This is a genomic window from Burkholderia sp. BCC0397 (assembly GCF_902832865.1).
Taxonomy (GTDB): domain Bacteria; phylum Pseudomonadota; class Gammaproteobacteria; order Burkholderiales; family Burkholderiaceae; genus Burkholderia.
The window spans coordinates 1-57,671 of the sequence record NZ_CADFDL010000020.1 but is presented as its reverse complement, the minus strand read 5'-3'; the positions used below and the strand labels follow the sequence as shown (position 1 = coordinate 57,671).

The window sequence follows — 57,671 nt, the reverse complement described above, 5'->3', positions numbered from 1 at the left end:
CGCGTCCCGCGCGAACATCCGGCGTTTCACTCGAACGAAACGCCGGCGTGACGTCGAAACGATGCGAAGGGAACGCGCGTCAGTTGTACCCGAGGATCGCCACCGCCGCGACATCCGGCCGGTCGAGCGTATTCCCGACGAGCGACGTCATCGGTTCCTGCAGCACGGCCTGATACGACGTCACGCGCGCCGCTTCCGGCCCGCCTGCATCACCCGATACCGGCTCGTCGAACGTGGCATCGAGACCGCTATAAAAACCTGCTTGATTCTGCGAAAAAGTCATCTCCACTCCTTTCCTTGATTATGTTTTTGATGGTTTAACCGACCTGCTTCAACGCTGCTACCTGCACGGGCGCGCCGTCATGCGCGGATTCCGACCGCGCAAGCTGCGCCCGCGTGCGCCGCGTGATGTGAATCACCGCGAACACGACCGGCGCGATCAGCAGCCCTTCGGCCAGTTCGGGATCGACCGGCAGGTTCATCACGTGCAGCGCCTTGAACGCCGCCGTCGCGAGCGACAGCACGTAGTACGAAATGGCGGCCACCGACAGCCCTTCGACCGCATGCTGCAAATGAAGCTGGTTGCGCGCGGTGCGCTCCATGCCGGCCAGCAGCCGCGTGACGTCCTTTTCCTGCGCGAGATTCACGCGGGTGCGCAGCAGGTCGACCGCGCGCGCGATCCGCGCGGCGATCTGCTCGTGGCGTGCCCACACGCTGCGGCACGTTTCCATCGCCGGCGCGAAGCGCCGCTCCATGAATTCGGCGATCGTCGGCATCCCTTCGATACGCTCCTCGCGCAACTCTTGAATACGCGCCAGCACGAGCTTTTCGTACGCACGCGACGCGCTGAAGCGCGCCCCCAACCCCGACAACGATTCGACCCGCACCGCGAGATGCGTAAGCCTGACGAGCAGCGCCGCGTCGTCGCCGTCGGCGCCGCTCGCGTCCATCCGCTGCATCAACGCATGCAGCGCCGCATGGATCTCGTCGAGCTCGCGGCTCATCCGGCGTGCGACCGGCAGCGCAAGCAGCGCCATCATCCGGTACGTCTCGATTTCATACAGGCGCTGCAACAGGCGGCCGCCCTGCTCCTCGCGGAAATCCTCGTCGACGACGAGAAAGCGCATGAAGCCGTCGTCGCGCACATGCCAGTCGCAGAACACCTTGCCGCCGCCGAGCACGTTGCTGCCGACGAGCGCCGGCCCGTCGATCCAGCGCCGCAAGTCGCCGCACACGAGCCGCGCGGCGTCGCCCGACAGCAGTTCCATCCGCACCGCGACGAAGCGGATGCCGGCCAGCCGCCCGAACCACGCGGCCGGAATGCCGTCGATCGCGAGATCGTCGAAATAGCCGGTGTCGCGACGCGGCGCGACGAACGTGAAGGTCGAGAATTCGGTGTGGCGCTCCCACTTCAGGTGCCAGCCGCACGGCGACTGCACCGCGTAGTGCGTCGCGCCTTCGTACGGCGCGTCGATGCCCGTGTCGCGGCACAGCGCGTGCAGCAACGTTTCGTGAATGTCGGGCTGGCCGTCCGCATAGATCGCGTAGTGCGTGAGCGACACCGCTTCGGCGAGCCGCAGAAACGGCCGGGCATGCAATTCCGCGGCCAGTGCGGCGCGCAACGGATGGTCCATCATCGATTCACCACGCTTTCCTGTTCAGCCCTGCACGCCGGATCGTCCGGCCCGACCGCCGCGCCACCCGCGGGTGAAACGCCAGCGTGATCGCACTATGGCAGACACACAGCAACAATAAAAACGCATAATGCTGATCGTTACGTTCAGTTTTCCTGATACCCATGAAGATGCTCGATCACGACGTGCTGGCCACCGTCGTCGCCGTCGCGGAAACCGGCAACATGACCCGCGCGGCCGAGGCCGTGAACCGCTCGCAGTCGGCGGTGAGCATGCAGATCAAGAGCCTGGAGGACGCGATTGGCCGGCCGCTGTTCGTGCGCAAGCCGCGCAGCATCGTGCTGACGCGCGAGGGCGAAGTGCTGCTGGGATTCGCCAGACGGATGCTGGCGCTGCGCGACGAGGCATGGGCGGCCGTGGTGCGGCCGGAAGTGACCGGCAAGGTCGTGATCGGCGTGCCGGACGACTATGCGTCGTCACTGCTGCCGTCGGTGCTGAAGAAATTCTCCGCGACCTACCCGAAGGTCGAGATCCAGGTGATGGGCCTGCCGAGCAGCGCGCTCGCGCCGCTGATCAAGGAGGGCACCGTCGATCTCGTGTGCGGGACGCGTATCAAGGGGCTGTCGGGCGATTTCATCCGCCACGAGCCGATGGCGTGGGCCGCGATGACGAACGGGCCGCGCGTCTGGGAGGAACGGCCGCTGCCGATCGCGGTGTTCATGCCGGGCAGCGTCGCGCGCGAGAACGCGATCCGCAGCCTCGAACGCGCGAAAGTGCCGTACCGCACGTCGTATGAAAGCCCGAGTTTGCTCGGCCTGCTCAGCATGGTCGAGGCCGGCCTCGCGGTCGCGCCGCTCGCCCGCTGCGCGATTCCCGCGCAACTGTCGATGCTCGGCCGCTCGCACGGGTTGCCCGACCTGCCGCCGCTCGAGCTGATCCTCGCGCGCAGCACCAAGTCGAAACGGCCGCCGTGCGACTTCCTCGCGGAACAATTGATGGAAGACCTGCAACGGCAGACCGGGCAGACCGCCGACGCGTGAGCCACGCGGCGCCCGCTCGCCGCGGCGTCACCCATGGCCGGTCGGGCCATGCCCGGCCGCGCCCAACGCCGCATTGACGATGCCGGCCACCGTATCGATGAGCGCTTCGAGCGTGTCGCCGTGCACGTGCCGCCCCGCCGGCGGAACATGCTCGCTGCGCCGGCCGCCCCACTGCGAACCGGCCTTGACCGACAGCGTCGCGCTGAACCGCTGGCCGTGCCGCCGGCCGAAGATGCCGATGCGCCGCTCGGCGACGTAAGCCTGTTCGGGAAGAAACAATCTGATTTCGACCGCCACTTGATCGGGGTCGGCCGCGCACGCGTCCGCATCGATCGCCGGCGCGAATACTTTGACGATGCGGAACGCCACGTGGGAATCCCACGCGGCGAGCGGCCCGCCAGCCGCATCGACGCGCTCGGCGTCGACCGACCACTGATGGCGATCGGGTACGCGAATCGCTTGGCGCAGCAGTACGTCCGCCGCGCGAACCGTCACCGTCAACTGCCGGGCAAGCTGCCTGCCCGACGGCAACGCCGCGGCATGCGCGCGACGGGCAGCCGGGCGCGCAATACGCACTTCTTCCGTAAGGTACATGGGCCCTCCCTGTTCTGGGGGTAGCGCCGCGTTCGACGCAGCGCGCAAACGGCCACCTTCGCCGGCCGGCGGACAGCACGGCGGGCAGCGAAGCGGCGGCGGATTAGCGGAGCAATCGCCGTTCCCGGCTCAGCGGGCGGCAGGCGGAACGCGCAACCGGCGCGCAATTGGCCCGATCACCGCGTCGACTTGCTGCGCGATCAGCGTGTGCAGCGTGAAATCCAGGTCTTCAGGCGCGATGTCGAAATGCACGTGGATCACGTTGCGCACGGCGCGCGCGCTGACGACATACACACCGAGCGGGGAATGCAGCAACGCGGCAAGCCGGGCGTGCGCTGCGTCGGCGGAGCCGGCCGTCAGCGTAACGGGCAGTTGCAGGCGCGGGCGCGACGGCGGGAACGGCACGACGTTGCCGGGTGCGTCGGTGCACAGCCGGCGGCCGGCGACATCGAATGCGGGAAAGGGATGAATGAAGGTCATGGCGCGGACGGAAGCCGTCTCGGCTGTTCGACACGTCCCCAGCTTAGAAGAGACCGTATCAACGCCGTGCAAAAAAACGGGGCGGCCGTGCAAAAAACGGCATACGCGCCGGGATCGCGCCCCGCGCGCCAGCTTGCGGCTTCGCCTGCGTTGCGGGCGCCGCGTTACGCGAACGCCTCGAGGGACGCACGCCGCCGCTCGTCGACCATCGATTCGATCAGCGAGACGAGATCGTCGGTCAGCGGATCGCAGATGCCGGGCGAGCGATGCAGTTCGAGATCGGCGGCCGGCAGCTGTTTTACGAACCGGTCAGCCGCGTGGCACTGCTGATGTTCGACTGGGCGTAAGGCGGGCAGGACGGGCCATCACTTCGACGCCCGATCAGCCGTTTGGCGGACTTGGCCCGCCGGGTTCGCGGCGATATGCTGGGCGCTTTCCACTCGTCGCCCGCAGCCATGACCGTCCAGCGTGTCGATCTCAGTCACGTCCTGCCATACGAGATGACGTACTTCGACGATCGGCTCACGGTCGATCGAAACGATCTGGATATCGCCGCGTGCCTCGGCGTGGACAGCGACGTGCCCGACGAACTGCTCGTTTCGCTGTGTGGCGCGCCTGCCGGGTCGGACATCCAGGTGTATCTCGATAGTACGAATCGACTGACATTCTCCGTGACGCATCCGGGACTGATCCGATCGGAGAACCGCGTATCCGTGCTTCAAACCCACGACGCGTCCATACTCGAACTCGGGACCGTCGATCTCACCGATAACGCTGTCGTCGGGCTCGGTGCGGCGATGCTGTGGCGGATCGTCAGGGCGTGTGATAGGTTGAAGATCGCACGGATCAGCGCATTCGCAATAGGCGGCCGCAAAGCGCCCCCCGAACCCGGCGGGCCTCGGCTCTGCGGATACTACGCATGGCCGCGGTTTGGTTTCGATGCGCCCATTCCCGGCCCGCATGGCGACGAGGCCGCACTGTTTCAGTACTTTCAGGGCTATCCGGTCGGGTTGGCCGACGGATCGCTTCGGTCCCTGCGTGCGCTTTACGCGACTCGATCCGGACGAGACTTCTGGCGGGTAGCCGGATCGCATCGCGTGATGACGTTCGACGTTGCGCCTCAACGCGCGTCAGTACTAGCACTGCAACGATACTTGATCGAAAAAGGGATATACGGATGACTCAGAAACACCGTCCAATTGCCGGATTCCGGATCACGAGGCCCACGGCTGGCCGCGGTCGTGCGCCGAACGCCAATCTTCCCATTCGCTTCTCGCAGTTCAAGCGGCTCATTGACGCGCTCATCACGCACGAACGTCGTGACGGACACACGCGTGCTTCAAATACGGCTACCGTCGCGCCCGATACACTGCCGGTCCTCCGCTCGCCTGCACCATCGCAACGAAAAGTCTTCGACGTGGGGCCGATCGACCGATCGAAGAGCACGCTGAGCGTCATCTCGATAGCCGACGCCGAAGCGCGTTGTCGCCGGGAAACGCTCCTGCACTTCGGGTTGGATCCAGACCTGTAACGCGTCGCAACCACGGGCAGCCCCCTACCGCCACCTCACTGCCTGTCCCTGCAACCATTGGCTCGGCAACGTGCGCTACCGACATGGGCCGCCGCAACGGCGAAGGCCGCACGCGTGCCCCGTCAACCATGACAGGTCGACAACCGGCGATCCGCCGATACACTGTGAGCCGTCCCGACGGCCGCGATCGACCTCATCACCGATGCCGGCCGTCACTTCGATTGCGCACGGGCCTCCCGCTTCCCGTCCACCCCGCACACCTTCCGCACGCTTTCCAAGGAGCTGCACTTGAAGCACTGGCGCCACGCGCTGTTCGCCTTCGCCGGCCTCCTGGCCGCCGCATCCTCTCACGCCCATCCCGTCTGCACCGTCGTCGCCGACGCCGCCACCGGCAAGGTGCTCGTGCAGCAGGGCGACTGCACGACCCGCGTGACGCCGGCATCGACGTTCAAGGTCGCAATCGGCCTGATGGGCTTCGACGCCGGCGTGCTGAAGGACGAGCACACGCCCACGCTCGACTTCCACGCCGGCTACCCCGACTGGGGCGGCGCGCCGTGGCGCGAGCCGACCGACCCGGCGCGCTGGATGAAGCTGTCGATCTTCTGGTACTCGGAGCAGATCGCGCAGGCGCTCGGGCAGGCACGCTTCCAGCAGTACACGAGCGCGTTCGGCTACGGCAACGCCGACGTCACCAGCAAGGCGGGAGAACTGAGCGGCGTGATGGGCGCGTGGGTCAACTCGTCGTTACGGATCTCGCCGCTCGAACAGATCGCGTTCATGCACAAGATCGCGCACCGGACGCTGCCCGTCAGCGCGCACGCATACGACATGACCGAGCGCATCACGCTGATCGACGCGCAACCGGGCGGCTGGACGGTGCACGGCAAGACCGGTACCGGTTCGCCCGGCGTCAAATACGACGCTGCGCACGCGTACGGCTGGTTTGTCGGCTGGGCGACGAAGGGGCCGCGCACGCTGGTGTTCGCGAACCTGATCCAGGACGACGAGCGGCAGACGCCGAATGCCGGCCTGCGCTCGCGCGACACGTTCCTCGCGGCGCTGCCGGCGCTCGCCGAACCGGCCCGGCCGCAATGAGCGCCGGCCCGCGCAACGCACGGATCGACCTGCTGCGCGGCGTATCGATCCTGCTCGTCCTGCTGCATCACTTCAACATCGCGTATCCGCTGCGCGACACCGCGCTCGCGCGCGTGCTCGGCTGGGACACGATCCATGCGATCGTGCGCAACGGCAACTACGGCGTGACGATGTTCTTCGCGATCTCGGGCTACCTGATCACGTCGAACGCGCGCCGCCGCTGGGGCAGCCTCGGTGCACTCGACGTGCGCGCGTTCTACGTGTCGCGCATTGCGCGGATCGTCCCGTGCCTGCTTCTGCTGCTCGCGCTCGTCAACGGGCTGGCCGCGGCCGGCGTGCCGATCTTCACGAACCATGCGCCGCAGGGCATCGCCGTGTCGTACTGGCTCGTGAATCTGGCGTCGCTCACGTTCTGGATGAACGTGTTGATCGGTGCGTACGGATGGGTCAACTACGCGCTCGGCGTGCTGTGGTCGCTATCGGTCGAAGAGGTGTTCTATCTATCGTTCCCGCTGCTCTGCATCGCGCTGCGCCGCGACACGCGGCTGTTCGCGTTCTGGCTGCTGATTGCCGCGATCGGTCCCGTGTACCGCTACACGCATCCAGGCGACGAAGGCGGCTTCCTGTACGCGTACTTCGCATGCTTCGACGGCATCGCGATCGGCTGCTGCGCCGCGCTGGTCGCCGAACGTGCGCGCTGGCAGGTACTCGCGGCCGCGCCCGTGCAATGGCTCGCGGCGACGGCAATGACGGTGCTCTATCTCGCGTGGCCGATCGCGGAAAGCCATGTGTTCGGCGTCTCCGCGATGGCGCTCGGCACGGCCGTGCTGCTGATCGGCGCGCAGGCGGAAGGCGGCCAGGCGAACGGCCGCGTGCTCGCGCCGCTGCGCTGGAGCGGCCGGCTCAGCTACGAGCTGTATCTGTTCCACCTGATCGCGCTCGGCACGCTGCGCACGTTCTGGCCGCCGTCTGCCACGCATGGCGACGGCAAGCTGGCGCTGCTCGTCGCGTACCTGGCGCTGTCTGCCGGCGTGAGCACGGTCATTGCGCGCGGCTATGCGACGCCGCTCGACCGCTTCATCAAGCGGGTTGCGTCGCGGCCTGCGGCGCAGGTGACGGACAGCGCGCGCGTCTAGCTTCCCGCGTGCGGCGGCGATCGAAGCAGCACTCGGCCAGGGCTCGGCCATATCGCCACCACGGTATCGGCCGGCCTGACCGCAATCCCCTTACGACGCTTCGATCAATCCAGATAGTCCGCGTATTCCTTGCGCGAATAGCCGGCGAGCGTCTGCCACGGCAACGTGTCCCGCCGCTTGGCCGGCGTCGGCGCCAACGTCAGCTTGCGCGTGACGCGTCCGTCCGCGCTGCGGTATTCGACCAACAGCGGCGCCTGAAGCCGCTCGCTCCACAGGATCCGGTTCACGCCGCGCGCGCCCGGCGTGTCCACGGCCTGCTCGTACCAGACGGTGCCGGGCGCGTCGCCGCGCTTCGCGACCGCGAGCCGCTTCAACTGCGACGGCGGCGTCACGTAGTACGCGTTGTCCCACGACCCGTCGAAACCCGTGGTTTCGTACTCGGCCGGCGGCACACTGACGACCGTCCGGTTCGCCGCGTCCACGTACTCGATGCGCGCCGACTTGCCGTCGTACGTGACGTGCCGCGCGGCGGCCTGGAAGTTGAAGTGCTTGTGGCCGGCGTGCGCGGCAGCCGGCTGCACGCCGGTGCGCCGGCCCGCGTCGTGGTCATGGCCGTGATCGTCGTCATGCTCGCCGGCCGCCGCCGCGGGCAGCACGCGCTCGACCCACACGTGGCCGTCGCGCCGCACCATCCGTTCGCGATACAGCGTCGTGCGCGTCACGCCGTCGGCCGTGACCGTGCGGCTTTCGTGCTGCAGCACGGCGTCGAGATCGGCGGCGGCCACCGCGGGCAGCGTCACCCACCCGCAGGCGAGCACACAGAGAAGCGGACGTTTCATCGGGCGTTCCCGTTCATCCTGAAATCACCGGGCTCAGAAACCGAACGCCGAGCGCACGAGGCCGAACACCTTCGTGTTATCGATCGTGCCCTTGAACGCCTTCGCATCCGCGCCGTCGGCGAACAGCATCACGTCGCCGCCGCCGTGCGTCTCCGAACCGGCGCTGCCCATCCGCACGCCGACTTCCTGCAGATACGCTTCGTTCGTCGCGGTGGCCGAATCGACCGACGCGCGCACGTTCGGCCGGTTCGCGCCGTTGCCGAACACCAGCGTCGTGTAGGTATTGCCGTCGGCATCCTTGCTCGGCTGGCCGTCGCGATAGTTGCGGCTGATGTCGAGAATCGGGTTGCCGCGCTTCGAATAGCCGTTGATCGTCATCGTGTGGTCGTGGTCGGCCGTCACGACGATCAGCGTATTCGACAGGTCGACCTTCGACAGCGCGACGCGGATCGCTTCGTCGAACGCCGCCGTGTCTTCCAGCGCGCGCTTCGCGTTGGTGCCGTGCAGCGCGTGATCGATCCGGCCGCCTTCGACCATCAGGAAATAGCCGTTCGAATTCTTCGACAGCACGTCGATCGCCTTCGACGTCATGTCGGCCAGGCTCGGCTGCGTCGGCCCTTCGCCCTTGCCCGCGACGCGATCGAGTTCGTACTCGAGATGGCTCGTCGAGCTGAAGAGACCGACCAGCTTGCCGTTGCCGGCCTGCGCGAGCTGATCCCTGGTCGCGACGACCGTGTAGCCCTTCGCCTTCATCTCGTCGAGCAGGTTGCGCCCGTCCGCGCGGCCGCGCTTGTTCGACACCGGATCGAACGGCGTCCAGTGGTTGCGGCCGCCGCCCATCAGCACGTCGACGCCGTCGCCAAGCGCAGCGTTGTAGCCGGCGCCGCCCGGTGCGGCCTGCGCGGCGATGTCGTACTGCGCATCGCGATGGCAGATGTGCGAATAGGTCGCGGCCGGCGTCGCGTGCGTGAGCTCGGTGGTCGTGATCGCGCCGACCGCCTTGCCGCGCGCCTTCGCCAGTTCCAGCAGCGTCGCGACCGGCTGGCCGTTGCCCGGCGCGCACTTGTTGACGGTCTTGTTGCCGTTGACGTCGCTGCCCGGCGCGACCGCGCGCGTGTCGGACGACATCGACAGCACTTCGTTGTTCATCTTCACGCCGGTCATGTACGCGGCCATCGACGGCGCGCTGTCGGTCGTCTGCGCGTCGTTCGAGAAGGTCTTGACGCGCGCGGTGCGGGCCAGCTTCTCCATCGTCAGTTGCCCCGACTCGCCGACCTTGTAGATCCGGCTCGCCGTCACGGTCGTCGGCCCCATGCCGTCGCCGAGAAAGAAGATCACGTTCTTCGCCTGCCCGGCGGCCTGCGCCGCGCCGCATGCGAAACCCGCGACGGCCAGCGCCGCCGCGATGCACTTGATGGTCGACATCCTGTATTCCCCTGTATCCGTGTTGTCGGCGCTCAAAGCTGCACCGCGTTGCGCACCAGCTCGAAGACCTTGTTGTTCTCGATCACGCCGTGGAACGCATCCGCGCCGCGACCGATCGCACCGAGGAATACATCGGTGCCGCCGTGCGTCTCGTTGCCCTTGTCCATTCGCACGACCGCCTCCTGGCGATAGTCGTCGGCGCCCGTCACCGCATCGGTCAGCGCGGTGCCCGCGCGGCTGCCCTGCACGCGGTTCTCGCCGTTGCCGAAGCCGATGATCGTGTACGGCGCGCCGTCCGCGTCCTTCGCGATCGCGCCCGTCTGGTAGCTGCGCAGCACGCCCAGCACGCCGGGCTTGCCCGCCTCGGTTTTGCCGGTGCGCGCCGCATAGCCGTTCAGCACCAGCGTGTGGTCGTGGTCGGCCGTGACGACGATCAGCGTGTTCGTCAGGTCGGGATCGGTCTTGCGGACCTTGTCGAGCGTCGCCTTGATCGCGTTGTCGAACGCGATCGTGTCCTGCAGCGCGCGCTTCGCATTGGTGTCGTGCAGTGCGTGATCGATCCGGCCGCCCTCGACCATCAGGAAATAGCCGTTCGGGTTGTTCTGCAGCACGTCGAGCGCGCGCGTCGCCATGTCGGCGAGGCTCGGCTCCTTGGTCGCGCCGCGATCGAGGTCGTAGCTCATGTGGCTCGACGCGAACAGGCCGACCAGCTTCCCGCTCTTCGTCGCATCGGCGGCCAGCAGGTCGTCGCGATTCTGCGCGAACGCGTAGCCTTTCGCCTTCAGTTCGTTGACCAGGTTGCGGCCGTCGGTGCGCTTGCCGCCGCCGTCCTTCGGCACGAAGAATTGCGTGCCGCCGCCGAGCACCACGTCGACACCGTCGCCCAGCGCGCCGTTATAGCCCACGCCGCCCGGCACGAGCTGCGCGGCGATATCGTTCTCGGCATCGCGGTGGCACACGTGCGCATAGGTCGCGGCGGGCGTCGCGTGCGTGACGCGCGTGGTCGTCACGACGCCGGTCGCCATCCCCTTCGCCTTCGCGATTTCGAGCAGCGTCGACACCGACTTGCCGTTGTTCGCGCCGCAGTTGCCGGTGAGGCCGGCGCTCGGCTCGATCGCCTTCGTGTCGGGCGACATCGAGATCACTTCGTTGTTGGTCTTGACGCCGGTCATGTACGCCGACATCGACGGCGCGCTGTCGGTCACCTGCGCATCGTTCGAATAGGTCTTCACGAACGCGGATTCCGGCAGCGTGTCGATCGTGAGCGCGCCGTCTTCACCGACACCGTAGATGCGTGCGGCCGTCAGCGTCGTCATCCCCATGCCGTCGCCGAGGAAGAAGATCACGTTGCGCGCCAGCGGCTTCGTCGGACCGGGTGCCGTGCTGGTCGGGCCGTCGTCGCTGCCGCAGCCGGCCAGCGCAAAGGCGCCGGCACACAACAGCGCCGCCATTTTGATTCGATTCATGTTGTCGGTTCTCCCCGCCGTTGATGCTTTCGAAATGAAAGGCGATGGTAGGAACCGGATATGACAGCAAGATGAATGGAAATTGGAAGGTTTGGTATGGCCGATGAAAGGATGTGACGGGGCACCGCGTCCGGGCGCCCCGCACGGCCAGGCTCAGCCGGCGTATGCGGCGGCGGCGCAGCGCACGGTCACGATGCGCGCCGGCGGAAGATTGGCCCAGACGATCCGGCTGTCGCACGCGACGAATGCCGAATCGCCCAACGGATGACGGCCGGGCGGGCGCAGGTCGTAGGTAAATTGAATCATCACGCCGTCGGCCGACAGCACGCGCTGACATTGATCGACGATCGCCGTCACGTCCTGGCGCGGCAGCGTGCGCAGCGGCAGGCACGACACGATCGCGTCGACCGTGGCGCCCGGCGGCAACAGCCGCTCGAGCTGCCGCGCGTCGCCCGACACGATCGAGATACCGGGAAAGCGTCGCCGCAGGTGCTGCACGAACGCCGGCGAGCGTTCGACCACCACGAGGCGTCGGGGCGCGACGCCGCGTTCGAGCAGCGCCGCGGTGATCGCGCCGGTGCCGCCGCCGAGCTCGACGACCAGCCCGTCGCCGTCCGGCACCGTGTCGGCCATCTCGCGCGCCAGATGCCGCGAACTCGGGCATAACGCACCCACCGCGGCCGGCCGGCCGACCCACTCGCGCACGAACAGTGCCGAGACACGCCATGCGTTCGGCCACGTCATAGGCAGCCCTCCAGCGCTTGCGCGGTCAGCGGCAACGCGCCGATGACTGTGCGGGACAAGGCTACGGCGACACGGGCAAGATTCATGCGCATCCTCCTGGGTGAATCGGTCCGCCGCAGGACACGCGGCGATCAATCGATTCTAGGAAACGCAAACTTAAGGTGACGTGAAGATTGACCCTGATTTGCCTGACCAATTCGTACCCGATCAACCGCCGATCCCGATCGGCGATCGGCGCGCCGCTGCAAGTCCGCGGGGTAACGCTCGCCGACGAGCCGGATCCGCTGCAGCGCCGTCTCGATCGCGGCGAGATCGTCGACTGCCGGTCCCCGGCGGGCGAAATGGGGTCGGGACGTTGACGCGCTGTGTCTCTCGCCCGCGAACCGCCATCCGCCCGCCGCGTCGAGATTGTTCGTCGAAGCCGTGCGCGAGCGGGCGGCACAGCCCGGCCCGTGAACCGCGCGCCATGCTCGCTGCACGACGCGCGACACACCGTCACCGCAGGTTGGTTCTCGCGAGTTCGACGATCTCGTCGCCGCGCCCGCTGAGGATCGCGCGCAACATGAACAGGCTGAAACCCTTCGCATGCGCGAGCTCGATCTTCGGCGGCATCGCGAGCTCGTACTTCGACGTCACGACGTCGACCACCGCCGGCCCGTCATGCGCGAACGCCGTGCGCAACGCGTGCTCGACGTTCTCCGAATGCTCGACGCGCACGCTGAAGATCCCCGCGCCCTTCGCGATCGCCGCGAAGTCGGTCGGGCTCAGGTCGACGTTCGTGTCGAGATAGCCGGCCGCCTTCAGCTCCATCGACACGAAGCCGAGCAGGCTGTTGTTGTACACGACGATCTTGATCGGCAGCTTGAGCTGGCGCGCGCTCAGCAGATCGCCGAGCAGCATCGACAGCCCGCCGTCGCCGGACAGCGACACGACCTGCCGCCCCGGATGCGCGCCCTGCGCACCGAGTGCCTGCGGCATCGCGTTCGCCATCGACCCGTGGTTGAACGAGCCGTGCAGTTGCCGCTTGCCGTTCATCGTCAGGTAGCGCGCCGCCCATAGCGTCGGCGTGCCGACGTCGGCCGTGAAGATCGCATCCTCCGCCGCGACTTCGTCGACGATCTTCGTCAGGTACTGCGGATGGATCGCGCGGCCCGGCGGCTCGGCCACCGCGAGATCGTCGAGCCCCTTGCGCGCGGCCGCGTAGTGCTTCAGCGCATTCTCGAGGAAGCGCCGCTGCGCCTTGCGCGTGAGCCGCGGCAGCAGCGCCGCGATCGTTTCCTTCACGGTGCCGACGAGCCCGAGCGCGAGCGGCGCGCGATGGCCGAGCTGCGAGCCCTTCCAGTCGATCTGCGCGATCTTCGCATTGGCCGGATAGAACGGCCGGTACGGAAAATCCGTGCCGAGCATCAGCAGCGTGTCGCACGACTCCATCGCGTGATAGCCGGAGCTGAAACCGATCAGCCCCGTCATCCCGACGTCGAACGGGTTGTCCCATTCGACGAACTGCTTGCCGCGCAGCGCATGCACGACCGGCGCACCGAGCGTGTCGGCCAGCGCGACCACTTCGTCGTGCGCGCCCTGCGTGCCGCTGCCGCACAGCAGCGTGACCGCGTCGGACCCGTTGAGCAGCGCCGCGAGCCGGTCGAGATCGGCGTCGGCCGGCAGGATCGACGGCGGCGCCGATTCGCTCCACGCCGGCGCCTCTTCCGGGCCGTCGCCGAGCGCGATGTCGCCCGGCAGCACGATCACCGCCACGCCGCGCTCGTCGATCGCGGTGCGCATCGCGCGCGCCAGCACACGCGGGAACTGCGACGCGTTCGTCACGAGCTCGGCGAAGTGGCTGCACTCGCGGAACAGCTCCTGCGGATGGGTTTCCTGGAAATAGCCGAGGCCGATCTCGGTCGACGGAATGTGCGCGGCGATCGCGAGCACCGGCTGGTGATTGCGGTGGCAGTCGTACAGCCCGTTGATCAAGTGCAGGTTGCCGGGGCCGCAACTGCCCGCGCACACCGCGAGCCGCCCGGTCGACGCGGCATCGGCGCCGGCCGCGAACGCCGCGCTTTCCTCGTGCCGCGTGTGCATCCAGCGGATCGAGCCGATCTGGCTCAGGCTGAACGACAGGCCGTTCAGGCTGTCGCCCGTCACGCCCCAGATGCGCTCGACGCCCGCTGCCGCCAGCGTCTTCGCCAGGTATTCCGCCATCGTCTGTCTTGCCATGATGCCCTCACAGTTGGGTTGTCTCGACATGCCGCATCTGCCCCGCATGGGCGCATGATAGTCAAGGACGCGAACTGACGTATGAACGGTGCAATCGCGAATCGTTCCGCCTGAGCGCCGGTGCGAAACGGACCGTCATGCCGCGCTACAGCGGCAGCGCATGCGTCGACAGGATCTCCTTGAGCACCATGAACGAACGCACCTGCCGTACGCCGGGCAGGTACAGCAGTTGTTCGGCGTGCAGCCGATTGAAGCTGTCGTTGTCGCACGTGCGCACGAGCATGAAGTAGTCGAACTCGCCGGTCACGACATGGCATTCGACGCACCCCGACACCTTCTGCGCGGCCTTCTCGAACGCAGCGAACGTTTCCGGCGTCGAGCGATCGAGCACGAAGCCGATCACGACCAGCATCCCGGCGCCGAGCGGCTTCGGGTCGAGCAACGCGACGATGCCGCGAATCAGCCCCATTTCCTTCAGCCGCTCGACGCGCCGCAGATACGCCGGCGCACTTAGTTTCACTTTCGCCGCGAGGCTCACGTTCGAGATCGACGCGTCCTGCTGCAGTTGCCGCAGGATCGCGTGGTCGATGCGATCGAGCGCCGGTGCGGCGTCACGCACTGCCGCGATCTAATTTCATTGCGCCAACCTCAAATTCTACGAATATAGATTGTTTAATTTCCGGTTATATCGTCGATAACGTAGGCCACCGCAATTCATTTCGCAAGCTCATTTCTCGCGCTTCTGCCTATCATTTTTCTCATCGGAGCACGGCCTGCCGGCTGCGCCCGAACGATCCGATGTCCCGCCCTGTTCACCCCCTTCCGGAGCCCCGCCGATGAACCTGCAACGCTTCCCCCGTTATCCGCTGACGTTCGGCCCGACGCCGATCCAGCCGCTCAAGCGCCTGAGCGCGCATCTCGGCGGCAAGGTCGAGCTGTATGCGAAGCGCGAGGACTGCAACAGCGGCCTCGCATTCGGCGGCAACAAGATGCGCAAGCTCGAATATCTCATCCCCGATGCGCTCGCGCAGGGTGCCGACACGCTCGTGTCGATCGGCGGCGTGCAGTCGAATCAGACCCGCCAGGTCGCCGCCGTCGCCGCGCATCTCGGAATGAAGTGCGTGCTCGTGCAGGAACACTGGGTCAACTACGAAGATCCGGTGTACGACCGGGTCGGCAACATCCAGTTGTCGCGAATGATGGGCGCCGACGTGCGGCTCGTATCCGACGGTTTCGACATCGGCATTCGCCGCAGCTGGGAAGAGGCGATGGAGAGCGTGCGACAGGCGGGCGGCAAGCCGTATCCGATTCCGGCCGGCTGTTCCGAGCATCCGCTCGGCGGGCTCGGGTTCGTCGGCTTCGCGGAAGAAGTGCGCGCGCAGGAGGCCGAGCTCGGGTTCAGGTTCGATTACGTCGTCGTCTGCTCGGTGACGGGCAGCACGCAGGCGGGGATGGTCGTCGGCTTCGCGGCCGACGGGCGCGCGGACCGCGTGATCGGCATCGATGCGTCGGCGAAGCCGGAACAGACGCGCGAACAGATCACGCGCATCGCGCGGCATACGGCCGAGCTGGTCGGGCTCGGCCGCGATATCGTCGAACAGGATGTGGTGCTCGACACGCGTTACGGTGGCCCCGAATATGGGCTGCCGAGCGACGGCACGCTGGAAGCGATTCGGCTGTGCGCGCGGCTGGAAGGCATGCTGACCGATCCCGTTTATGAAGGGAAATCGATGCACGGGATGATCGACAAGGTGCGGCTCGGGGAATTCGAGCCGGGGTCGAAGGTGTTGTACGCGCATCTCGGCGGGGTGCCGGCGTTGAGTGCGTATAACGGGATTTTTCGGGAGGGTTGAGGTGAGCGGGCGCATGCGCGACATGCGCCCCGCGCCACTCGGCTCACTCGGCCGACTCGCGCAACACCTTCATTTCGATGTCGCCGTAATACATTGTCCGTTCGGTCACATCGGACGGTCGGGTCTTCCACCACCATTTGTAGAGGCCGAGCTTGAAGTAGGCCTGATGGTCATTCGGGAACGCGTTCGGTACGCCCGTTACATGCACGACGCGTTCCCCGTTCCGGAAGACGTCGGTCAACGCATCGACACCGCTATCGTCGGGCCGATACCGCAGCACCCACCGTACCGGGTGCCCGCGGTCCGCGGACGGATCTCCAAACGCGAACGACTGGCTCGGCGTGGCCGGCTCACCGCGTACATCGACTTCATATTTTCCGTTGTTCAGCAGCAACGCAAACGGCGGTGATCCGTCGTTACTGCCCTGATGCACCTGGGCGATGAGTTCCGGCTGTCTGGAATCGAACCGGTAGTCGGCGGGGATCACCGTCGACCAGCGCACCTCGTAGTCGCGACCGTTCACGAAGCGAAACACCGGGGAAAAGCTGACCTCCGAACGCGGCGTCCCGCTCGCCACCTCGCTGAAGTCCTGCGAGCGGTTCATCGATACCTTCAGCAGCGTGCCGCGAATCCCTGGCAACTCGCCGGTCGTGATGTTCTGCGGCGCCGGTTCCTGCAGACGAAGCCGCGGATCGATACCGCGCCCCCAGTCCGACCGATAGAAGCGCGTTTCCTCATGCGCGCCGCCCGACGGGCCCGCGTAGCAAACCGATACGGCGAGCAGGCACGCGGCGACAACGAAGCTACCGCGCATCGACTTCTCCTTTGCGCCGAAACAAGCGGCACACATACGCGCCCGCGAGCATCGCCACGAACCGGCTGTTGGTCGACAGATAGCGCTTCCACATCCGCCCCGGCTCCTGGATCACGCGGAACGCCCATTCGAGGCCGCTGCGCTGCATCCACAGCGGCGCCCGCTTCACCTTTCCCGCCACCACGTCGAACGTCCCGCCCACGCCCATCACGAAATCGACGCCCAACTGCGCTTTCCAGCGATTGATGAAATTCTCCTTGCGCGGCGACGTGATCGCGACGAACAGCATTCGCGCGCCCGAGCGACGGATGTCGTCGACGACCGCCTGTTCGTCGTTCCAGAAATAGCCGTGGTGATATCCCGCGATCGGCAGTCGCGGATAGCGCGCCGCCGCCACCGCGACAACCTGTTCGACGACTTCCTGCGTCGCGCCGAGCAGATAGACCGGCAGCCCTTTCGCGTCGGCCAGCGCCAGCAGCCGATCGAACAGATCCACGCCCGCGACGCGCTCCGGCACCGGAATACCGAGCAGCCGCGCGCCCCACACCACACCCATGCCGTCGACGTTGACGATGTCGCATGCGCGAACCGACGCCGCAAGCTCCGCATCGCGCTGCAGGTGGACGACCTTCGCGGCGTTGACAACCACGTGCTGCGTGAATTCACGCTTGTCGACTCTCGCACCGATCCAGTCGACCGTCTCGTTCATCGACATCAAATGGATCGGGCATGAAAAGAATTCTGCGCGGTTCATTGCATGGCCTCGTTATCGCGTTTTTCGGTATCCGGCACCGCATGGGCAAATTGCGGCGGCCGGCAAAGCGCCGCATACAGCGTCTGCAACTTCATGGACACATCGGCGGAGAAGTACCCGAGCGCCGCAAGCCGCTCGCGCCCGTTGGATCGCGTGCCGGCCTTCAGCACATCCGCAAGCTCGTTCGTGAGCCGGCCCGCGTCGTGGTCGAACACGACCATGCCGGGTGATACGCCGTTGAGCAGTTGCCGCACGTTGCCGACATCGACCGATACGACCGGCAGATTGACCGCCATCGCCTCCTTGACCGATTGCGGCGATCCTTCACGGGTCGAAGTCATCAGCAGACACGCGGCACGCGCCAGCAGGTCGCGCACCTCGCTGCGATCGAGACCGTCGATATGCCGCTCCTGTACCCGGATGCCATGCTGGTCCGACAGTTGCCGCAGCACCTGCACGAACAGCGGATAATTCTTTTCCGTGCGCTGCGGGGAAGACGGAAACACGACGATCGGCAACGCGGATTCAGCACGCGCATCGTCGCGATGCTCGACGAATACCGTCTCGTTGACCGCGCACGGGATCGTCTCGCAGCGCCGGCGCAGCCGGATCAAACGCGATGAAATTTCCGCACTTACGCCAATGCAGGCATGAGCGAAGCACGCCATCGTTTTCGACACCGCTCGCATCCACATCGGGCCGAGGATGTCGGAGCCATGGAATGTGATGACGACTCGCGCTCGCGTAAGCAGGCGAACCAGCGGCGCGGAGCACGCGCTCAAGCCGAAGTGGTAATGCACGATGTCGTATCGTCCCGCGCGCACCGCCTTCCAGACCTGCCCGATCGATCGCAGATATTCGCCCTTGTCGCGATACCCTTCGATGACGAGCACGTCGACCGTGCAGGCACCCGAACGCCGGAGCGCCTCGACCTGCTCGGTCACGAACACGCCTTGCCACGGGCTCGCGCGATTGCTGCCCAGATACATGTTCGTGACGACGAGAATTTTCATGAGCGAACCTCCACCGCACCATGGCGAGACACGCGGCCGGCGCCTGGCCGCCCCCACGAGAACGCGTACATGGCCAGCAATGCGGAAAATACGTAGGATGGCGACACAAACGCCATCGAGAAGATGTTGTCGAAGCAGAACGCGCCGACGATGTAGAACCAGACGGCCGGCTTGCGCCGCGCCTGTCCGTAAGCCACCACGAACACGAGCCACGCGATCGCGCCGAACACGCCCATCTCGACGAACAGGTGCGGATAGAACGTGTCGGTGGTCTTCAGCAGCCCGCCGAGCCCGTACCAGTCGAAGTGATAAAGCTGGTAGAGCGGCGACGAGAATTTCACCGACGCCGGGCCGCCGAAGCTGCCCAGCCCCTCGCCGAGCAGATTGCCGTTGCGGATCGACTCGAACATCACGCGATAGGATTCCGCGCGTGCCGAATTGCCCGCGACGACATAGAACAGGATCTTCGCCATGCCGACCTTCAATAGCGAATCGAGCGCACCCATCGCCGTCAGCACGAGCATCGCGCCCGCGATGCCGGCCACGGCCAGCCAGGCGCGCACGTCCCTGACGTTCCTCACGAACGGATAGAACGCCAGCGCCGCGAACAGCTTGAACGAGAAGCCGAGCAAGCCGAAGAACAGGAAGCCCCACGACGCCATCGCCGCGCGGCGGCCGGACCAGTACCAGCGGCACAGCAGGAATGCACAGAGATTGATGAAGCTGAATTCCGAGAAGAATCCCATCCATCCCTGGGCGCGCAGGAACAGTCCGGAGTCGATCCGGACCGGCATGAACAGCGGCAGCCCGGTCGCGTACGAAGCGTAGAAGTACAACTGGAAAAGATCGTTGCTGACGACCACGCCGATGAACGTCTTGACCAGCACGTCGAGCCGATCGCGGTATGGGAAGATCGCCACCGTGATCGCGACCGGAAAGAGGAAGCGGACGAGTTCCTCGACGCCCGCCGCCGTGTTGAACGACAGCAGCATCCCGATGCACAGCGACACCGCGACCGGAAGCGCAACGACGGCCAGCCGGTGAAAGCGTGGACGCAGCAGGATCGCCGCGAACACCAGCGCGAACGCGCCCATCTTGACGATCTGCGAGCGATCGTCGTCGAGCGTAAGCAATGTATCGCTGATGCAGAAGACGAAATACGCAAGCGCCAGCAGGCCGGCGCCCAGATCGGCGACCCGCGAGCGACGCCCCGCCATCGCCGGCACTCGAATCGCGACGTTCATGGGCGCACGCCCGACGCGACCGGAACGTCGACTGCGCTGATCGATTCCGCATACGCGGAACACACCCGCCGCGCATGCAAGACCACGATCCCGTTCCGGATCAGCGTGACAACCACGGCCGACGCGAGCATGCAGAAGAAACCGGCTTCGCCGCCGATCGCGACGCTGCCGCCGAGCAACGCGATGAACAGCGTCGACGTGCCGATGTTGATCCGCGCGGTGACGGCACTCTTCTCGAACGCCATCATCACGTTGCTGCCGACGACACCCAACACGCCGGCCGCACACTGAATCGCCAGCAACATGCCGCCGGCGAGCGCCATGTACCTGTCGCCCCCCTCCAACCCCGCCCGATAAGTCAACCCCACCACCATCACCAGATTCACCCCCAGCACGACCAGATTCGACAGATCGATGTTCCGCCGCATCGCGCCGAGCGTCGTATCGAGCGACGCCTTGTCCTTCTTCCGCTTCACGAGATCGGGCAATTGCGCGATCGAGATGGCGCGCGGCAGCAGGTTGCCGACCGCGGTCACCGACGCGAACAGCGACAGCATCCCCGCGAACGACGCGCCGCACATCGCCTTGGCCGCCGGCACCGTCACCAGCGCGATACCGCCGGACAGGAAATTGGTCAGCCCGAACTGCAGCCCCTTCATGTCGACACGCACCGAGAACGCGCCACGCGCCGGCGCGCCGATCGCGACGAACATCGCGACGGCCACCACGATCAGCGAGAGCGCCAGGCACAGCGACGCGGAATAGCCGTGACGCGTGCCGACCTCGAGCATCGCGCACGAGCCGGCGATCAGCAGGCAGTCGAACGCGATCGTGATCCGGTAGCGACGCGTCGACACGAAGAAATGCCGCGCAAGCTGATACACGGTCCAGCCCCACATCAGCGCGACCACGCCGCCGAGATCGAACGCGACAAGACCGGTCGCGAACACCAGCACGCACACGAGCGTCGCGGCCACCGCCGTCCATCCCGCCATCGACACCAGCGAGTAGAACGCGTCGCGCGCCGCCTGCCGCCCGTCGCTGGCCGGCACGCGCACCAGGATCAGCGTCGCCCAGCCGATGGCCGTGAAGAAGCCGATCATCTGTGCGATCGACATGTTGGACGCCGCATGCCCCAGTTCGTCCAGCGAATAGATCCGCTGGATGACCCAGAACGTCAGCACGCGATACAGGCCGGGCGCGCCCGTACAGACGAGCGCCTCGAGACGGCCCAGCAGCTTTCCGGCATCGGCGTTCCGCATCATGACTCGCGCATCACGTCCGTTACGCGCGCGCCAGCACGCCGCGCGTGTCGATCACGACCTTGGTCTGCAGCCGCACCGGGTCCATGCGACGGAACGGCGCGTGGTCGACGAGGATGACGATCACGTCGGCCTCCGCAAGCGCGGTATGCAGATCGCACAGCCGCGCCTTCGCGTCGAGCGACGCCGGCAACGCGTCGACGTTCGGCTCGACGACCAGCAGCGTCGCGTCGGCATTCTCGGCCAGCGCTTCGACGATCTCCATCGCCGGGCTCTCGCGCAGATCGTCGATGTCGGCCTTGAACGCGAGGCCGAGACACGCGATCACGGGCTCGCGGAACCGGCTCGCCGCGTGCCGCACGCGCTCGTACACGAAATGCGGCTTGTCGTCGTTCACGAGGCGCGCGGTGCGAATCAGCCGCGCATGCTCCGGCGCCGAATCGACGATGAACCACGGATCGACCGCGATGCAATGTCCGCCGACGCCCGGTCCCGGCTGGAGCACGCTGACACGCGGATGGCGGTTCGCCAGCCGGATCAGTTCCCACACGTTGATGTCGAGCTGGTCGCAGATCACCGAAAGCTCGTTCGCGAACGCAATGTTCACGTCGCGGAACGAATTCTCGGTGAGCTTGCACATCTCGGCCGTGCGCGCATCGGTCAGGATGCACTCGCCGCGCACGAACACCGCGTACAGCTCCTGCGCGCGCGTGCCGCACTTGCGGGTCATCCCGCCGATCACGCGGTCGTTCTCCACGAGCTCGCGCACCACGTGGCCCGGCAGCACGCGCTCGGGACAATGCGCGATCCGGATGTCCGAGCGCTCGCCGGCCTGCTGCGGGAACGTCAGGTCCGGGCGTTGCGCGGCGAGCCACGCCGCCATTCGTTCGGTCGCGCCGACCGGCGAAGTCGATTCCAGCACGACCAGGTCGCCCTTCTTCAACACCGGCGCGATCGACCGGCACGCGGCCTCGATGTAGCTCAGGTCGGGCTTGTTGCCGTCGGTAAACGGCGTCGGCACCGCGATCAGGAACGCATCGGCCGGCTCGGGCGTCGTCGTCGCACGCAGGTGGCCCTGCGTCACGGCCGCATGCACGAGCATGTCGAGTTCGGGTTCGACGATGTGGATCCGGCCGCGATTGATCGTGTCGACCGCATGTTGCGACACGTCGACGCCGATCACGCTTTTGCGACGCGCGGCAAAGGCCGCTGCGGTAGGCAGGCCGATATAGCCCAGCCCGATGACGGAAACGGTTTCGAATGACATGAATGAGGTTCTCCAGACGTCAGGGAATTCAGCAGAGCGAGCCGGCCAGATAGGCCGGCCCCTGCGTCAATGTGGGCGGCGACACGAGCAGATCGGCGATTCGCCCGCTCGCGCGGCCGTCGCCGTACGGGTTGTGCGCACGGCTCATCGCGCGATAGGCGCGGCCGTCTTCCCACAGCTCGACCACCGCGCCGACCAGCCGCTCGACCTCGGTGCCGACCAGCCGCACCGTACCGGCCTCGACGGCTTCCGGCCGCTCGGTGGTGTCGCGCATCACGAGCACCGGCTTGCCGAGCGACGGCGCTTCTTCCTGGATCCCGCCGGAATCGGTCAGGATCAGCCACGCGCGGCTCATCAGATAGACGAACGGCAAATACTCCTGCGGCTCGATCAGCTCCACGTTGTCGATGTCGCCGAGCAGCCGCGTGACGGGTTCCCGCACGTTCGGATTCAGATGCATCGGATAGACGATGCGGCACTCCGGATAGCGCTTCGCGATCGTCGCGATCGCCTCGCAGATCTGCTCGAAGCCGCGGCCGAAGTTCTCGCGGCGGTGGCCGGTGACGAGAATCATGCGTTGCGCGTCGTCGACGAACGGGAACCGCTCGTGCATCTGCTGCACCAGCGCCCGGTCGCGCGTCAGGCGTTGGGTGATCGTCAGCAGCGCATCGATCACCGTGTTGCCGGTCACGTGGACGCGGCCGGCCTCGACGCCTTCGGCCAGCAGGTTCGCGCGCGACGTTTCGGTCGGCGCGAAGTGATGCAGCGCGAGCGCGCCCGTCACCCGGCGGTTCGCCTCCTCCGGCCACGGCGAATACAGGTTGCCGGTACGCAGGCCGGCTTCCACGTGCCCGACCGGAACGCGCCGGTAGTAAGCCGCGAGCGTCGCGCCGAGCGTGGTGGTCGTATCGCCGTGCACGAGTACGAGATCGGGCCGGAACGACTCCAGCACCGGGTCGAGCGCATTGAGGATGTGTCCGGTCAGGCCGCCGAGCGTCTGCCCCGCGCGCATCAGGTCGAGATCGAAATCCGGCACGATGCCGAACAGGTCGAGCACCTGGTCCAGCATCTCGCGATGCTGGGCCGTCACGCAGACGCCGCAGCGCACGCCTTCGCGGGCCCGCAACGCATGGACGAGCGGCGCCATCTTGATGGCTTCCGGACGGGTGCCGAAAGTCACGAGAATGTTTTCGTAGTGGTGGGTCATCGGATTCTCCGTCGGCGGATCACGCGCGATCCGGGGCTGTGTGCGAATCGGCGCCGTCATACGCGTAAGCGCCGTAGTTGCCGTACTGCGCGGAGCGCAGCCCCGGCCGGAAGCCGTTGAACACCACGGCCGTCGTGCGCGCGCCGACGCGCTCGATACGCTTCGCCGATTCGAGCAGCTCGCCCGTGGTCGTCACGCCCGAGCGCGCGGCGAGCAGGATCGTGTCCGCATGCGCGGCCAGCACGGTGGCGTCCGTCACCGGCAGCAGCGGCGGTGCGTCGAGCAGCACGAGGCTGTAATCGCGGCCAACGTGCGTCAGCAGTGCCGCCAGCCGATCCGACGACAGCAGCTCGACCGGCCGGTCGGTACGCGGGCCGGCCGGCAGCAGGTCGACGTTCGGCGCGATATCGCGCACGATGGCGTCGTCGACGGTCGCGCCGCCGCGAAGGATGGTCGACAGGCCGATATCCGGCCGCACGCCGAAGCGCTTCGCCAGTTCCCCGCGTCGCAGGTCGCCATCGATCAGCAATACGCGTTGGCCCGACTGTCCGAGCAAGGCGGCAACGTTGGCCGACACGAAGGATTTCCCGACGCCCGCGGAAGGCCCGGTGATCAGCACGCGGTTGCCTTCAGGCCAGTCCATCAACTGGAACCGCAGCGCCGTGCACAGGCTGTGCAGCGCCTCGACCGCCGGTTCGTTCGGCCGTGCGAGCGACAGGATCGGCGCACCGCCCTGCGCCGCGGCGGCGCGCTGCGCGAGCCGGCGCTGGGCGGCGCTGTGCGGAATCGTCGCCATCACGTTCAGGCCCGTGTCGCGCTCGATCTCGGCCGGATCGGTAATGCCGCCGAACAGCACCGCGCGGCCAATGACGCCACAGGTGCCGAGCACGATCCCCACCAGCGCGGCAATCACCGTGACCAGCACCGGCTTCGGCCGCACGGGCTCGTCCGGCACGATCGCGCGATCGATCACGCGCACATTGCCGATCTTGCTCGCGGTCGCGACGCGAAGCTGCTGGATACTGTTCAGCAGGCCGACGTAGATCTCGGTTTGTACGGTCACGTCGCGGCGCAGCCGCACGACGTTGCGTTGCGCATCGGGCAAGCGCCGGATCGCGTCGTTGACCGTCCCGATCTGCGCGCGGGCCGCGGCGATCTGCCGGTCGACCGCGGTGAGCTCCGGGTGCGCCGGCGTCAACGTCGACGCCAGCGCGAGCCGCTTCTGCTCGAGTTCGAACAGCGATGTCTGCACGGCCGTCGATTGCGTCAGCATCGCCTTCGCCTGTTCGGTCAGATCGACGATTTCATGGCGGGCCTGGTACGCGTTGAGCCGATCCTCGGCCGTGCGCAACTGACGCTCCACCGTCGGCACCTGATCGCTGAGGAACGCCAGCGACTTCTCGGCGGTCGCCGCCTTGCGGTTCGCGTTCTGCTGCACGTAGTTGTCGGCGATCGCGTTCAGCACGGCCGCCGCACGCACCGGATCTCGGCTTTCGTACGACACGCCGATCACGCCGGACTGATCCTTGCCGCGGTTCGCGATGGTCAGCTTCTTCTGCAGGTCGGCGAGCACGACCTGCTTCGACTCGGCCTTCACGACGAACTGCGCACCGGCCGCGGCTTCGATGCCGGCGACCTGCAGCATCACGTCGCCGGCGGCCGTCTTCACGCGCAGCGGCTCGCCGATTGCGCCTTCCACATCGCGATCGAGATCGTTGCCGGACAGCCGATAGCGACCGTCGCCCAGCAACGTGACGATGAACGGGTGTTCGTGGAAGTCGCGCGGCACGTCGAACGCGGTCACGTCGATGTGCTCCTTGCCCCAGACGAAGCCGCCGAGCCCGAACAGGCCAGGCGTCGACAGCCCGCGATTGAAGCGCGCGATCGCGGCCCCGATCACCGGCACGCGGCGCGGCCGCGCGTCGATATGCAGGCGCTGGACGTCGACGACCGGTTCGGTCACGAGCCGCGAGCGCAGGATTTCCATTTCGCCGTCGTCGGTCGACTTCACGTCGAACAGCGCGCCGAGCCCGCCGACGAGCCCGCCTTCCGCCATGCTGCGCAGGTCGGAGCCGCCGCTTTCCACCTGCACGGCAATGTCCGCCTTGTAGACCGGCTTCGCGACGAGCGCATACGCGGCGCCGAGCGCGGTGCACACCGCCGTGACCGCGACGATGCGGCCGGCGTGCGCGATCAGCACGTCGAGGATGCCTCGCACGTCGAGCTCGTCGGCATCGCGTGCAAGGGGTCGACCTGGGTTGGTTGCGTTCATCTGAGGCTCACTTCAAGTATTCCGGCGCATCGGCGCCGGCATCCGGACGTCGCGGCCGGTTCGATTCGAGGCGGGCGATCCGCTCGGCCCAGTCGACGACGCCGTGCTCGATCAGCTTCATCGCGTAGTCGTACACGTGGCGGCTTCGGCGGTACGGATCGGGAACGTCGGTCTGGTAACGCTCGGTGAGGCGATACACGCGGCCGCGCGTCATCGGGTAGGCCCGCTCGATCAGATGACGTTGCGCGGTCTCCATCACGAGAATCAGGTCGGCCCACCGGCAGACACGGTCGTCGACGCGTCGGGCCCGGTGCGGCGACAGCCCGAAGCCGCGCGCGGCCAGTAACTCGTTCATCACCGGATCGACGGGCGTTCCGCCGATCGCCGCGATGCCGGCCGACTCGATCGTGCGGCCGGGCAACGCGCGCGACAGCAGCGTCTGCGTAGCCGGGCTGCGGCAGACGTTGCCGGTACACACCACCAGGATCCGGTTCATCATTTCGTGACGATCGCGGCGGTCAGGCCCGCGTTGATGGCCGGCAGCAGTTGCGCGAGCACGCGGCCGAAGCGCGCGAGCTTCGTGCTGTCGACGTACACGACGTCGCGCGGCTGCAGCTCGAATTCGTTGGCCAGCACCATCGACACCGGCGAGCGCCCGTCCAGATGAAACACCTGCGCCTGCCGGCCCGCGCCGGCGCGAATCACGTAGGTTTGCTTCGGATCGGACGTACCCTGATTGACGCTGCCGGCCTGCGACAGCGCATCGGCCAGCGTGAGCCGCCCGTTGCGCAGCGGCAGCGCGGTCGTCGGCCGGTTGACTTCGCCCATCACGTACACGCCGAACTGGTCGCGCGCGCCGACCTGCAGCAGGTCGCCGTTGAGCAACACGATGCGCGACGGATCGAGACGCTCGCGAATCAGCCCCGGCAGATCGACCGGATAGGCGACACCGCCGCGCACGAGCGTCATGCGGCTCTGATCGGCACCGGCCGTGAAGCCGCCCGCGCGCGTGACGGCTTCGAGCAGCGTCATCGGCGTGTCGTTGAGCGCTTGCGCGCCCGGCGTATGGACTTCGCCGTCGATATAGACGCGATTGGCGCGATACGACGCGACGCGCACCGTCACTTGCGGCGCGACGAACCATTTCGACAGCCGCGCGCGCAGCGCGGCCTGAATCTCGCTCGTGCGCATGCCCGCGACATGCAGTTCGCCCGCATACGGAAACGCCAGGTTGCCGGCCTGATCGACGACGAAGCCCGTCGGCGGATCGGCGGGACGGACCGTCTGATTGCCCGGGTTACCCTGCGCGGCGGCCAGTTCGGGGTGATCCCACACGGTGATCTGCAGCACGTCGCCTGCGTCGATCGCATACGGCGCCGGCGCGGCAAACAGCTCGGCACGCGTGCGTTCGTCCTGTGCGCGGGCATCGCGCCGCTGGGCCGCGATCAGCGCGCCGTCGATCGCCCCGATCGGCACCGACGCGGCGTCACGCGAAGCAGATGTTTGCTGCGCTTCACCGAGCGACGCCACATCGATGCGGCGCATCGACACCGTCAGGCCGTCGTCGCGCGTCTGCGTCGCGATACCGCCGTGATCCGGCGCATCGTTCGTGAAGTTCATGTGCATGCCCGGCTCGACCGCGCAAGCGGACAACAGCACGACGGGCAAGACCGTCAGCGCCGTTCGCGAGCGTTGCGCCCAGGAGCGGGACCGTTTTCCAGTTTCCATTCGTGTTTTCCAAGCCGCGTGCGTCGACGCGTCGTTCAATAAGCGTTGCGATGCGTGAATCCGCACACCACGGTCGCGGCCACGATCCGCATATCCAGCCCAAACGACCAGTTGTTCAGGTAATAGAGATCGTGTTCGACCCGCTGCTGCATCTTCTCGACGCGATCCGTCTCGCCGCGATGCCCGTTGACCTGCGCCCAGCCGGTGATGCCCGGCTTGATCCGGTAGCGCTGGATGTAGCCGTCGACCCGATGCTGGTAGAAGCGGTCGTGCTCGACCGCGTGCGGACGCGGGCCGACCACCGACATGTCGCCCTTCAGCACGTTCAGGAACTGCGGCAACTCGTCGAGGCTCGTGCGCCGCAGCAGCGCGCCGACGCGCGTGATGCGCGGATCGCCGCGCGTCGCCTGACGCACTTCGCCCGGTACGTCGATGTCGTGCTCGCGCATCGTCCTGAACTTGTAGATCGTGAAGATGCGCCCGTACGCACCCCGGCGCTGCTGCCGGAACAGCACCGGCCCCGGCGACGAGCACTTCACCGCGACCGCGATCGCCGCCATCAGCGGCGCGATCGCGACCAGCGCCAGCCCCGCGAAAACCCGGTCGAACATGGCCTTGCCCGCGAGCGCCCGCGCCGACAGCGGCGCCGCCACGAGATCGAGCGCGCGGCCGCGAATCGCGCGGCGCGGATGGAGCGGCGTGATGCCCGCGAGGTCCGGCATGAAGCGGATATCCACGAGATCCGTGTCGAACGCACGAACGATCGCGCCGATGCGATCGGCCTCCGACAGCGGCAGCACGATCCAGATTTCCTCGACGTGCGCGCGGCGCACGCAGTCGACGAACCGGTCGAGATCGGCATGCACTTCAAACTTGTCCGCATCGAGTGCGGGGGCGCCGGACATGTCGAAGATCGCGGCCACCTGAAACGGCGACCCGACCTCGCGCGCATCGCGACCCGCAAGCGCCAGGCATCGTTCGCGATACCCGACGAGCGCGACAGGCTTGCGCCCGGCGTCGTGCGCCGCGCCTTGGACGCCCAGCCATTGCCGCAATGCGTGCGACGCGACGAGCGCGACCGTCGACAGCACGAACCAGCCGATCACCCAGCCGGGCGCCGCGCCGGATTGCCAGTCGAGTGCCGTAACAGACATCACGCCGACGCACAGGGCGACGGCAAGGCCGGCCGGCACCCACCACATGCGACGCCACGACATGCGTCGCTCGCGATTGCCGTACAGGCCGATCAACGGAAACAGGATCAGCGCGCATGCGATCGAAATGGCGGTCAACGCGGCATCGGCCGCCGACCAGGGCGCCTCGTCGAACCAGCGCTTCGCCGCCCATGCCGCGGCGACGAGCAGGCCGCCATCCGCCAGCCGAAACCAGGAAATCTTCCCGCGAACAACGAGTGCGTAGTCAACAGAGTCGAACGAATGCATACCTGAGCGATCACCCGTCGAAATCGAACGACGGCGGGACGGCAGCGAGCATTTACGCCATGCGGTCGCGCCGACACGGATCGATTGTCAAATCGACGACGGGTCTTATCCTGTTATTTAGCAATACAAAATTCTTCTTATGACGACAAACCCGCAAAAACGTCATAAACTATTAAATATCCGATTTATACAGTGCCATTCGTGACGCATAAACCGAAACGCACAACACTTCAGATCGAAGCAATGCAAGCCTGTATATTGCCATCGTGAAAGCGCATTTTTAATCGGACACGTCCTAAAGAAATTGGGATTAGTCTGTGTTTAGTCCTATTCTCATCACGGCCGCCGCGCCTATCGAAAGAACTACTTAAGGTCAAGCAGATACGCGCCGGCTCCATCAAGCCGTGACCAGTCCGCGTCATCGCTTTTTGTCCCCGTTCGACAGAGCCGCGCATGACGTCGCCGCGCATCCCAAAAAAAATCATGCAAGACAGAGCGATTTCACCCACACGCTCGTACTTGTTCAATATCCACGACTGCAACCCTTTCGTAATATCCCCGGCATTCCCAACGGATCGACTCTAAATCTTGAGACAGATCCACGATTATTTCTCCGGGGTGAGATATTCCTATCATTCGTCGCACGCGGGCATCGGCGGTCGTCGGCGCATCGACAGCCGCCTCCTGCATGTCTGCGAGCCAGCAGTCCACGTCGCACGTCGCCCGTGCACGCCCTCACGCGATGCCGGCCGGCGCGCGCGCTCTGCGCGACGCGCTCCGGCGGACCGGCTACATCGCCGCCGCATGGCTCCTTCCCGGTTTCGGTTTCGCGCATGCACAGGTACCCAGCGCCGGGCAATCGATTCGTGACATCGAAACCGTGCGTCCGTCCCTGCCTGCCGCCACGCGTCCGGAGATCGACATTGCGCCGGCCGAGCCCGCGCCGGCGGCCGAAAACGGCGCGGGCCCGCACGTCGCGGTCCGTGCATTCGTCATCGAAGGCAACACGGCGATTCCCGCGGCACGGCTCGATGCGTTGCTGGTCGACCTCGCGGGCCGCGAACTCGATTTCGGCGAACTGCAGCAGGCCGCGAACCGGATCACGACCTACTATCGCGAGCGCGGCTACGTCCTCGCGCGCGCCTATCTGCCGCGCCAGGACATCGAAGACGGCATCGTTCGCATCGCCGTCGTCGAAGGCCGCTACGGGCACATCGAGCTGCACAACCCGTCGCGGGTGGTCGACCGCGCGTTGCGCCAGCCCCTCGCGGCACTGCATCCGGGCGACATCGTCCACGGCGGGAACCTCGAGCGCAGCCTCATGCTGCTCGACGACATGCCCGGCGTCGAAGCGAAAGGCACGCTGCGGCCCGGCACCGAGCCGGGTACGACCGACCTCGTGATCGACGCCGAGCCCGGCCCGCTGGCGAACGGCTCGCTCGAAGTCGACAACTTCGGCGATCCGCTGACCGGCCGCTACCGTGCGACCGGCAGCGTCGACGTCAATGCGCCGCTGCGCGTCGGCGATCGCTTTTCGTTGCGTGGCCTGACGAGCGACACGCATCAACGCTATTACCGCACCGCCTACCAGGTCCCGATCGGCCCTGCCGCGACGCGCGTCGGCGTCGCCTATTCCGACATGCATTACCGCGTGGGCGGCAGCCTGGCGGATCTCGGCTATCGCGGCAGCGCCGACGTCCGCTCCGCTTTCGTCACGCAGCCGCTGGTGCGCGGCCGGAAGGCCCGTCTCGACGCGCTGCTCACCTACGAAAACAAGCATCTGCGCGATATTTACAGCGCGTTGGAGATCGACAACGGCAAGCAGGTCGACCTGTGGACCTTCGGCGTAAGCGGCAACAGCCAGGACGACCTCGGCGGCGGCGGCCGCAACGGCTTCTCGGCCACCATCGGCATCGGCCGCCTGCGCGGTAACGACGCGCTGGGCCTGAACCGCATCGCCCATGCGCACGGCCGCTTCACCAAGCTGAACGTCAGCGCGTTGCGACTGCAGGCGCTCGGCGCCCGCTTGCAGCTCTATACGCAGTTCAGCGCGCAACTGGCATCGCGCAATCTCGACTCTTCCGAAAAATTCAGCCTCGGCGGCCCGTACGGCGTGCGTGCTTATGCACTCGGCGCGGGCAACGGCGATCAAGGCTGGCAGTCCAGTGCCGAATTGCGCTACCTCGCCGCACCGGGCTGGCAGGTCAGCACGTTCGTCGACACCGGCCGAGTACAGCTCGCCAAGCAGCCGTGGTCGCGCGAGCGCAACACGGTGCAGTTGTCGTCGATCGGCGTCGGCGCGAGCTGGTTCGGCACGCGCCGGCAAATCAGCATGACTGCCGCGTTGCCCATCGGCCATGCCGACGCGGTCGCGTCGGCCACCCGATCGCCGAGCGTCTGGTTACAGGCCGCCCAGTATTTCTGAGCGGCGTCGAACGCGCGGACCGGTGGTACTAGCCGGTCCGCACGTAACGCGGGCGGCATGGCCGCCCGCCACCCGGAAGCGCGCATGTCGCACGCTTTCGATTTCTCCGTTTCGTTAGGTATACCGACCGATACGAAACGATTTCCTGTTCTTATCCAGAGAGATAACCATCACATGAACAAGACCTACGCACTGGTCTGGAACCAGACCCAGGGATGCTGGAGCGCAGTCGGGGAAACCGCGCGCCGGCACGGCAAATCGGCAGGCGGCAAGCGTCTCGCCGCAGCGGCCGTCTCGTTGCTCGGCTTCGCCTCGCTGCCCGCCTTCGCACTGCCCACCGGCGAAGCGATCACCGCCGGCAAGGCCGACATCCTCCGCGACGCCGACGGCAAGTCGATGTCCATCAACCAGCATACCGACAAGCTCGTCACGAACTGGCAGGCGTTCGACGTCGCCAACGGCGAACGCGTCGCGTTCCATCAGCCCGGCACCCAGTCCATCGCGCTGAACCGCGTGATCGGCAACAACGGCAGCCAGATTCACGGCAATATCGACGCGAACGGCAAGGTGTTCCTGGTCAACCCGAACGGCGTGCTGTTCGGCTCCGGCGCACAGATCAACGTCGGCGGCCTGGTTGCGTCGACGCAGAACATCGCCGACGCCGATTTCCTCGCCGGCAACTATCGCTTCGCGGGTCAATCGAGCGCGTCGGTCGTGAACGACGGCCGCATCACCGCAGCCGACGGCGGCAGCGTCGCGCTGCTCGGCGCGCGCGTGTCGAACAACGGCGTGATCCAGGCCAAAATGGGCCGCGTCGCGCTCGGCGCCGGCAATGCGTTCAACGTCAACTTCGACGGCAACGATCTGCTGAGCCTGCAGGTCGAAGAGGGTGCGATCGACGCACAGGCCACCAACGGCGGCCTGCTGAAGGCCGACGGCGGCGAGGTGCTGATGTCGGCCCGCGCGGCCGGCAACCTGCTGAACGCAGTCGTCAACAACACCGGCACGATCGAGGCAAAGGGTCTCGTCGGGCGCGGCGGCAAGATCACGCTCGACGGCGGCGCCGTCAACGTCGCCGGCAAGCTCGATGCGAGCGCCGCGTCGGGCGCGGGCGGCAACGTGGTCACGCGCGGCGAGCAGGTCAACATCGCCGCCGGCACGCGCGTCGATACGCGCGGCGCAAACGGCCAGACCGGCACCTGGAAGATCGAGGCGGCGAACGCCGGCGTCCTGGCCGACCCGATCGCGCCCAATACGCGAGGCTTCAACGGCAACAGCAACATCAGCGGCAACACGGGCACGGGGAACGGCAGCCGGGACACCGGTCTCTCCATCAACGCAAGCACGCTCGGGCAGAATCTCGACACGACCCACGTCGAACTGGTCAATACCAAGCACGATCTGACCGTGGGCGGCCCCGTCGCATGGTCCAGCGACAACACGCTCAAGCTGGGCGCGAAGCAAGGCAGCATCAACCTGCAGAAGTCGCTGTCCGCCACCGGCACGAATGCGCGCCTGATCGTCGATGCGGCCGACGGAATCCGCGTGAACGACGCGGTCAAGCTGACGGGCCGCAACGCCCATCTGGAACTCAACGCCAGGAACGGCCATACGTTCTCGGGCGACAAGGCCGTCGTCACGCTGTCGGGCCAGAACGCGTCGTACAGCGCGAACGGCGACGCGTACCAGGTGCTGCACACGCTCGCCGACCTCCGCAACGTTGACGCCAACCTGAAGGGCCGCTACGTGCTGGGCAACGGGATCGACGGCGCGAAGACGGTCTTCCAGAGCATCGGCGGCGGTCTCTCGTTCACCGGCGTATTCGACGGTCTCGGCAACACGATCAGCCAGCTGATCGTTGCCAATGTGGCACATACCGCCGTCGGCCTGTTCAGTGTGAACGTCGGCCGCATCGCGAACCTCGGCCTGTCGGACATCTACGTGCCCGCCCCGAGCGTGCAGTACGGCGTGCCGACGTCCGTCGGCGCGCTCGCCGGCATGAACATTGGCACGATCTCCAACGTGACGGCGCGCAACATAACGGTCAACGCGAAGGGGCGAGCGAACATCGGCGGCCTCGTCGGCGCGAACTACGGCGGCACGATCGAGCATGCGTCGGTATCCGGCCGCATCGCCGGCGATCGCAATGCGCTGTCGATCGGCGGCCTGGTCGGCGAGAGCATGACGCGACTGGACAAGCCGCAGGTATTGGCGACGATCCGCGACAGCCGGGCCGACGTTCAAGTGAGCGCGATGCATGACGGCGCCGTCGGCGGGCTGGTGGGCCTCAACACGGGTCGGATCGAGCGCTCGTCGAGCACGGGCAGCGTCGTCGCGACGGGCAACGCGTCGATCGCAGGCGGCCTCGTTGGCATCAACGACGATAACGGCGTCATCACCGACTCGTCGTCGTCCGCCAGCGTGACGGCTCGCCAGAACGCGGTGGCCGGCGGCCTCGTCGGAATCAACGCGGCCACCGTGGCCGCCTCGCACGCGAACGGGAAGGTGACCGTCGGCGATCACGGCATCGCGGGCGGCCTGGTCGGGTCGAACAAGGGCGACATCGATGCATCGACGGCCAACGGCGACGTGGTGGCCACCACGTTCGGCATGGGCGGCACGGCCGGCGGCCTCGTCGGCTCGAACAGCGGCAGCATTCGCGCTTCGACCGCCAATGGCAAGGTCACGGCCGGCATCGAGAGCCAGGCAGGCGGGCTCGTCGGCCGTAACGCCGGAACCGTCGCCGACTCCCATGCGAACGGCGCCGTGAAGGCAGGCGATATGGCGCTGGCCGGCGGACTGGTCGGCGTCAACGAACGCGGCAGCATCACCGGGTCGGACGCCTCGGGCAACGTCGAAGCCGGGGTGAACAGCAGTGTCGGCGGTCTCGTCGGCCGGCTGACGGGCAAACTCGATCGATCGCACGCGACGGGATCGGCAAAGGGCGGTGACTACAGCTTCGTCGGCGGCCTCGTCGGCAACGCCGGCGGCACCATCACCGCGTCGTCGTCGAGCGGCTCGGTGTCCGGTGGCCGGTTCGCGAAGCTGGGTGGGCTCGCAGGCGGCAACTTCGGCTTCATCTATGGCTCGTCGAGCACCAGCCACGTCGACGTCAAGGCTGGCTACGGACAGATTTACGGTCCGCTGGTCGGTCTGAACTTCGGAACGGTGAAGCCCTGAGCATTGCCGGCAAGGCCTCTGCGTCATCGGCTCCAAACGATGACAGGAGGCCTTGATATGCGCGAACCGGCATGATCGCGCCTAGCCAGTGGCCTTCGGGCCGCTGGCTATGCAGCAGACCGATCGGGCATACCGGTCTGAACTGCGCCCCAAAAACATACTCAGCAAAGCTTTGGCCAAGCTGGGTCAAAACCAACCAAAAGGGCTGAGCCCTGTGCAATACAGAACTCAGCCCTCATTGGTCTAGCCATCGTTTCTCTTCCGTCCAGCGTCCCGGAGCAAGGTCACGGTCCGCCGGCGTTTCTGACTTTCAAAGAAGCAAGCTCACTCCCCATTCGCCGTCAGTTGTATTCGATCACGAAGTTCATCACGGCGTCGGCCTCCCCCGGCTTGATCGTGCCGCTCGTCGGCGCATATTTCGCGGTACCTGAGAAACGATACATCTCGCCGTCCGGCTCGGACCGGTTCCATTTCAACGGCAGCGCACGGGCCTTGCTGAACGGCAACTTGACGCCGCTGTCGCTGACCAGCGCGATGCCCATTCCGGTAGCGGCGTTCGTACCGGTGCTGGACAGGCGCAACAGGCCGTCGGACACCGCGTTGCCTTCGAAGTAGACTCGAACGGAACCGCCCGCCGCATTCGGCTTGAGGCCGAGACAGCGCACATCGAAACCGAACGGATGCTCGGTGGCCGTCCCTCGCTTGATGCGCTCGATCTGCTCTTGCCCCATCTGAACCGTGACGGCCTTGTCCGCTGCCGAACAACTTTCGAAGTACACGTCGTTCACGATATTGACGCGTGCGGGTCCGACGTTCAAAGCGACCTTAGGCAAACCGGGAGCATCGAGCAACGCCTTGAACGAGATTTCCTGTTCTCCGGAAACGACACCCACGCCGATACGAAAAAAAGCGAGGCCAATGTTAGGGAAGGTAGTATGTTCTGAATTGGGACCGCTTTGAAAGCTGAAGGGAAGATTCTCGACCGGAGCACTGCTGTATCGCTGCATCGACAATGCGACGCCGATACCGGGGATACTCGTTTTCCATACGTTGGGATAGCCGGACGGCGAAAGATTCGACGTATCCAGCCGGTAGTTCACAAAGTCGTTATCGCATATGTAGTATTTGTCTCCCGGCAGTAAACTGGGATCGAGTTGCATATAACCCATCTTCTGACCGATGGGCACTCGCTTCAACGTAATGCTTCGGTTCGGCATCACCGTATACGATGTGTTATGGGCCCCGTTTGGGCTGCTCCATTTGCAGATCGCCTGGGCCGTGCCGTGCAAACCCATCGCAAGCAACATTCCGACGCCGATATGCCGGAGCAAAGGTACGAAATTTTTCATGAGTGCTTTATCCACTGAAGAAACATCGAAATCGATGTTCAATGCGCTATCTGCCAGCGCGTCGGGCTGATTGACCGATGCAAAGCCGCTTCGCCATCGAAGCATGCGTTTTCAACCGAATCACCGCCCTGCCATCTTGCAAGTCATCGCGACGCGCTCGTATGCAACCGACTTCTTCCGCTCCGGCAATGCATAGCCGCCGTCGCACGAACCCTCGCTCCAGCGAATCGACAGGCGCCCGTGGTCCTCGATGCCGAACACCAGCACGCGCGACGCATCGTCGACCATGCCGAGCACCTTGCCGCTTTCGTCGTACGCGGTCGCGCCGAACGGCACGTTGCCGCCGTCCGACGTCTTGATGTCGAACTGGATTCGGCGGCCCGTTTCGGCCGCGAACTTCGCCTTCACGATCGCACCGCGCGTCGGGACCACCGATTTCGCGTTGTCGGTCAGGTCGGTATCGAAACCGAGGCTTTCGGTATCGATGTTCAGCCAGTTGTAGCGATACGGCTGCGCATACGGCAGGATCGCGTAGCCGTTGCGATCGGTGCTGATGCTCGTCGACGACGAGAAGCGCGCGCCACGCACGCCGGGCACTTCGGCGATCGCGAACGTCTCGCCGACCGTCTGGCCCAGCGTGATGCCGCCGCGGTGCGCGACAATGGAACCCGCGGCCCCGACGTCCACGTGCTTGCCATGGCCGGACTGCGTGTAGTTCGTCGTCAGCTTGGCGAGCGGCGTATCCCAGCCGAGGCCGACCCCGCCCGATCCACCCGCACGTTTGCGGTAGTCGCCCTGCACCGAATAGTTGACCGTGTTCGCGTCGTTCAGGAAGCCGTTCACGCCCACCTGGGAACTCACGTCGCCGCTGGTCGACGCCACCGTGTTCGCGAACATCCGATGCGAGCGGGTGCCGCCGCCGATCGGGATGCTGATCGATGCGGTGAACTGCGTGTCGGACCGGCCGAATGGCCCCGATTCCCGCGTGTGCGCCGCCGCGATGCTGTAGCTGAGATTCTTCAGCGCGCCGCTGTAGCCGATCTGGATGTTGCGGCTGGAGCCACCCTGGTTCCAGTAGCTCGTATCGCCGATGCTCGCATACAGCGACCCGCTCGTGCCCAGCGACTGATTGACGTTCAGGTCGACGCGACTCTTCTGACGGCGATATCCGGCGCCCCACTGGCGATCGAGATCGTCGACGTGCTGGCTGAACGTGCGATAGCCGTCCGTCGAATAGCGGTAACCGACCATCGTGAAGGTCGTCTCGGTCGCCGCCAGCGTCTTCGAATAGAGGAAGCGGAAGCTTTGCCCGCTGGCCTTGCGGCCGGTCACGTTCGACTGGCTGTGCGTGATGTCGAACGACACGCCGCCCAGCCGCGAGTTATAGCCGACCCCGAGCGCAATCGCCGCGTAGCGGTCGGAGCCGATGAAACCGCCGTAGCCGGTCAGGTTGTCGGACACGCCATAGATCAGCGTGCCCTGCGCGAACTTCGGCCGCGACTGACTGTAGCCGCGATACTGGCCGGCCGAGAATGCATAACGCATCGTGCCGCGACGAATCATCACCGGCAGATACGAATACGATTGCCGGTACGTGCGCACGCTGCCGTCGGATTCGATGATCCGGATCTCGAGGTCGCCGTTCGAACCGCTCGGGTAAATGTCCCGGAACTCGAACGCGCCCGGCGTCACGGACGTCGAATAGATCACGTAGCCGTTCTGCCGGACCTCGACCACCGCATTGCTCTGCGCGATACCGCGCACGACCGGCGCATAGCCGACCTCGTTGTCCGGCAGCATCCCCGTATCGGAGCTGACCTGCACACCCAGAAAACGCACGCTGTCGAAAATCTCGCCGGATGAATACACTTCGCCCGCGGAAAGCCGCCCCTTGATGCGCTGCAGGTCGCGCTCCACATAACTACGGTTCGCCGAAATATCCGACGGGCTGCCGCGTCGCCATGACAGCGCGGATTCATTGCGCAGCCGCCACGCGCCGATGTTCAGGCCGTTGCGCAACCCGAGGTAGGCGTAGTCGCTGCGATAACCGGAATCCGTATCGTGACTGAAGTTCGCCTGGTAATTCGAATAGGCGGCGGTAATGCCTTCGTCCCACATCGACGGATCGACGTAGCCGCGCGTTTGTACCGGCGCGTAAATCTGCGGCACGGTGACGTCGAGCGTCAGCGTCCCGACGTCGAAACTCGTCGATGCGCCGTCCACCAGCGCAGCCAGGTCGAGCGGCGCGTCGTCGGCCAGCCCCGGCTCCAGCTTATGCTCCCGTTCGAGACGCTTCACGTCCACACCGAGCGTTTTCAGCAAACCATAGGTGATGACGGGCCGGACGTCGCCCGCTGCGCCGGACTTGAACTGGATCGGCTCGCGCTTCGTACGCTGCTGGTTCAGCGACACGTCGACATCGTAGGTGCCCGGTGCAACCGCGCTGCCTCGCTCGAAATACGAAAGCTCGACAGGACCGTCCCCTTTCTTGAGGAACATCTCGTTGAATTCTGCCGCTTGCGCGCCGATGGGCGCAACGGCGGCGCCAAGCGCCATCAAATAGGACGCGCGCTGGCAAGCTTCTACGATTTTCTTGACAGTGGTTTTCATATCGTGACTGCGCGCCCTTTATGCTTGTTTTAATCAGTACAACGTATTTCTTAGATTTGATCCTGCTGGCCGGCTCGCCCAACGGCTCCGTTATTTCGTCACGTCGGATTGCGTATCGACCGTTGCACCAAAGTCGTTGATCGAGCTGAATTCGACCTTGGCGCTTGCCGGCATCGATTTTCCGGAGAATTCCTTGATTGCCAGGCGCTTCGACGATTTCGGCGCGATCATCTCGGTGACGACCGGATAAGTATTCGCACCGGCCTTGAGATTCGCGTGACCGAGCGATACGAAATACGGCGTGTCGTTGGCGACTTCCAGCGCCGGCTTGCCGTCCGCGTCGCTCCAGTGCCACTTCAATCGACCCGGCGCATCTTCGGGTTTATCGGCCAGATCGGCCGGCCGATAAAACATCTTGATCCGCTGCCGGACCGCGATCTGCAGCGAGTTGTCTTCCTTCGGCTTTTGCGGAATTTCCTGCACGCTCAGCCAGAACACCGATTCACGATCGGCCGCGAGCCCTTCGCCCGCGTAAAAAATTCGCAGCACCTGCTGCTTGTCGCCGCCAAGCAGACTCAGCGACGGTGTAATCGCAAAGGGCAGGTCGCCCTTCGTGCCGTCCGGCAATTCGATCCATGACTGGATCATCACGTCGTCCTTCGACTGATTCTTGACGATGAGCGATGCCTCCTTGCTCTTCGCCGGATAGATCACGCGCGTGCCGGACAACGAAATGCCGGCATGCGACGAAAGGGACAGGAACAACATCGAGCCGGCCGCGACCAGCCCGGCAATGAGCTTTTTCTTCATGGCGGATTTGAATCTGGAGGCGGCGGCGAAATGGCACGACGTGCCATTTCGCCGCTCGATTGACGGAGACTTACTCGTACGACAGCGTGAACGGCAGCGTGCCGTTGGCGTTACCGGCGGCGATCTTTTCGCCGTTGGCGACGTAACCGGCGCGCATGTTCAGCGACGCGGTGTAAGTCGGCGCTTCTGCCGTGCCGCCCTTCACCAGCGAGCCGTTGATCGTCTCGTTCGCCGCCAGGTTCAGCAACGTGTTGTCGTCGTTGTACAGACCGATACCGACGCCCGTTGCCGAACCCGAGATCTTCAGCAGCTTGTTGTTCTTGCCGTCGATGCCCGAGCCGGCCAGCGGGTCGAACTTCATCTTGACGAGCGTCAGGTCGGTTGCGGTGTTGCCGCAGTCGAGGTTCAGGCTGATCGCCGTACCGCCGGCGATGCCATGACCCGCGGTGCCGCCGATCGAATCCGCGCTGACCGTGCCGAGATTGACCGCGATGTCCTGCTTGCCCTTCTCGCCGGTCACGGTCGTGCCTGCGCCGCCCGTGATCGAACACGATGCCGCGGTAATGTTGCCGGTGAAGTTGATCGTACCGTCGGCAGCCATTGCCGAACCTGCTACGAACGTGCCTGCGACTGCTGCGAGTGCCAGAATTTTCTTGTTGAGTGCCACGATGTTCTCCAGATGAGACGTAATTGAATAACTCCTTACAGAGCAGGACGAATGATGCCAATTGGCGAAATTTTTGTATTTAGTTCGAGAACGACATTGAACGAAAATGTATTAGTACGAGTACGAATTTTGATTTCGGACGCCGCCCTCGTAAATACAAAATGGATTTCACATTTCTCGGCCTTCGCCCCGCATCCCTTGCCACATGAGCCTCAGCCTTGCCGCAGGAGCATGCTGAGGGCGTCAATGCATCGGTCGCTCAATAAACGAGTACGTACATGTCTGGATAAAATCGCCACGCTCGCATTTAACCTTTTTTAAGAAAAATCCGAATTTCACGATCAACAAAAACGAATGCGCATGAGGGCAAGCGCATCGCCTGAATCAGTGCGCGATCAAGCGGGTTCACCGGTCGGCGGCCTGTTTCGATTCATCGGGAAGCCTGCAGGCAACACCGCAAAGCAACGCGCGGGAGCGGTGAGTCGTCGCGATGAGGTATCGCAACGTGCGGCGGTCGAACCGGGAGCGACCAGCCCGCCTGGCCGGCCGAACGTGAACACGGCCGGAAAAGCCCGGCAGCAGCGAAAGAATCGGAACATTCAGCCCTTGCGGTCACGCCAAGGCGTGACCGCAAAAGGCGGCCAACCGAGCATTTTTCGGTTCGACGCGTCGAGCGTCACGGATCCGTCGACTCACGTGGTGCTCGTATCACCACGACGCAAGCACATACCTGTTTCGAAGCAGTGCTATTTCTCGACGGTTGCGCGACAGGCAGGATGCCCGGGAATTTCCACGACCCGCCCCGTCAGGGGCAATGGCATGCCGGGATAGACATTGAACGCATCGATCGCATGGCCGTCTGCTTGCGCGCCCTCCACGCGATAGCGGACAGTCCCGGTTGCCGTCAGTCGAGCGCCGGACGCGTCGCACACGACGTCGAGCCCCTCGCGAACTTTCGGAGGCAGTTGACGGACGAGGCCGCTGAACCCGAGGCTGACGACGACATTGGCCGACGTATTCCTGCGTTCGCTGCCAAGCAGCTTGATCACCGGCTGCACGTCGAGGCGGTAAACCGTTTCCGTGTCGACAGCACGAAGCGGCTTGAGCGTGATGATTTTCGTCTGCCCGGCGGCAAGACTCACCCGAAACGGATAGACATAGAGCGACGGCTTCGTCTCGTCCCCGACCGGCTCGAGGCGCTCTTCGTCCAGCGGCACACCGGGATTCAACAGGCGTGACAGCGAAATGGTCACGTACTCGGCGTGATCGCCGTTGTTGACGAGCGTGATCGGCTCGCTTTTTTGCTCCACCGTCGCTTCCTTCGGAAGCATGTCGATGACGGCCGATGCCGATACCGGGATCGCCAGCATGAGCGCGAAAGCGGCACGGGAAAAGATAGATGCGTAAGGATTCATGTCGATGGCCTGCGCGGCAAGTGACGCCCGGTTTGCCCGCCCGGCCGACTGCTCACGCAAAGCGGGCAAACCGACGAGGGATCAAGCGTCAGGGTGCCCTGACCACCGGCTCGAACGTCATCGACAACACGCCGGTGTACGTTCCGACGGTGCTTTTGAAATCGCCCGCGGGCGGATACGCGGACACGTCGAGCGTGTAATACCCGACCGAGTCGGCGCCTGCCTGCGGCGGCGCCGGATTCTGGAATTCCGCGCCCTGCCCGACCATGAGCGGCTTCGGCACGCCCCCATCGGCGCCCAGTTTGACGGTCGGTGTCCGAAACACCAGCGTCGGTTTCGACTGATGCCTGATCGTCAGCGGCGTATCGAGGCGCACCTGGAACACCCCGCTGGTCGATACGACTTTCAGGCGCGCCTGTATATCGTACGGGGTATCCCAGCCACCGAGTTGCTGCATCTCCAGCCCCTTGTCGAACCAGCCGTCCTTGTCGTCGGTGACGATCAATTTGTTCGGCTTGACGATGCGGGCGGTCACCTTGCTGGTGGTCTTGCCGATCAGCGTCACCGATGGTGCGACCGACTGCGCAGCCACTGTCGCCGACATGCACATCAATGCGGCATACATGCAACCCAAGATCATCTTTCCCATGTCATACCCTATGATTTCGTAGTGACCGTAAAGATGAGAACATCGTTGTAGGTCCCTTCCTTCAGCCCTGCGCCGACACTCGTCTTGAACGTCGGAACGAAACAAGTTCTGCCGGAACTGCTCAAGGACAACGCCGTACCGTCGGAATTCGGTAGAAAGAGGGATGACACTCCGCTGTTCAACGTCATGCTGTACGGCACGAGCTGTGATGCATCGTCGACGCTTTTGAGCCGATAGCGATTACCGGCGATGCCGTTGGCGTTGCTCGCCTTGATAACAAATTGCAGGTCGCTTACATTGGAACCGGAATAAGTGAAGCAAAGCTGATTCTCGATACCTGAAAGCGTCTTTTTCCCTTCACCTTCGGGAAGCTCTCCGAGGTTCCAGTCCGGCGCCGTCATGCTTATCACAATGGGCGGCGGCGGCGGCTTCTCCGGATCTACCGTCTTGCAACTTCCGTGCTCGCCATCTCGCGCAATATAGGCACCTCCATTGATTTCGGCAACGTCGTCGACACTCGTGAAGTTAGCCGCCCGAACGGAAACGGCGGGCCAATCCTTGACGGTTTTGTTATCGATCACGATCTCGACGTCGGCTGTATAAGGCGTGGTTACTTTCCACTTGGGGTTCACATCTGCCCCCCCCCGGCCTCCGTTATAAAGCGTAAAATTCCCACTCCAATACTCGCCATAGCTTGCGCCATTCATTGAAACAGACTTCGCCGCGAGAGAGCTTGACTGCATCTGACCTTTAAAATTATAGGTATAGAACATTACCGCACGGGAATTGAAGCTGTAGCCCCCTGTGTGACCTGCGACTTCCTTGTAGTAGATCGTGAGGTTGAGCGTGCTGGTCCCGTCTCCGTTGTCTCGCCACGAACATCCTTTGTATCCATCACTCATATGGTCAAGCACAAGACCCGCTGCAAACGCGCCGTTTGCACTGACGGAAAGAATCATCATCAGGAAGATTTTTTTCCACCATTCCAAGGACGTTCTCTTAACACCCATATTTCTGCACCTGTTGTCGAAACGTATCGCGCATTGACGCGCCTCGTCGTCATGGGCTAGCGCTTCGTGCGCGCAAGCTGATAAATGACGACGCCATACCCCACACTGATGAACAGCGGTGCTGCCGGGCGTTGCGCATCGCCGGCATCGACAGCGATGCGCTCCCTTGGCCTGAACGTCAGCCGCCAGACCCTCGCCTCAAGCGGCACAACGAGCTCCTTCAGCGCGACCCTGTATTTCTGCCCGGGCGCCAACGCGAGACGGGTCGGCTGTGCCAGCAAGGTCGGGCGATCCATCTCCTCGACCGGCACGAGACGTTCGGGCGTTTGCCCCGGGTTGGCGACCCACTGCTGCGTCACGTCGAGATAGAGCGGCGTATCGCCGACGTTCTCGACCCACAGCTCGTTCGGCGGCTGGCCCGGCGCGAGCGTCACCTCCGTGCGGGACAGTTTCAGCACACCGGCCGCCATGCCGTGCGCACTGCACAGCACGGCCAGCATGCCCAGCGCCCATTTCCGCGCGGGTGTCATTGCTGGCAATCCACCGTGACCGGTTTATCGTCGACCTGGAATGTCATGTATCGGGTAGCAAAGTGCTGCGGCGTGCCCGGAAACACGGCTACCGTCTGCGCCGCCTTCGCCTTGTCGTAAACGACATCAGTGAAGACCTGTCGAACGTTCCCGGTATTCTCGAGCGTCACCCCGCCACCGTCGCAACGATGCGTCCAGCCGGAACGCTGCTTGCCTGGCGGCGGCATGTGTCGAACCAGCACGCCATAGCCGATCGCCACCGACATCGGTGCCGTGATCCGGTCCTGCGGCGCATCGTCGACCTTCAGCGACCTGACGGGCACGATATAGAGCCGATAGACTTCTTCGGCATCCGGCTCGGCCAGCGATTTCAGGACGATCGCCCGCGTCTGCCCCGGCCCGAGCGTCAGCTTGTCGGGGCTGGCGAGCATGCCGGGATGGTCGAGATCCCCGAGATCCACCTTCTTTTCGGGCATCACGCCGGGGTTGACGACCTTCTGCACCCCGATGTTGAGATACAGCGGCGCGTCGCCCATGTTCCTCACGGACACTTTCTGCTCATGGGCATTGAACACCTTGGTCGTGGCCGGCATCACCATCAATTCGCCCTCCGCATGAGCGAGCTGCCCCGCTCCGGACAACAAGCCGCATAGCGCGGCCACCCCGATTCGGCATTTCACTTTCATTCCGTCTTCCTTCCAATAATCGGACGCGTCAATTGCAGCGGTAGTAGCTTCCGTTCGGATTCTTCAAATCGCAGCTATAGCGCTGACCGTCCTGCTCGACCGTGATCAAAGAAAGCATCTTCTTGCTCACGATCGAGAACAATCCGTTCCGGTGGACCGTATCGCCAGTTTCGACGACCGTTCCGTTGATCGGCTTCCCTTGCTCATCCGTCAGGAAACCGCTGTAGATCATGCTGATGTCGACGCGTGCCTTGGCCGAGTACACCTGCCCCGGATGGGCGCGAACGATGTTCGCAGGCACCTCGATGTTCATGTCGAGATCGCGGCTGCTGCTCGATACGCGCGCGAACGACACATCGGTATACGCGTTCAACGGCACCGCATATGTGCTGCCGCCCGCGACCGGACTGCCCTCGACGTTGAAGCCGTAAGGCGTGCCGTCGATAGCGGGTGTCTTCAGCAACATCGCGCTGCCGCTCGGGCTGTAGCGCCCGAATGCGATCCCGTGCTTGCTGGCAGCCGCCATGCCGCGGTAGTTGAAGTCGATGTTGCTCGCGATGCTCGAATGGCCGAGGTTCAGCGATGCATCACCGCGCGACCCGGAGCGGCTGCCATACGCGTTGAGGCTGTAGTCGTTGCCGATCCGGTTCGCGTTCATGCCGATCGTCGACGTGCCGAAGCCGTCGGCGAAATCCTTCCGAACGTCGGCGCTCAACTGGGTCCGCCCGCCCGAGTGCGCGGCGGCGAAGCTGCCCTGCACCTTGTCGAGCGTCATCGTCATGTTGAAATACACGCCGTAGCCGTTGCCGCTGCGCTGGAAGCCGCCCTGCTGCACCCCCAGCGCGAACGTCGCCCACAGCCCGTTGGGGCGATAGTTCCAGCGCACCTCGGCCTGGTGGGAATGACCGAAATTCGACTGCTGGAAGTTGTAGTTGAAGATCGCCTTGCGAATGTTTCGGCTGTACGAAGCGGCCGTGCTTGGCTGCCCGCGATAGAAACGCGAGACGTTCGTGTTCTGATAGCGGCTGACCGACAGCGAGCCGAACGTCTCGTGCGTCAGGCCCAGGTTCACGTAGCCCCCGGCCCCCCGTTCGCCGCTCAGAATGCCCAGCGTGGGCGTGAGATCGACACCGGCGATCTGCGACGGCCGCGTGACGTTGACCTCGGCGGCCCACTTTCCGCCGCGCCCGACGAGCGTCGACGCATTCAGATAGAACTGCTTCAGGTTGCGGCTCAGCGCGGCTTCGATCAGATAGCCGCCGCTGTCGTACATGTCCTTGCCGGCCGTGAAATGCCACGCATTGCCGCTTGCCGCCGCGAAATTGAGGTTGTTGATCTCGCGCGTTTCGCGGCTCACGATATTGCCGTTCCGGTCGACGAGGCGTACCTCCATCGTGTAGTAGCCGCCCGGGAGATCCGCGAAGCTGATCTCGTTGCGGCCGATCGCGGCCGGCCGCTTCGTGACCAGCCGGCCGTTCCGGTAGAACTCGTAGTTGCCGTCCGAGGTCGCATACAGGATCAACGAACCCGTATTGCTGTCGACCTTCAGGTGCGACTGGCTGCCGACCGTCACGAACTGGTCGAAACTCGGCGTGAGCAAGGTGCTGACGGTGCCCGACGAATAGTCGATGCTATTCTGCTTGCCCATCCGCACATACGTGTTCGCGAAATTCTTCTGCAGGTAGTACGACGAGATGCCGCGCGTACCGCCGTTGTACTGGCGGGACCGCGTATCGTTCGCATACCAGCTCATGTAGCCGAAACTCTGCGACGGCAACCCGACCCAGGTGTTGCCGTTGACGTTCACGGCGCGATAGCCGTCGGACGCCGCGCGCAAATCCAGCGCCTGGTTGTTGACGATACCCAGCTCCGTCTGCGGAGCAATGTAGTCTTCGCGGGAATCGCGGATGGATATCGACCGCTTCAGCTTGTCGACGGTCACGTGATAACCATCGATTTCGGTATCGCAACCGTTGCTGCAGCGCTTGTAATCCAGTTGCGCAACGATGCGCGTCAGCGTCTCGACGTCTTGCGCCGAAATGCCGTTCTCTCGATATTTCGCCTCGTCGAACGTGAGCGCGCTGTGGTCGACGGAGTAGCTGACGAACCCCGGCAGGGTTCTTCCGTTGAAGGTCGCGACATAGCTGGCACTGTCATCCAATTCCGCCGCACTGAAGCCGTCCGGTACGCCGTACGATACCTTTAGTTCTGCGAACGAGTTCGATGAAACAAAAATGAATGCGCCGAGCCACAGCTTGTTGAGACGGAAGGGAGTTTGATCGGCAGACACGCTTTTTTATCTGAAGTGGCGATTTAACGGCGAGCGCTTGCTTGCCTCTCGAAACGGACGAAACAAGGAACCCCGCCCAGGGGCGGGGCTCCAGCGTGGATGCAGGCTTACTTGCCGTCGCCGCCGCCCGACGACGCGACCGGCTCGAACACCATCACGAGGTCGCCGCTGTAGCTGCCGTTCGTGCTATTGGTGCCGATCTGCGTCGGGGCGTCGACGCTGATCTTCAGGTTGTGGACTTCATCGTAGCCGCCGTTGCCGGTGACCGTTTGCGTGATTTTCTGCTGGGCGCCGAACTTCACTTCCGAATCACCGCCGTTGCTCGACAGCGTGATCGCGGGGCTCTTCATTTCGTACTTGCCGCTCGCCATCTTCAGCGGCTGGGCCAGCGAAATGTTGAAGTCCGCGCTCTTCGTCCACACGCGGATCGGCAGCGTCTTCTTGAACTTCGACTGCGTGTAGTCGGTGGCTTCGAGCTCTTCCGTGGTGTACCACGTCGAGCCGTCCGGCTTCGACACGAAGATGCCATCGTTGATTTGCGCGGTCAGCGTGATCTTTTTCGAGACCGGGTCGGCGTGAGCCGTTTGCGCGAGGCCGAACAGTGCTGCGCTTGCACCGAGTGCCAGAACGAGTTTGCTGAGATTCATCGAGTTATCCCTTAAATGAAAAATCCATCAACCGATGTCAGTGAAAAATGACATCGATCCGTGGAAGTCAAATTCCACGGACGGAATTCTCTCAGGACCACTCTCGATGATCGACAGGACAACATCTAGATGCAGAGTCCAAACCCATCGTAAATGTACGAATTACAGATTCCTAACTTAAAATTCCCGGATTCTCTAAATTATTTTTCATTTAAGTGACGCGGGGCGTCAGTCATGCGTCGAAAAAACGATCAGCGCCACACGATGACATTGGCTAATCGGCCGATGGAGCCCGACGACGCAAGTGAAGTTTTTTCTCGGTGAGCGGCAATCGGCTCGACGGCCGGGAAGGCGCGCAGTGGGTCAGCGCTCATGTTTTTGATAAAACGCAAACTCATCCGAGTGTTTTTAAAATATCAAATACGGATAAATTCGGCACAAATACCGGTCGCCTTTTGTCACTCCTCAAATCCGTGCGTCATTCATCGTCTCAACATTCATATTATTCTTTATCGCCAAACCGTCCATCTCAGAAAAGTCGCATTCACTTAGTACTTTTCCGAAAATAGGACACACGCGTTTCGTACTAGTAAAGCTGCGGCAGACAGCCCGTTCGAGCTACCCGCGACGGCGCTGTGCTTCAACGCCGGACGACCGATATCATCGTGATAGTGCCGACGCGTTGCGGGACGCGAGGCCCGCAACCTGACGCGGATAACGGCCGGAGCCCTCGCCCCGGCCCACGTCATTCGACGGTGCGCCGTATCGGGGAACGACCGTCAGGCGTCGCGGTGCGCCAGCCGCTCCAGTGCCTGTTCGATGCGCGCGCGACAGCCGGGCCAGCGTGCATCAATCGAGCCGCGCTCGCCGGCGTTCACGATGCCCTCCATCGCCGCGCACGCGTCCCGCGCCTCCACCTCGCCCGCTAGCGCGAACCCACCGCGCATCGAGTGCAGCTGGATCTTGACGGACGCGACGTCGTCCGACGCGAGCGCGCTGTCGATCACGGCCAGCGAGTGCAGCGTCGCTTGCGTCAGTTTCTCGCGCATCTCGTCCGTCATGGCCGGCGACCGCCCATCGTCGGGATCGCTCCGCTCCGGTTGATTCGCCGCGCCGCGCATCCCGTGCCGGCGCAACGCCGCGTCGAGCGCGGCGATCGACAGCGGCTTGAGCACCACCTCCACCGCGCCGACGTCCGCACAGCGCCGCCGGTCCTCGTCGGTCGCATGCGCGGTCATCGCGATCACCGGCACCTTCGCGCCCTGCTCGCGCAGGAAGTTGGCGAGCGCGAACCCGTCGAGTTCCGGCATGCCGAGATCGGTCAGCACCACATCGAACGGCTGCGCGAAGAACGCGCGCATCGCCTCGACGCCGTTCGACACCAGCGTCGCGTCGCAATGCAGCGCATCGAGCTGATCCCGCAACAACGCGCGGCTCGCCGGATGATCTTCCGCGACCAGCACGCGCAGCGGCGCGCCGTCGTCCGCATGCATCGGCAGCGCGGGTGCCGTGGCCGGCACGTCGTCGCACGCGGCGCGCCATCCGGACGGTGCGTCCGCGAGCGGCAGCGCCGCGACGAACGCCGTGCCCGCGCCCGCCCGGCTGTCGACCGTCAGCGCGCCGCCCATCAAGCGCGCGAGACGTCCGCAGAGCGGCAGCCCCAGCCCGGTGCCGCCGAATCGCCGGTAGATCGACGGATCGGTCTGCACATACACGTCGAAGAGCGTCGGCAGCGCTTCGGGAGGAATGCCGATCCCGGTGTCGCGCACCGCGATCTCGACACCGTGCGGACTGCCGCGGGCAGCGGCCGGGCGCGCGTCGATCGTCACTTGACCGTGCTCGGTGAACTTGATCGCGTTGCTGACGAGGTTCGACACGATCTGGCGCAGGCGGGTCGGATCGCCGACGTAGCCGTTGGCCAGCCCCGGCGCGATCCGGCATTCGAGCGCGAGCTGTTTCGCATCGGCGAGCGGGCGGAAGACCGCCGCGACGTCGCGCAGCATCGCGCGCAGGTCGAACGGGATGGCTTCGAGCGCCATCTGGTTGGACTCGACCTTCGACAGGTCGAGCACGTCGTTGATCATGCGCAGCAACGCATCGGACGACGACATGACCGTCTGCAGCCGCCGTTGCTCGTCGGCCGGCAACTGCGCACGCTCCATCAGCTCGAGGTTGCCGACGATCGCGTTCAGCGGCGTGCGGATTTCGTGGCTCATCGTCGCGAGAAACGTCGACTTGGCCTTGTTCGCATCGTCCGCGGCTTCGCGCGCCTCGCGCAGCTTGTGCTCCATCTGCCTGCGCGCGGTGATGTCGGTGAGCGTGCAAAGCAGCACATCGACGCCGCGATAGCGGGTACGGACGATATGGGCGGCAAGATAGGCCGTGCCGCCGCCGGCGAGCTCGACCGACAACTCGTGCGTCACGACGCGCGGCGCGCGACCGCCCGCGGCGCTGTCGCGGTAGGCCTGCCAGATTCGCTTGCCGAGCGACGGCTCCGCTCCACCGCCGCCATAGGCCTGCGCGGCCTCGTTGCGAACCATCATGTCGCCATTGGCGAGCGACAGCAGCATGAGCCCGGCCGGCGCCGTGCGGATCAGCGTGCGGTTCAACGCCTCGCTTTCGATCAGCCGGATCGCGCGGCGGTTGGCGGGGCGCAGCGCGCGCCGGTCGAACAGGACGATCGCGAACCACACCGTTCCGATCGCGAGCAGCGCGAGGCCGACTGCAATACCCAGCCGGACGGCCACATCGTCGAACAAGCGTCGCCATGAAATCGTCGCGGTCAGCACCTCGCGGAACCCGGGCATTGGGTCGCCGATGACGATGTTCATACCGACGCGATGGGCCACCGCTCGTTCGCCATGAGCAACCTGCGCATAAACGAGTGCACGGGCAGTCAGCCTGGGATCGACGTCGCGACCGGTCAGGACCTGCGCGTCGGGGTTGACCAGCGCATAATCGCTGCCGGCGGACGAAGCATGGAGAAAATCGTCGATCGCCGGCCGGCTGACCAGAACGAACCATGCGATCGGCTTGCCCTGGGCATCGCGCACCGCCTGCGCGAACCGCAATACCGAGCGTCCGACGAGCGGGTCGTCACGCCGGTCGAGCAGAATCTTCCGGTAATCCGGCGCGGCCGCCGCCGACACGAAATCGGCAGGCGGCTGCAGTTGCCGTATCAACGCCTTGATATCGAAGCCGGCAGGCAGCGCCAGCACCTGCTTGACCAGCGGATAGCCGGTCACGACGACGAAATTGCCGTCGGGATCGATCAGGTACCCGCCCATGCCCGGATCGCCGACCTGTTGCGCCGGCATGATACCGGTGACGTCGCCCTGCGCCAGCAGCCTGCCGAGCAACGGCGCGTAGGCCCTCGCCGGCAGCGACGATGAAGCGACCGCGAACGCTGCGAACGCCACCCTCCCGGCCTGGCCGACCGCAACCAGCCTGCCGCGATCGTCGACGAGCCGCCGGAGCGTATCGGGCGATGCGTCCGGGCCGCGCGTCGCTATCATCTCGAGGTTCTCGACATAGCGGTTCTGAAGTGCCCTGACCACCTCCATCTCGGCCAGCAGGTCGGCCTTGCGCACCAGGAACTCCGATCGGTACTGCACAACCGATTCCTGCACGTCGAGTCGAGCGACAAGTGCCGTGCAGACCAGCACGAACACGGTGATCGCCACGCCGCTGCCATAGAGCAACCATTGCTGCTGGCGCCGAACGCGCGCGGGCTCGAACGGTTTACGGCCCCCGACAGTGGCGTGTGCGATCAGCGTTTTCAGTTTGGTGGGCATACGTGTCGTCGAAGTCGTATCGGCGCCGGCATGGCGTCATACGCCATGCGGTTCACTGGGTACGGCCACCGGGTGCCCGGTTAGGCATCGGCCGCGGGCAAATCGGGCAACTGCCCCTCGCTCGCATAGCGAATCAGGTCGGCATCGCGGATGATCCCGAGCTTCTTCATCGCGCTCGACTTCTGCGAACTGATCGTCTGCTTGCTGCGGTGAAGCTGGACGGCGATTTCGCCGACCGTCAGGCCGGCCCCGTAAAGGCGCACGACCTCGATCTCGCGGGCCGTCAGCAAGCGCATGCCGGCCGACGGCTGGCAGTCCTCCAGCAGCTTCTTGACGAACGGCGACAGATAATTCGCCCCGACGAAGGCCGCATGCACCGCGCCGACCAGATGCGAAATCGCATCGGACTTGCTCAGGATGCACGCGACGCCCTGCTTCTGAATCGCGAGCAGCACGCTCGGGTTGTCGATCATCGTGATCGTCACGAGGCGAAGCGCCGGATAGCGGCGCTGAAGGAACGACAGCAGCGACAGGCCATCGCCGTACTTGCCGCCGGGCATCACGTAATCGACGACGAGCACGTCGCTCTGCTGCTCGTCGAGCATCGCCACCAGGTCGGTCGAATTCGAGACGGTGCCGAGCAGCTTGATCGTGCTGCTGCCCGCGAGCGCCTGCGACATCCCCAGCGCGGACGAAGGATGATCGTCCGCCACCATCACTCGCACAAAAAATTCATCCATCTTTATTCTTCTCCCGATACACGCGGCCCGACGTGCCATGTTGAGCGACGCGCCGGGATTCGAATCGATCTCGCAACACGGTTTGCGTTGCGGCGTTCAGCGAACCGGGCGGTGCGCAGCGTAATTTTAAGATAATAGACGGGTTCCGGGCTGCGGCGGTACGATCGGCCGTGGCCGCTGATAGCTGCCACGGCCCGACGCGCCGGACACCGCGTGACGGCACGAAGCTTCGGCGGCCCACGGACGCCGCCCGCACATACCCGATCGACGGCGTCCCCCAACGCCGTCGATCCATCCCGTCCCGTCGGGCGGCCGGAGCTGCCCTAACGTTTGATCGCGGACTTGTCCGGTTCGCTCGAACCGTCATCCGCGGCATGCTGCCACTCACCGATGGCGCGCCGCTTCTGCGACGGCGACATCATGATGAACTCGTTCAGCTTCGTCAGAAAATCCCGTCGGGATTTCTCCGGCAACGTCGCGAATCCAAGCAGCAGCCCGAACACCTTTCCCATATAGCGCACGGCCTTACCCTTCCTTCTTCAGTCGAAATCACGCGGCACCCAGCGATGCGGCGTGTCTGCCTTCCCCGTTTGACGCCGGGCGGTCTACGCCGCCGCTGCGCCGCGTTTTTCTTATCGTCCCGGCCCGTGTGCCGCCACCGCCGACAGTGCGGTCACTGCCGGCCGCTTGTCCGTCGCCCCGGCCGGAAAGTCGATCCCGCGCCGCCGCGCAATGCGGACCAGGGCACGGCGCAGATCGGCGAGCGTCACGGGTTTGGTCAATACGCATTCGACGTTCGATGCCGCATAACGCCGGGCGTCGTCGGGCGCCAGATACGAGGCCACGACGATCATGTCGCACGGCAGCGCGCGCGCATGGACGGCTTCCGCCAACTGGCGGGCCGACATGTCGGGCAGGTCCGCGCCCAACAGCAGCACGTCCCACCCATGGGTCGCGAGCATGTCGAGCGCCGCGCCGCCGGACGACACGCATCGAACCGTACAGCCGAGCACGTCCAGCTGCTCGCGGAAGATCGACCCGTTCACGGATGCATCGTCGGCAACCAGCACGCGTGGCACACGCGTGCCGGACACCGGCACCACCGGCAGGCCGGCATGGGCGGCGCGATCCGGCTCGCGCCTCGATTCGGCCGTGACGACCCGCGCCTGCGCGATCGCCATGCGCAAACCGTTCAGCGAATAGCTCGACACGCGAATCGTGCGACCCGCGACGGCCGGCTGCAGCGGGCCGTCCGGCGTGGCCAGCACGATCGGCGTGCCGCCGTCGAGGCTGTCGAGCTCTTCGCGCCGCCATTGATCGGAATCGCCGAAGAGCACGATCGCGTGAGCACGCGCGAGGCACCCGGCGGCAATCCCGATCGGGCTCGGATGCATCGCGACGTCGAAACCCCATGCACGCAGATGCGGAAACGCGAATGCGCGCCACGCGTCCTCCGGCGACACGACGATCAGCGTCTGGCCAGCACCGGCGCCGACCGGACATTTCGGCGCAATGCCCATGCGCAACGGCAGGCGAATGGTGAACAGGCTGCCGACGCCCGGCGCGCTCTCGACAGCAATCGCCCCGCCCATCGCCGCGACCAGCCGGTCGCACAGCGCGAGCCCGAGCCCGGTGCCGCCATAGCGCCGCGTGATCGACACGTCGACCTGCGAGAACGGCTTGAACAGCTTGGCCTGTTGCGCACGATCGATCCCGATGCCCGTATCCTCGATACCGATCGCGAGCTCGGGCGCACCGCGCGGGCTCCGCCCCACCGCCACGCGCGCGACGATGCGCCCTTCACTCGTGAACTTGATCGCGTTGCTCAGCAGGTTGCCGACCACCTGCGCGAGCCGCGTCGGGTCGCCGCGCATGCGCTGTGCGCCGCTCGCGTCGATATCGGCGAACAGCGGCAACCCTTTCGCCTTTGCAATGGGCGCGAAAGCGGCAAGCGCGCGCTCGATCACCGTAATCACGTCGAACTCGATCGACTCGACCGACATCGCACCGGCTTCGATCTTCGAGAAATCGAGGATGTCGCTGACGATCGCGAGCAACCCTTCGGCCGACACGCGCAGCGTCTGCACGCGGTTCTGCTGCGACGCATCGAGCGCCGTGCGTTCGAGCAGTTCGAGATTGCCGAGGATCACGTTCAGCGGCGTGCGGATCTCGTGGCTCGTCGCGGCAAGAAACGACGATTTGGCCGCATTCGCCGAATCGGCCGCGCGCACCGCTTCCTCGAGCTGATGCACGAGGCGGCGCTGCGTGCTCGTGTCGGCGAACGCCGCGATCAGCACGGCCTCGCCCTGGTAACGCGCGCTGTGCGCGATGACCTCCAGATGCAGCGGCGCATCGCCGTGTGCATCCAGCACGAGCTCGGTCGTCATCGTCCGGCCGGCCCCGCCGTCCGCGACGAACGCGTCGTACTTGTCGAGCACCTGCGCGGACAGCCCGTGATGATCGACGCCGTGCGGCAGCAACATTTGCGTCAGCGCGTCGCTCGCGAGCATCACGCGCCGGTCGGACAGCGATACGAGACCGATGCCGACCGGCGCCATCGCGATCACGCTGCGACACAGCGCCTCGCTGTCGAACACGCGCGCCGAGCGCGCGTAGACCGGCACGAGCACGCGCCGGTGGAATCGCACGAGCAGCAGCCACATCACGACGATCGCGACGAGTGTCGCCGCCGCCAGCGAGCCGGCCTGCACGCCGATGCCGGCAGCCACGTCGGCCCACGACAGCGCATACGCGATCGTCCAGCCCGTCGCGGCGAGCTTGCTGCGGAACACGATCGCGCCGTCGCGAAAGAGCGGCTCGCCGGATGCCCGATCGCCCTGTGCGATGTCCAGGCTCAACAGGCGCTCGGTCAGCGCGTTCGTGCGCTCGACATCAGGATCGATCGTAATGAGCCGATTGTCGGCGGACGTGATGAAGAACGTGCCGGCCGACGGGCGCTCGGGCAGCCATGACAGCAGGTATTCGGGCGCGTATTCGGTGACCAGCACCGCGAACGGCTGGCCGCCGGCTCGCGCCTCGGCGGCGATCCGGATGCGCACCTGCCCCGTGACCGGATTGAGGTAGGGCGGCAGCCAGCGGACATTCGGCCGACCGTCGTCCGGAGCGGGCGGCAGGCCGTCGAAATCCACCTGCAGCGCATCGAATACCTGCGCTCGCGCGTCGGTCGACGCGAGCGCGGGGTTGTCGCGCGACAGGTGCGGCACCAGCCCGAACACCCCGGTTCGCGTGCTGTAGTGGTAGCCCTCGAGCGTACGCCCGCGATTGATCGAACTCGCCGCGCAGATGCGCGACAGCAGGAACGACAGCGCAAGGTAACGCCCGACCTCGTCGCGTTGCGCGGTTTGGCCCGGCACGCCGACCACGAGCGACGGGTACGGGGTGATCGCAAGCTGCTGGCCGTTATCGAAGAACGCCTTCGTGACGTCCGCCGGTGCCGCGCGGAGCTCGCGCCAGATCAGTTGCGTATTCGTGACGCCGTTGCGGAACGACGTCTGGGCCACCTGCACCTGGTCGACGGTTTCCTCGACACCGTTCAGGAAATTGCGCCGCTCGCCGTCCAGATAGCCGTAGACGATCGACGCGATCCCGAGCCCGCAGGCGATCAGGATCAGGATCGTGACGACGATGCCGCCCCCGAACATCGAGATGCTCTGGTAGCGGCGAATGGACTGAAGTGTGCTGTATGACATGGCTCGGCGTGACGGCGCCCGGGGGTGCGGACATGCGGCAGATTCCCTGCCGAACCGGGCGTCACGATGGGTACATCCGGGATAGCGATGTCCCGATCATGCCAAACGACACTGCGAAAATCAGTCGTGCATTAACTTTTTAGTACACGTCCTATTTGATTGAGAGATGATTTGGAACTTGAACGAAATTTCATCGCGAAATCGCGGAGCGGGACCGATCCGATCGGACAAGTCGCGTCGTCGATTCGCGGCGGACGGCCGCGCCAATGAAATACCGCCGGCAAGCCGGCGGCAAAAGGCGCATCCACGGTAGACGCAGCGCGCCTGAGGCACTCGATACGGCGCGTCCGGCACGAAACCCTGTCCCGTGCCGCCGCGCCGGCAACGCCCGTTCAGTTCTGCGTGAGCGGATTCAGCGTCGTGCACAGGAAGCCCGTGCAGTTCTTCGGCGTGAAATAGAACGACGCCATCACCGGCGAGGGCACGCCAAGCGCGATATCGCTCAGATACGCGGCGCCCTGCGCACCGAACGTGTTCGCCTGCTGTACGAAGCTCGCGCCGGTCGACTGGATCGCGGCCGACTGGTACGAGAAAGTCGGCGACTGCGTCTGGTCCTTCACGTAGATCCACGAGATCGCCGTGCCGAATGCCATCCCGCCCTTCGCGCGATAACCCTTCGCCCCTTCGCTGTTGGCCTGTGAGATGAAGTCGCCGACGGTCGACGTCGGCGCCAGCGCGTCGTACGTATAGGTCGCGTTCGATGCGTTGTTCTTCATGTACACGTTCGCCTGCGCGGCCCCCACCGCCATCGGGCCGAGGAACCAGTAGCCCGACTGGCCCTGGCCGTTCGCCTGCGTGAGGAATGCGTTCGCGTCGGCCGGCACGCCCGTCGTCGTGTACGTGTAGGTGGCGGACGAACCGCCATCCTTGCGGTAGAGATCGCCGTACGTGAGCGGCCCTTCGTAGCGGTAGCCGCTCGCGCCTTGCGCGTTGGCCGCATTGACGAAGGACGTCATGTCGGCCGGCGCCGTCTGCAACTGGTACGTGTAGGTCTGCGCGGTACCGTCGTTCACGAAGATCGACTGCGTGCCGCCGTTGCCCGCGTTGTAGAAGTAGTCGCCCAGATAGCGGTAGCCTTTCGCGCCTTCGTTGTTGACCAGCGTCAGGAAGCTCGCGCGATCGGCCGCGACAGGCTGCGCCTCGTAGCGCCAGGTCAGCGTGCTGCCGCCCGAGCCACTCGAACCGCCGTCGCCGCCGGAACCCGTCCCACCGCCGTTGCCGCCGGAACCCGTCCCGCCGCCGCTGCCGCCGTTGTTGCTCGTGCCCGAACCGCCGGACGCTGCGGGCGAGGAGTTGTCGTCACCGCCGCCACAAGCGGTCAGCGCGAGGCAGGTCAATGCAATCAGTGCAGCGGCTCTCATCGGGATCACCTTCCAAACGAACAGGACGAACGCAGCCCGTACGCGCGAATCACGCCGCACGCACCGACCATCACGAATCAGGAATCAGGAATCAAGACTCAGGAAGCAGCAACCGGCCGGCGGCCCGCGCCGGCCCGGCGACGTCAGTTGACCTGGAGCTGGCCACCGCGACCCAGCCCACCCTTCACGTCCTGCGCCTTGTAGCTGCGCAGCGCGACGACCATCTTGTTGTACGCGTCGATGAACGCGACGACCGTCGCCTTGCCTTCCGGCGTCGCCGAGAAGCCCGCGAGCGCGCCGCCCACGCCGCCGCCGAAGCCGCCCAGCGCCGCGCCGTAGTTGGTCGCCGTCGAGCTGCCTTCCGACGCCGCGATCTGCACCGCCGAGCGCACGTCGAACAGCGTCAGCGTCACGACCGACGCCTTCGTCTGCAGGTGGCCCGCCACCGCCGCCACCGCGCTGTTGCCGATCAACCCGCCGATCATGCTGCCGATCCCGCCGATCGGCGAATCGTTGATCACGATCTGCGGCTCCATGTAGTAGTCGGCCGCGACCCGCTGGCCCTTCTGCTGCTTCGAGCCCGCGCGGTATTCGCCCGAGTTGCGCTGCAACTGCGTGATGCGCGACAGGCGCGCGTCGCTCTTCTGGTTGCCGATCGACGTGATCACGAAGCAGTTCGAC

At 65.2% G+C, this 57,671-nt stretch carries 46 protein-coding genes and 1 pseudogene; 9 read left to right on the top strand and 38 right to left on the bottom strand.

The window, feature by feature from the left end:
- Positions 1-79: 79 nt before the first annotated feature.
- The gene (locus HWX03_RS34765) at positions 80-283 is read right to left on the bottom strand and encodes a hypothetical protein (protein ID WP_175874408.1); all 204 of its coding nucleotides are present in this window, start codon (positions 281-283) and stop codon (positions 80-82) included.
- Between the two features lie 34 nt (positions 284-317).
- Entirely contained in the window at positions 318-1,637 is a 1,320-nt protein-coding gene (locus HWX03_RS34760; RefSeq protein WP_175874407.1) for a DUF3422 domain-containing protein, read from the bottom strand.
- Between the two features lie 161 nt (positions 1,638-1,798).
- Here HWX03_RS34760 and HWX03_RS34755 point away from each other — a divergent pair, with 161 nt between their 5' ends.
- Positions 1,799-2,674, top strand: coding sequence for a LysR family transcriptional regulator (locus HWX03_RS34755; RefSeq protein ID WP_175874406.1), 876 nt, complete (start codon positions 1,799-1,801; stop codon positions 2,672-2,674).
- Between the two features lie 27 nt (positions 2,675-2,701).
- Here the strand turns inward: HWX03_RS34755 and HWX03_RS34750 are convergent, their stop codons facing one another.
- Positions 2,702-3,268, bottom strand: coding sequence for a hypothetical protein (locus HWX03_RS34750; protein ID WP_175874405.1), 567 nt, complete (start codon positions 3,266-3,268; stop codon positions 2,702-2,704).
- Positions 3,269-3,397: 129 nt separating this feature from the next.
- Positions 3,398-3,748, bottom strand: a complete 351-nt coding sequence (locus HWX03_RS34745; protein WP_175874404.1) for a hypothetical protein — start codon at positions 3,746-3,748, stop codon at positions 3,398-3,400.
- A 389-nt stretch (positions 3,749-4,137) separates the two neighbouring features.
- Between HWX03_RS34745 and HWX03_RS34740 the strand changes: the two genes are divergently transcribed.
- The 4 genes from HWX03_RS34740 (at position 4,138) to HWX03_RS34725 (ending at position 7,510) form a co-directional block, all read left to right on the top strand.
- Entirely contained in the window at positions 4,138-4,929 is a 792-nt protein-coding gene (locus HWX03_RS34740; protein ID WP_244132855.1) for a hypothetical protein, read from the top strand.
- Positions 4,926-5,279 carry a hypothetical protein gene (locus tag HWX03_RS34735; RefSeq protein ID WP_175874403.1) on the top strand — a complete coding sequence of 118 codons (354 nt, stop codon included), beginning with the start codon at positions 4,926-4,928 and terminating at the stop codon, positions 5,277-5,279. Before HWX03_RS34740 ends, HWX03_RS34735 begins: the two co-directional genes overlap by 4 nt.
- 288 nt (positions 5,280-5,567) lie before the next feature.
- Entirely contained in the window at positions 5,568-6,374 is an 807-nt protein-coding gene (blaOXA, locus tag HWX03_RS34730; protein WP_175874402.1) for an OXA-1043 family class D beta-lactamase, read from the top strand.
- Positions 6,371-7,510, top strand: coding sequence for an acyltransferase (locus HWX03_RS34725; protein WP_175874401.1), 1,140 nt, complete (start codon positions 6,371-6,373; stop codon positions 7,508-7,510). Before blaOXA ends, HWX03_RS34725 begins: the two co-directional genes overlap by 4 nt.
- 104 nt (positions 7,511-7,614) lie before the next feature.
- On the opposite strand, the gene HWX03_RS34720 is transcribed toward HWX03_RS34725, so the two are convergent.
- The 4 genes from HWX03_RS34720 to HWX03_RS34705 form a co-directional block, all read right to left on the bottom strand.
- Positions 7,615-8,349 carry a hypothetical protein gene (locus HWX03_RS34720; RefSeq protein ID WP_175874400.1) on the bottom strand — a complete coding sequence of 245 codons (735 nt, stop codon included), beginning with the start codon at positions 8,347-8,349 and terminating at the stop codon, positions 7,615-7,617.
- A gap of 33 nt (positions 8,350-8,382) precedes the next feature.
- Positions 8,383-9,774 (bottom strand): alkaline phosphatase, encoded by a 1,392-nt coding sequence (locus HWX03_RS34715; RefSeq protein ID WP_175818761.1) that lies wholly within the window; start codon positions 9,772-9,774, stop codon positions 8,383-8,385.
- Between the two features lie 32 nt (positions 9,775-9,806).
- Entirely contained in the window at positions 9,807-11,240 is a 1,434-nt protein-coding gene (locus HWX03_RS34710) for an alkaline phosphatase (RefSeq protein WP_175874399.1), read from the bottom strand.
- A 153-nt stretch (positions 11,241-11,393) separates the two neighbouring features.
- Positions 11,394-11,984 carry a methyltransferase domain-containing protein gene (locus tag HWX03_RS34705; protein ID WP_175874398.1) on the bottom strand — a complete coding sequence of 197 codons (591 nt, stop codon included), beginning with the start codon at positions 11,982-11,984 and terminating at the stop codon, positions 11,394-11,396.
- 173 nt (positions 11,985-12,157) lie between these two features.
- Here HWX03_RS34705 and HWX03_RS34700 point away from each other — a divergent pair, with 173 nt between their 5' ends.
- A complete protein-coding gene (locus HWX03_RS34700) occupies positions 12,158-12,343 on the top strand; it encodes a hypothetical protein (RefSeq protein WP_175874397.1) in 186 nt (61 codons plus the stop codon).
- A gap of 136 nt (positions 12,344-12,479) precedes the next feature.
- Here the strand turns inward: HWX03_RS34700 and poxB are convergent, their stop codons facing one another.
- On the bottom strand, positions 12,480-14,201 hold the full coding sequence (gene poxB / locus HWX03_RS34695) for a ubiquinone-dependent pyruvate dehydrogenase (protein WP_175874396.1): 1,722 nt from the start codon (positions 14,199-14,201) through the stop codon (positions 12,480-12,482).
- A gap of 145 nt (positions 14,202-14,346) precedes the next feature.
- Entirely contained in the window at positions 14,347-14,820 is a 474-nt protein-coding gene (locus HWX03_RS34690; protein ID WP_244132854.1) for an Lrp/AsnC ligand binding domain-containing protein, read from the bottom strand.
- Between the two features lie 217 nt (positions 14,821-15,037).
- Here HWX03_RS34690 and HWX03_RS34685 point away from each other — a divergent pair, with 217 nt between their 5' ends.
- On the top strand, positions 15,038-16,054 hold the full coding sequence (locus tag HWX03_RS34685; protein ID WP_175874395.1) for a 1-aminocyclopropane-1-carboxylate deaminase: 1,017 nt from the start codon (positions 15,038-15,040) through the stop codon (positions 16,052-16,054).
- Between the two features lie 43 nt (positions 16,055-16,097).
- On the opposite strand, the gene HWX03_RS34680 is transcribed toward HWX03_RS34685, so the two are convergent.
- The 11 genes from HWX03_RS34680 to HWX03_RS34630 form a co-directional block, all read right to left on the bottom strand.
- Complete coding sequence (locus tag HWX03_RS34680; RefSeq protein WP_175874394.1) at positions 16,098-16,868, bottom strand: heparin lyase I family protein; 771 nt, start codon at positions 16,866-16,868, stop codon at positions 16,098-16,100.
- A complete protein-coding gene (locus HWX03_RS34675; protein ID WP_175874393.1) occupies positions 16,858-17,622 on the bottom strand; it encodes a WecB/TagA/CpsF family glycosyltransferase in 765 nt (254 codons plus the stop codon). The genes HWX03_RS34680 and HWX03_RS34675 overlap by 11 nt, the downstream gene beginning before the upstream one ends.
- A complete protein-coding gene (locus HWX03_RS34670) occupies positions 17,619-18,566 on the bottom strand; it encodes a glycosyltransferase family 4 protein (RefSeq protein ID WP_175874392.1) in 948 nt (315 codons plus the stop codon). The genes HWX03_RS34675 and HWX03_RS34670 overlap by 4 nt, the downstream gene beginning before the upstream one ends.
- 65 nt (positions 18,567-18,631) lie before the next feature.
- Positions 18,632-19,879 carry a hypothetical protein gene (locus HWX03_RS34665; protein ID WP_175874391.1) on the bottom strand — a complete coding sequence of 416 codons (1,248 nt, stop codon included), beginning with the start codon at positions 19,877-19,879 and terminating at the stop codon, positions 18,632-18,634.
- The gene (locus HWX03_RS34660) at positions 19,876-21,144 is read right to left on the bottom strand and encodes a hypothetical protein (protein ID WP_175874390.1); all 1,269 of its coding nucleotides are present in this window, start codon (positions 21,142-21,144) and stop codon (positions 19,876-19,878) included. Before HWX03_RS34660 ends, HWX03_RS34665 begins: the two co-directional genes overlap by 4 nt.
- A 19-nt stretch (positions 21,145-21,163) precedes the next feature.
- Positions 21,164-22,408 carry a UDP-N-acetyl-D-mannosamine dehydrogenase gene (wecC, locus tag HWX03_RS34655; RefSeq protein WP_175818751.1) on the bottom strand — a complete coding sequence of 415 codons (1,245 nt, stop codon included), beginning with the start codon at positions 22,406-22,408 and terminating at the stop codon, positions 21,164-21,166.
- 28 nt (positions 22,409-22,436) lie between these two features.
- Positions 22,437-23,615, bottom strand: coding sequence for a UDP-N-acetylglucosamine 2-epimerase (non-hydrolyzing) (gene wecB, locus HWX03_RS34650; protein WP_175818750.1), 1,179 nt, complete (start codon positions 23,613-23,615; stop codon positions 22,437-22,439).
- A gap of 19 nt (positions 23,616-23,634) precedes the next feature.
- Positions 23,635-25,887, bottom strand: a complete 2,253-nt coding sequence (locus tag HWX03_RS34645; protein WP_175874389.1) for a polysaccharide biosynthesis tyrosine autokinase — start codon at positions 25,885-25,887, stop codon at positions 23,635-23,637.
- 7 nt (positions 25,888-25,894) lie between these two features.
- Entirely contained in the window at positions 25,895-26,386 is a 492-nt protein-coding gene (locus HWX03_RS34640) for a low molecular weight protein-tyrosine-phosphatase (RefSeq protein ID WP_175874388.1), read from the bottom strand.
- Positions 26,383-27,615: a polysaccharide biosynthesis/export family protein gene (locus HWX03_RS34635; protein ID WP_244132853.1), complete on the bottom strand. Its 1,233-nt coding sequence runs from the start codon at positions 27,613-27,615 to the stop codon at positions 26,383-26,385. The genes HWX03_RS34640 and HWX03_RS34635 overlap by 4 nt, the downstream gene beginning before the upstream one ends.
- A 35-nt stretch (positions 27,616-27,650) precedes the next feature.
- On the bottom strand, positions 27,651-29,057 hold the full coding sequence (locus HWX03_RS34630; protein WP_175874387.1) for an undecaprenyl-phosphate glucose phosphotransferase: 1,407 nt from the start codon (positions 29,055-29,057) through the stop codon (positions 27,651-27,653).
- A 688-nt stretch (positions 29,058-29,745) separates the two neighbouring features.
- Between HWX03_RS34630 and HWX03_RS34625 the strand changes: the two genes are divergently transcribed.
- Positions 29,746-31,482, top strand: a complete 1,737-nt coding sequence (locus tag HWX03_RS34625; RefSeq protein WP_244132852.1) for a ShlB/FhaC/HecB family hemolysin secretion/activation protein — start codon at positions 29,746-29,748, stop codon at positions 31,480-31,482.
- Between the two features lie 57 nt (positions 31,483-31,539).
- Positions 31,540-34,662, top strand: coding sequence for a GLUG motif-containing protein (locus HWX03_RS34620; RefSeq protein WP_244132851.1), 3,123 nt, complete (start codon positions 31,540-31,542; stop codon positions 34,660-34,662).
- A gap of 341 nt (positions 34,663-35,003) precedes the next feature.
- Here the strand turns inward: HWX03_RS34620 and HWX03_RS34615 are convergent, their stop codons facing one another.
- The 17 genes and pseudogenes from HWX03_RS34615 to HWX03_RS34535 form a co-directional block, all read right to left on the bottom strand.
- Positions 35,004-36,116 (bottom strand): fimbrial protein, encoded by a 1,113-nt coding sequence (locus HWX03_RS34615; RefSeq protein WP_175874386.1) that lies wholly within the window; start codon positions 36,114-36,116, stop codon positions 35,004-35,006.
- A gap of 15 nt (positions 36,117-36,131) precedes the next feature.
- Positions 36,132-38,510, bottom strand: coding sequence for a fimbria/pilus outer membrane usher protein (locus tag HWX03_RS34610; protein ID WP_244132850.1), 2,379 nt, complete (start codon positions 38,508-38,510; stop codon positions 36,132-36,134).
- A 201-nt stretch (positions 38,511-38,711) separates the two neighbouring features.
- Entirely contained in the window at positions 38,712-39,431 is a 720-nt protein-coding gene (locus tag HWX03_RS34605) for a fimbria/pilus periplasmic chaperone (protein WP_175874385.1), read from the bottom strand.
- A 70-nt stretch (positions 39,432-39,501) separates the two neighbouring features.
- The gene (locus HWX03_RS34600; RefSeq protein ID WP_175874384.1) at positions 39,502-40,032 is read right to left on the bottom strand and encodes a fimbrial protein; all 531 of its coding nucleotides are present in this window, start codon (positions 40,030-40,032) and stop codon (positions 39,502-39,504) included.
- A gap of 812 nt (positions 40,033-40,844) precedes the next feature.
- On the bottom strand, positions 40,845-41,513 hold the full coding sequence (locus HWX03_RS34595) for a hypothetical protein (protein ID WP_175874383.1): 669 nt from the start codon (positions 41,511-41,513) through the stop codon (positions 40,845-40,847).
- Positions 41,514-41,601: 88 nt separating this feature from the next.
- Positions 41,602-42,162, bottom strand: coding sequence for a hypothetical protein (locus HWX03_RS34590; protein ID WP_175874382.1), 561 nt, complete (start codon positions 42,160-42,162; stop codon positions 41,602-41,604).
- Positions 42,163-42,170: 8 nt separating this feature from the next.
- Complete coding sequence (locus HWX03_RS34585) at positions 42,171-43,151, bottom strand: hypothetical protein (protein WP_175874381.1); 981 nt, start codon at positions 43,149-43,151, stop codon at positions 42,171-42,173.
- Between the two features lie 77 nt (positions 43,152-43,228).
- Entirely contained in the window at positions 43,229-43,672 is a 444-nt protein-coding gene (locus HWX03_RS34580; protein WP_347879549.1) for a hypothetical protein, read from the bottom strand.
- 26 nt (positions 43,673-43,698) lie between these two features.
- Complete coding sequence (locus tag HWX03_RS34575) at positions 43,699-44,388, bottom strand: pilus assembly protein (protein WP_175874379.1); 690 nt, start codon at positions 44,386-44,388, stop codon at positions 43,699-43,701.
- 28 nt (positions 44,389-44,416) lie between these two features.
- Complete coding sequence (locus tag HWX03_RS34570; RefSeq protein ID WP_175874378.1) at positions 44,417-46,678, bottom strand: TcfC E-set like domain-containing protein; 2,262 nt, start codon at positions 46,676-46,678, stop codon at positions 44,417-44,419.
- Between the two features lie 107 nt (positions 46,679-46,785).
- Positions 46,786-47,325, bottom strand: coding sequence for a CS1 type fimbrial major subunit (locus HWX03_RS34565; RefSeq protein ID WP_175874377.1), 540 nt, complete (start codon positions 47,323-47,325; stop codon positions 46,786-46,788).
- 779 nt (positions 47,326-48,104) lie between these two features.
- A complete protein-coding gene (locus HWX03_RS34560) occupies positions 48,105-51,119 on the bottom strand; it encodes a hybrid sensor histidine kinase/response regulator (protein WP_175874376.1) in 3,015 nt (1,004 codons plus the stop codon).
- 80 nt (positions 51,120-51,199) lie between these two features.
- The gene (locus tag HWX03_RS34555; protein WP_175818735.1) at positions 51,200-51,859 is read right to left on the bottom strand and encodes a response regulator; all 660 of its coding nucleotides are present in this window, start codon (positions 51,857-51,859) and stop codon (positions 51,200-51,202) included.
- A 323-nt stretch (positions 51,860-52,182) separates the two neighbouring features.
- Entirely contained in the window at positions 52,183-52,371 is a 189-nt protein-coding gene (locus tag HWX03_RS34550) for a hypothetical protein (RefSeq protein WP_175818734.1), read from the bottom strand.
- Between the two features lie 120 nt (positions 52,372-52,491).
- Positions 52,492-55,569, bottom strand: a complete 3,078-nt coding sequence (locus tag HWX03_RS34545) for an ATP-binding protein (RefSeq protein ID WP_175874375.1) — start codon at positions 55,567-55,569, stop codon at positions 52,492-52,494.
- A 392-nt stretch (positions 55,570-55,961) separates the two neighbouring features.
- On the bottom strand, positions 55,962-56,990 hold the full coding sequence (locus HWX03_RS34540; RefSeq protein ID WP_175874374.1) for a hypothetical protein: 1,029 nt from the start codon (positions 56,988-56,990) through the stop codon (positions 55,962-55,964).
- 143 nt (positions 56,991-57,133) lie between these two features.
- A pseudogene (locus HWX03_RS34535) lies at positions 57,134-57,671 on the bottom strand (hypothetical protein); the annotation flags it as partial.

Excerpts from the sequence above, each read along its gene's own strand:
- HWX03_RS34765 (WP_175874408.1), bottom strand. The coding sequence starts at position 283 with ATGACTTTTTCGCAGAATCAAGCAGGTTTTTATAGCGGTCTCGATGCC.
- HWX03_RS34760 (WP_175874407.1), bottom strand. The coding sequence starts at position 1,637 with ATGATGGACCATCCGTTGCGCGCCGCACTGGCCGCGGAATTGCATGCC.
- HWX03_RS34755 (WP_175874406.1), top strand. The coding sequence starts at position 1,799 with ATGAAGATGCTCGATCACGACGTGCTGGCCACCGTCGTCGCCGTCGCG.
- HWX03_RS34750 (WP_175874405.1), bottom strand. The coding sequence starts at position 3,268 with ATGTACCTTACGGAAGAAGTGCGTATTGCGCGCCCGGCTGCCCGTCGC.
- HWX03_RS34745 (WP_175874404.1), bottom strand. The coding sequence starts at position 3,748 with ATGACCTTCATTCATCCCTTTCCCGCATTCGATGTCGCCGGCCGCCGG.
- HWX03_RS34735 (WP_175874403.1), top strand. The coding sequence starts at position 4,926 with ATGACTCAGAAACACCGTCCAATTGCCGGATTCCGGATCACGAGGCCC.
- HWX03_RS34725 (WP_175874401.1), top strand. The coding sequence starts at position 6,371 with ATGAGCGCCGGCCCGCGCAACGCACGGATCGACCTGCTGCGCGGCGTA.
- HWX03_RS34720 (WP_175874400.1), bottom strand. The coding sequence starts at position 8,349 with ATGAAACGTCCGCTTCTCTGTGTGCTCGCCTGCGGGTGGGTGACGCTG.
- HWX03_RS34715 (WP_175818761.1), bottom strand. The coding sequence starts at position 9,774 with ATGTCGACCATCAAGTGCATCGCGGCGGCGCTGGCCGTCGCGGGTTTC.
- HWX03_RS34710 (WP_175874399.1), bottom strand. The coding sequence starts at position 11,240 with ATGAATCGAATCAAAATGGCGGCGCTGTTGTGTGCCGGCGCCTTTGCG.
- HWX03_RS34705 (WP_175874398.1), bottom strand. The coding sequence starts at position 11,984 with ATGACGTGGCCGAACGCATGGCGTGTCTCGGCACTGTTCGTGCGCGAG.
- poxB (WP_175874396.1), bottom strand. The coding sequence starts at position 14,201 with ATGGCAAGACAGACGATGGCGGAATACCTGGCGAAGACGCTGGCGGCA.
- HWX03_RS34685 (WP_175874395.1), top strand. The coding sequence starts at position 15,038 with ATGAACCTGCAACGCTTCCCCCGTTATCCGCTGACGTTCGGCCCGACG.
- HWX03_RS34680 (WP_175874394.1), bottom strand. The coding sequence starts at position 16,868 with ATGCGCGGTAGCTTCGTTGTCGCCGCGTGCCTGCTCGCCGTATCGGTT.
- HWX03_RS34675 (WP_175874393.1), bottom strand. The coding sequence starts at position 17,622 with ATGAACCGCGCAGAATTCTTTTCATGCCCGATCCATTTGATGTCGATG.
- HWX03_RS34665 (WP_175874391.1), bottom strand. The coding sequence starts at position 19,879 with ATGAACGTCGCGATTCGAGTGCCGGCGATGGCGGGGCGTCGCTCGCGG.
- HWX03_RS34660 (WP_175874390.1), bottom strand. The coding sequence starts at position 21,144 with ATGATGCGGAACGCCGATGCCGGAAAGCTGCTGGGCCGTCTCGAGGCG.
- wecC (WP_175818751.1), bottom strand. The coding sequence starts at position 22,408 with ATGTCATTCGAAACCGTTTCCGTCATCGGGCTGGGCTATATCGGCCTG.
- wecB (WP_175818750.1), bottom strand. The coding sequence starts at position 23,615 with ATGACCCACCACTACGAAAACATTCTCGTGACTTTCGGCACCCGTCCG.
- HWX03_RS34645 (WP_175874389.1), bottom strand. The coding sequence starts at position 25,887 with ATGAACGCAACCAACCCAGGTCGACCCCTTGCACGCGATGCCGACGAG.
- HWX03_RS34640 (WP_175874388.1), bottom strand. The coding sequence starts at position 26,386 with ATGATGAACCGGATCCTGGTGGTGTGTACCGGCAACGTCTGCCGCAGC.
- HWX03_RS34635 (WP_244132853.1), bottom strand. The coding sequence starts at position 27,615 with ATGGAAACTGGAAAACGGTCCCGCTCCTGGGCGCAACGCTCGCGAACG.
- HWX03_RS34630 (WP_175874387.1), bottom strand. The coding sequence starts at position 29,057 with ATGCATTCGTTCGACTCTGTTGACTACGCACTCGTTGTTCGCGGGAAG.
- HWX03_RS34625 (WP_244132852.1), top strand. The coding sequence starts at position 29,746 with ATGTCTGCGAGCCAGCAGTCCACGTCGCACGTCGCCCGTGCACGCCCT.
- HWX03_RS34620 (WP_244132851.1), top strand. The coding sequence starts at position 31,540 with ATGGCCGCCCGCCACCCGGAAGCGCGCATGTCGCACGCTTTCGATTTC.
- HWX03_RS34615 (WP_175874386.1), bottom strand. The coding sequence starts at position 36,116 with ATGCTTCGATGGCGAAGCGGCTTTGCATCGGTCAATCAGCCCGACGCG.
- HWX03_RS34610 (WP_244132850.1), bottom strand. The coding sequence starts at position 38,510 with ATGTTCCTCAAGAAAGGGGACGGTCCTGTCGAGCTTTCGTATTTCGAG.
- HWX03_RS34605 (WP_175874385.1), bottom strand. The coding sequence starts at position 39,431 with ATGAAGAAAAAGCTCATTGCCGGGCTGGTCGCGGCCGGCTCGATGTTG.
- HWX03_RS34600 (WP_175874384.1), bottom strand. The coding sequence starts at position 40,032 with ATGGCTGCCGACGGTACGATCAACTTCACCGGCAACATTACCGCGGCA.
- HWX03_RS34595 (WP_175874383.1), bottom strand. The coding sequence starts at position 41,513 with ATGAATCCTTACGCATCTATCTTTTCCCGTGCCGCTTTCGCGCTCATG.
- HWX03_RS34590 (WP_175874382.1), bottom strand. The coding sequence starts at position 42,162 with ATGGGAAAGATGATCTTGGGTTGCATGTATGCCGCATTGATGTGCATG.
- HWX03_RS34580 (WP_347879549.1), bottom strand. The coding sequence starts at position 43,672 with ATGCTGGCCGTGCTGTGCAGTGCGCACGGCATGGCGGCCGGTGTGCTG.
- HWX03_RS34575 (WP_175874379.1), bottom strand. The coding sequence starts at position 44,388 with ATGAAAGTGAAATGCCGAATCGGGGTGGCCGCGCTATGCGGCTTGTTG.
- HWX03_RS34565 (WP_175874377.1), bottom strand. The coding sequence starts at position 47,325 with ATGAATCTCAGCAAACTCGTTCTGGCACTCGGTGCAAGCGCAGCACTG.
- HWX03_RS34560 (WP_175874376.1), bottom strand. The coding sequence starts at position 51,119 with ATGCCCACCAAACTGAAAACGCTGATCGCACACGCCACTGTCGGGGGC.
- HWX03_RS34555 (WP_175818735.1), bottom strand. The coding sequence starts at position 51,859 with ATGGATGAATTTTTTGTGCGAGTGATGGTGGCGGACGATCATCCTTCG.
- HWX03_RS34550 (WP_175818734.1), bottom strand. The coding sequence starts at position 52,371 with ATGGGAAAGGTGTTCGGGCTGCTGCTTGGATTCGCGACGTTGCCGGAG.
- HWX03_RS34545 (WP_175874375.1), bottom strand. The coding sequence starts at position 55,569 with ATGTCATACAGCACACTTCAGTCCATTCGCCGCTACCAGAGCATCTCG.
- HWX03_RS34540 (WP_175874374.1), bottom strand. The coding sequence starts at position 56,990 with ATGAGAGCCGCTGCACTGATTGCATTGACCTGCCTCGCGCTGACCGCT.